Annotated in this window: 56 protein-coding genes and 2 other annotated features; of the genes, 5 read left to right on the forward strand and 51 right to left on the reverse strand. The window is 41.0% G+C overall.

Annotated elements, in window-relative coordinates; translation table 11 throughout:
- Nucleotides 1–224: 224 nt before the first annotated feature.
- The 3 genes from ACTHOQ_RS02760 to ACTHOQ_RS02770 form a co-directional block, all read right to left on the reverse strand.
- Complete coding sequence (locus ACTHOQ_RS02760; RefSeq protein WP_440494142.1) at nucleotides 225–599, reverse strand: LapA family protein; 375 nt, start codon at nucleotides 597–599, stop codon at nucleotides 225–227.
- A 114-nt stretch (nucleotides 600–713) separates the two neighbouring features.
- On the reverse strand, nucleotides 714–2,987 hold the full coding sequence (gene secDF, locus ACTHOQ_RS02765) for a protein translocase subunit SecDF (RefSeq protein ID WP_440494143.1): 2,274 nt from the start codon (nucleotides 2,985–2,987) through the stop codon (nucleotides 714–716).
- Nucleotides 2,988–3,208: 221 nt separating this feature from the next.
- The gene (locus ACTHOQ_RS02770; RefSeq protein ID WP_440494144.1) at nucleotides 3,209–3,517 is read right to left on the reverse strand and encodes a post-transcriptional regulator; all 309 of its coding nucleotides are present in this window, start codon (nucleotides 3,515–3,517) and stop codon (nucleotides 3,209–3,211) included.
- Nucleotides 3,518–3,616: 99 nt separating this feature from the next.
- On the opposite strand from ACTHOQ_RS02770, the gene ACTHOQ_RS02775 reads away from it, so the two are divergent.
- Nucleotides 3,617–5,119 (forward strand): putative polysaccharide biosynthesis protein, encoded by a 1,503-nt coding sequence (locus tag ACTHOQ_RS02775; RefSeq protein ID WP_440494145.1) that lies wholly within the window; start codon nucleotides 3,617–3,619, stop codon nucleotides 5,117–5,119.
- Here the strand turns inward: ACTHOQ_RS02775 and ACTHOQ_RS02780 are convergent.
- From ACTHOQ_RS02780 to ACTHOQ_RS02815, 8 genes are all read right to left on the reverse strand, one after another.
- Nucleotides 5,099–5,740, reverse strand: a complete 642-nt coding sequence (locus ACTHOQ_RS02780; protein WP_440494146.1) for a DUF421 domain-containing protein — start codon at nucleotides 5,738–5,740, stop codon at nucleotides 5,099–5,101. The two genes, ACTHOQ_RS02775 and ACTHOQ_RS02780, sit on opposite strands and share 21 nt — an antisense overlap.
- Before the next feature lie 93 nt (nucleotides 5,741–5,833).
- Nucleotides 5,834–6,094, reverse strand: coding sequence for a preprotein translocase subunit YajC (yajC, locus tag ACTHOQ_RS02785; protein WP_440494147.1), 261 nt, complete (start codon nucleotides 6,092–6,094; stop codon nucleotides 5,834–5,836).
- 122 nt (nucleotides 6,095–6,216) lie between these two features.
- Nucleotides 6,217–7,362 carry a tRNA guanosine(34) transglycosylase Tgt gene (gene tgt, locus ACTHOQ_RS02790; RefSeq protein ID WP_440494276.1) on the reverse strand — a complete coding sequence of 382 codons (1,146 nt, stop codon included), beginning with the start codon at nucleotides 7,360–7,362 and terminating at the stop codon, nucleotides 6,217–6,219.
- 221 nt (nucleotides 7,363–7,583) lie between these two features.
- Nucleotides 7,584–8,621 carry a tRNA preQ1(34) S-adenosylmethionine ribosyltransferase-isomerase QueA gene (gene queA / locus ACTHOQ_RS02795; RefSeq protein WP_440494148.1) on the reverse strand — a complete coding sequence of 346 codons (1,038 nt, stop codon included), beginning with the start codon at nucleotides 8,619–8,621 and terminating at the stop codon, nucleotides 7,584–7,586.
- A 15-nt stretch (nucleotides 8,622–8,636) separates the two neighbouring features.
- Nucleotides 8,637–9,641, reverse strand: a complete 1,005-nt coding sequence (gene ruvB / locus ACTHOQ_RS02800) for a Holliday junction branch migration DNA helicase RuvB (RefSeq protein ID WP_440494149.1) — start codon at nucleotides 9,639–9,641, stop codon at nucleotides 8,637–8,639.
- Nucleotides 9,642–9,655: 14 nt separating this feature from the next.
- Entirely contained in the window at nucleotides 9,656–10,276 is a 621-nt protein-coding gene (gene ruvA, locus ACTHOQ_RS02805) for a Holliday junction branch migration protein RuvA (RefSeq protein ID WP_440494150.1), read from the reverse strand.
- A gap of 156 nt (nucleotides 10,277–10,432) precedes the next feature.
- On the reverse strand, nucleotides 10,433–11,215 hold the full coding sequence (locus ACTHOQ_RS02810; protein WP_440494151.1) for a phosphotransferase: 783 nt from the start codon (nucleotides 11,213–11,215) through the stop codon (nucleotides 10,433–10,435).
- 50 nt (nucleotides 11,216–11,265) lie between these two features.
- A complete protein-coding gene (locus ACTHOQ_RS02815; protein ID WP_440494152.1) occupies nucleotides 11,266–12,180 on the reverse strand; it encodes a LysM peptidoglycan-binding domain-containing protein in 915 nt (304 codons plus the stop codon).
- Between the two features lie 124 nt (nucleotides 12,181–12,304).
- Here ACTHOQ_RS02815 and ACTHOQ_RS02820 point away from each other — a divergent pair, with 124 nt between their 5' ends.
- Nucleotides 12,305–12,832, forward strand: a complete 528-nt coding sequence (locus ACTHOQ_RS02820; RefSeq protein WP_440494153.1) for a transcription repressor NadR — start codon at nucleotides 12,305–12,307, stop codon at nucleotides 12,830–12,832.
- 50 nt (nucleotides 12,833–12,882) lie between these two features.
- On the opposite strand, the gene ACTHOQ_RS02825 is transcribed toward ACTHOQ_RS02820, so the two are convergent.
- From ACTHOQ_RS02825 to ACTHOQ_RS02940, 24 genes are all read right to left on the reverse strand, one after another.
- Nucleotides 12,883–14,184, reverse strand: coding sequence for an FtsW/RodA/SpoVE family cell cycle protein (locus ACTHOQ_RS02825; protein ID WP_440494154.1), 1,302 nt, complete (start codon nucleotides 14,182–14,184; stop codon nucleotides 12,883–12,885).
- Complete coding sequence (locus ACTHOQ_RS02830; RefSeq protein WP_440494155.1) at nucleotides 14,174–14,569, reverse strand: helix-turn-helix transcriptional regulator; 396 nt, start codon at nucleotides 14,567–14,569, stop codon at nucleotides 14,174–14,176. The genes ACTHOQ_RS02825 and ACTHOQ_RS02830 overlap by 11 nt, the downstream gene beginning before the upstream one ends.
- Nucleotides 14,562–15,107 (reverse strand): sigma-70 family RNA polymerase sigma factor, encoded by a 546-nt coding sequence (locus ACTHOQ_RS02835; RefSeq protein ID WP_440494156.1) that lies wholly within the window; start codon nucleotides 15,105–15,107, stop codon nucleotides 14,562–14,564. Before ACTHOQ_RS02835 ends, ACTHOQ_RS02830 begins: the two co-directional genes overlap by 8 nt.
- Nucleotides 15,108–15,554: 447 nt before the next feature.
- Nucleotides 15,555–15,944: a thiol-disulfide oxidoreductase DCC family protein gene (locus tag ACTHOQ_RS02840; RefSeq protein WP_440494157.1), complete on the reverse strand. Its 390-nt coding sequence runs from the start codon at nucleotides 15,942–15,944 to the stop codon at nucleotides 15,555–15,557.
- Between the two features lie 10 nt (nucleotides 15,945–15,954).
- Complete coding sequence (gene pheA / locus ACTHOQ_RS02845; RefSeq protein WP_440494158.1) at nucleotides 15,955–16,827, reverse strand: prephenate dehydratase; 873 nt, start codon at nucleotides 16,825–16,827, stop codon at nucleotides 15,955–15,957.
- 105 nt (nucleotides 16,828–16,932) lie between these two features.
- Entirely contained in the window at nucleotides 16,933–17,388 is a 456-nt protein-coding gene (gene thrR, locus ACTHOQ_RS02850) for a transcriptional regulator ThrR (RefSeq protein ID WP_440494159.1), read from the reverse strand.
- Nucleotides 17,389–17,405: 17 nt separating this feature from the next.
- Complete coding sequence (obgE, locus tag ACTHOQ_RS02855; protein ID WP_440494160.1) at nucleotides 17,406–18,695, reverse strand: GTPase ObgE; 1,290 nt, start codon at nucleotides 18,693–18,695, stop codon at nucleotides 17,406–17,408.
- Nucleotides 18,696–18,700: 5 nt separating this feature from the next.
- A complete protein-coding gene (locus tag ACTHOQ_RS02860; RefSeq protein WP_440494161.1) occupies nucleotides 18,701–19,225 on the reverse strand; it encodes a Spo0B domain-containing protein in 525 nt (174 codons plus the stop codon).
- 164 nt (nucleotides 19,226–19,389) lie between these two features.
- Nucleotides 19,390–19,686 carry a 50S ribosomal protein L27 gene (rpmA, locus tag ACTHOQ_RS02865; RefSeq protein ID WP_008405208.1) on the reverse strand — a complete coding sequence of 99 codons (297 nt, stop codon included), beginning with the start codon at nucleotides 19,684–19,686 and terminating at the stop codon, nucleotides 19,390–19,392.
- 13 nt (nucleotides 19,687–19,699) lie between these two features.
- Nucleotides 19,700–20,041 (reverse strand): ribosomal-processing cysteine protease Prp, encoded by a 342-nt coding sequence (locus ACTHOQ_RS02870; RefSeq protein WP_440494162.1) that lies wholly within the window; start codon nucleotides 20,039–20,041, stop codon nucleotides 19,700–19,702.
- A 16-nt stretch (nucleotides 20,042–20,057) separates the two neighbouring features.
- Nucleotides 20,058–20,366 carry a 50S ribosomal protein L21 gene (rplU, locus tag ACTHOQ_RS02875; protein ID WP_008405205.1) on the reverse strand — a complete coding sequence of 103 codons (309 nt, stop codon included), beginning with the start codon at nucleotides 20,364–20,366 and terminating at the stop codon, nucleotides 20,058–20,060.
- 14 nt (nucleotides 20,367–20,380) lie between these two features.
- Nucleotides 20,381–20,458, reverse strand: a sequence feature (ribosomal protein L21 leader region).
- A gap of 45 nt (nucleotides 20,459–20,503) precedes the next feature.
- A complete protein-coding gene (locus tag ACTHOQ_RS02880) occupies nucleotides 20,504–21,115 on the reverse strand; it encodes a metalloprotease (RefSeq protein WP_440494163.1) in 612 nt (203 codons plus the stop codon).
- Nucleotides 21,116–21,655 carry a hypothetical protein gene (locus ACTHOQ_RS02885; protein WP_440494164.1) on the reverse strand — a complete coding sequence of 180 codons (540 nt, stop codon included), beginning with the start codon at nucleotides 21,653–21,655 and terminating at the stop codon, nucleotides 21,116–21,118. It abuts the gene before it with no gap.
- 118 nt (nucleotides 21,656–21,773) lie between these two features.
- Nucleotides 21,774–22,571: a septum site-determining protein MinD gene (gene minD / locus ACTHOQ_RS02890; protein WP_440494277.1), complete on the reverse strand. Its 798-nt coding sequence runs from the start codon at nucleotides 22,569–22,571 to the stop codon at nucleotides 21,774–21,776.
- An 87-nt stretch (nucleotides 22,572–22,658) separates the two neighbouring features.
- Nucleotides 22,659–23,327, reverse strand: coding sequence for a septum site-determining protein MinC (locus ACTHOQ_RS02895; protein WP_440494165.1), 669 nt, complete (start codon nucleotides 23,325–23,327; stop codon nucleotides 22,659–22,661).
- Between the two features lie 90 nt (nucleotides 23,328–23,417).
- Nucleotides 23,418–23,936: a rod shape-determining protein MreD gene (mreD, locus tag ACTHOQ_RS02900; RefSeq protein WP_440494166.1), complete on the reverse strand. Its 519-nt coding sequence runs from the start codon at nucleotides 23,934–23,936 to the stop codon at nucleotides 23,418–23,420.
- The gene (gene mreC / locus ACTHOQ_RS02905; RefSeq protein ID WP_440494167.1) at nucleotides 23,936–24,856 is read right to left on the reverse strand and encodes a rod shape-determining protein MreC; all 921 of its coding nucleotides are present in this window, start codon (nucleotides 24,854–24,856) and stop codon (nucleotides 23,936–23,938) included. Before mreC ends, mreD begins: the two co-directional genes overlap by 1 nt.
- Before the next feature lie 12 nt (nucleotides 24,857–24,868).
- Nucleotides 24,869–25,885, reverse strand: coding sequence for a rod shape-determining protein (locus ACTHOQ_RS02910; RefSeq protein WP_440494168.1), 1,017 nt, complete (start codon nucleotides 25,883–25,885; stop codon nucleotides 24,869–24,871).
- 373 nt (nucleotides 25,886–26,258) lie between these two features.
- The gene (radC, locus tag ACTHOQ_RS02915; RefSeq protein ID WP_440494169.1) at nucleotides 26,259–26,957 is read right to left on the reverse strand and encodes a RadC family protein; all 699 of its coding nucleotides are present in this window, start codon (nucleotides 26,955–26,957) and stop codon (nucleotides 26,259–26,261) included.
- An 11-nt stretch (nucleotides 26,958–26,968) separates the two neighbouring features.
- Nucleotides 26,969–27,562: a Maf family protein gene (locus ACTHOQ_RS02920; RefSeq protein WP_440494170.1), complete on the reverse strand. Its 594-nt coding sequence runs from the start codon at nucleotides 27,560–27,562 to the stop codon at nucleotides 26,969–26,971.
- 104 nt (nucleotides 27,563–27,666) lie between these two features.
- Nucleotides 27,667–28,269, reverse strand: a complete 603-nt coding sequence (locus ACTHOQ_RS02925) for a translation initiation factor 2 (RefSeq protein ID WP_440494278.1) — start codon at nucleotides 28,267–28,269, stop codon at nucleotides 27,667–27,669.
- A gap of 221 nt (nucleotides 28,270–28,490) precedes the next feature.
- The gene (locus ACTHOQ_RS02930) at nucleotides 28,491–29,744 is read right to left on the reverse strand and encodes a bifunctional folylpolyglutamate synthase/dihydrofolate synthase (RefSeq protein WP_440494171.1); all 1,254 of its coding nucleotides are present in this window, start codon (nucleotides 29,742–29,744) and stop codon (nucleotides 28,491–28,493) included.
- Nucleotides 29,741–31,012 (reverse strand): bifunctional folylpolyglutamate synthase/dihydrofolate synthase, encoded by a 1,272-nt coding sequence (locus ACTHOQ_RS02935; protein ID WP_440494172.1) that lies wholly within the window; start codon nucleotides 31,010–31,012, stop codon nucleotides 29,741–29,743. Before ACTHOQ_RS02935 ends, ACTHOQ_RS02930 begins: the two co-directional genes overlap by 4 nt.
- 217 nt (nucleotides 31,013–31,229) lie before the next feature.
- Nucleotides 31,230–33,872 carry a valine--tRNA ligase gene (locus ACTHOQ_RS02940; protein ID WP_440494173.1) on the reverse strand — a complete coding sequence of 881 codons (2,643 nt, stop codon included), beginning with the start codon at nucleotides 33,870–33,872 and terminating at the stop codon, nucleotides 31,230–31,232.
- A 55-nt stretch (nucleotides 33,873–33,927) separates the two neighbouring features.
- Nucleotides 33,928–34,320 (reverse strand) — a binding site (T-box leader).
- Nucleotides 34,321–34,437: 117 nt separating this feature from the next.
- Between ACTHOQ_RS02940 and ACTHOQ_RS02945 the strand changes: the two genes are divergently transcribed.
- The gene (locus ACTHOQ_RS02945; protein ID WP_440494174.1) at nucleotides 34,438–34,629 is read left to right on the forward strand and encodes a YszA family small membrane protein; all 192 of its coding nucleotides are present in this window, start codon (nucleotides 34,438–34,440) and stop codon (nucleotides 34,627–34,629) included.
- 57 nt (nucleotides 34,630–34,686) lie between these two features.
- On the opposite strand, the gene ACTHOQ_RS02950 is transcribed toward ACTHOQ_RS02945, so the two are convergent.
- The 16 genes from ACTHOQ_RS02950 to ACTHOQ_RS03025 form a co-directional block, all read right to left on the reverse strand.
- Nucleotides 34,687–35,346 carry an alanine racemase gene (locus ACTHOQ_RS02950; protein ID WP_440494175.1) on the reverse strand — a complete coding sequence of 220 codons (660 nt, stop codon included), beginning with the start codon at nucleotides 35,344–35,346 and terminating at the stop codon, nucleotides 34,687–34,689.
- A gap of 61 nt (nucleotides 35,347–35,407) precedes the next feature.
- Nucleotides 35,408–36,697 carry a glutamate-1-semialdehyde 2,1-aminomutase gene (gene hemL / locus ACTHOQ_RS02955; RefSeq protein WP_440494176.1) on the reverse strand — a complete coding sequence of 430 codons (1,290 nt, stop codon included), beginning with the start codon at nucleotides 36,695–36,697 and terminating at the stop codon, nucleotides 35,408–35,410.
- 1 nt (nucleotide 36,698) lies between these two features.
- Nucleotides 36,699–37,679, reverse strand: a complete 981-nt coding sequence (hemB, locus tag ACTHOQ_RS02960; RefSeq protein WP_440494177.1) for a porphobilinogen synthase — start codon at nucleotides 37,677–37,679, stop codon at nucleotides 36,699–36,701.
- Nucleotides 37,676–38,419, reverse strand: a complete 744-nt coding sequence (locus tag ACTHOQ_RS02965; RefSeq protein WP_440494178.1) for a uroporphyrinogen-III synthase — start codon at nucleotides 38,417–38,419, stop codon at nucleotides 37,676–37,678. Before ACTHOQ_RS02965 ends, hemB begins: the two co-directional genes overlap by 4 nt.
- Nucleotides 38,409–39,341, reverse strand: a complete 933-nt coding sequence (gene hemC, locus ACTHOQ_RS02970) for a hydroxymethylbilane synthase (protein ID WP_440494179.1) — start codon at nucleotides 39,339–39,341, stop codon at nucleotides 38,409–38,411. Before hemC ends, ACTHOQ_RS02965 begins: the two co-directional genes overlap by 11 nt.
- A gap of 18 nt (nucleotides 39,342–39,359) precedes the next feature.
- Complete coding sequence (gene ccsA / locus ACTHOQ_RS02975; protein ID WP_440494180.1) at nucleotides 39,360–40,187, reverse strand: cytochrome c biogenesis protein CcsA; 828 nt, start codon at nucleotides 40,185–40,187, stop codon at nucleotides 39,360–39,362.
- A gap of 156 nt (nucleotides 40,188–40,343) precedes the next feature.
- The gene (gene hemA / locus ACTHOQ_RS02980) at nucleotides 40,344–41,702 is read right to left on the reverse strand and encodes a glutamyl-tRNA reductase (protein WP_440494181.1); all 1,359 of its coding nucleotides are present in this window, start codon (nucleotides 41,700–41,702) and stop codon (nucleotides 40,344–40,346) included.
- A 200-nt stretch (nucleotides 41,703–41,902) separates the two neighbouring features.
- Complete coding sequence (locus ACTHOQ_RS02985) at nucleotides 41,903–44,863, reverse strand: VWA domain-containing protein (protein WP_440494182.1); 2,961 nt, start codon at nucleotides 44,861–44,863, stop codon at nucleotides 41,903–41,905.
- Nucleotides 44,864–44,875: 12 nt separating this feature from the next.
- Nucleotides 44,876–46,324 carry an S-layer homology domain-containing protein gene (locus ACTHOQ_RS02990; protein ID WP_440494183.1) on the reverse strand — a complete coding sequence of 483 codons (1,449 nt, stop codon included), beginning with the start codon at nucleotides 46,322–46,324 and terminating at the stop codon, nucleotides 44,876–44,878.
- 97 nt (nucleotides 46,325–46,421) lie between these two features.
- Nucleotides 46,422–48,119 (reverse strand): phosphate ABC transporter ATPase, encoded by a 1,698-nt coding sequence (locus tag ACTHOQ_RS02995; protein WP_440494184.1) that lies wholly within the window; start codon nucleotides 48,117–48,119, stop codon nucleotides 46,422–46,424.
- A gap of 182 nt (nucleotides 48,120–48,301) precedes the next feature.
- Nucleotides 48,302–48,475 (reverse strand): YjfB family protein, encoded by a 174-nt coding sequence (locus tag ACTHOQ_RS03000; RefSeq protein WP_440494185.1) that lies wholly within the window; start codon nucleotides 48,473–48,475, stop codon nucleotides 48,302–48,304.
- A 152-nt stretch (nucleotides 48,476–48,627) separates the two neighbouring features.
- Complete coding sequence (yihA, locus tag ACTHOQ_RS03005) at nucleotides 48,628–49,209, reverse strand: ribosome biogenesis GTP-binding protein YihA/YsxC (protein ID WP_440494186.1); 582 nt, start codon at nucleotides 49,207–49,209, stop codon at nucleotides 48,628–48,630.
- Entirely contained in the window at nucleotides 49,209–51,551 is a 2,343-nt protein-coding gene (gene lon / locus ACTHOQ_RS03010; RefSeq protein ID WP_440494187.1) for an endopeptidase La, read from the reverse strand. The genes yihA and lon overlap by 1 nt, the downstream gene beginning before the upstream one ends.
- Nucleotides 51,552–51,789: 238 nt before the next feature.
- Entirely contained in the window at nucleotides 51,790–53,061 is a 1,272-nt protein-coding gene (gene clpX, locus ACTHOQ_RS03015) for an ATP-dependent protease ATP-binding subunit ClpX (RefSeq protein WP_440494188.1), read from the reverse strand.
- A 439-nt stretch (nucleotides 53,062–53,500) separates the two neighbouring features.
- Nucleotides 53,501–54,790 carry a trigger factor gene (gene tig / locus ACTHOQ_RS03020; RefSeq protein WP_440494189.1) on the reverse strand — a complete coding sequence of 430 codons (1,290 nt, stop codon included), beginning with the start codon at nucleotides 54,788–54,790 and terminating at the stop codon, nucleotides 53,501–53,503.
- A gap of 109 nt (nucleotides 54,791–54,899) precedes the next feature.
- Nucleotides 54,900–55,898, reverse strand: coding sequence for a tetratricopeptide repeat protein (locus tag ACTHOQ_RS03025; RefSeq protein WP_440494190.1), 999 nt, complete (start codon nucleotides 55,896–55,898; stop codon nucleotides 54,900–54,902).
- Between the two features lie 254 nt (nucleotides 55,899–56,152).
- On the opposite strand from ACTHOQ_RS03025, the gene ACTHOQ_RS03030 reads away from it, so the two are divergent.
- A complete protein-coding gene (locus ACTHOQ_RS03030; RefSeq protein WP_440494191.1) occupies nucleotides 56,153–56,611 on the forward strand; it encodes a hypothetical protein in 459 nt (152 codons plus the stop codon).
- A 157-nt stretch (nucleotides 56,612–56,768) separates the two neighbouring features.
- Entirely contained in the window at nucleotides 56,769–57,578 is an 810-nt protein-coding gene (gene proC / locus ACTHOQ_RS03035) for a pyrroline-5-carboxylate reductase (protein ID WP_440494192.1), read from the forward strand.
- The last annotated feature ends 93 nt before the right edge of the window (nucleotides 57,579–57,671 follow it).

The following is a 57,671-nucleotide window of genomic DNA, read 5'->3' on the forward strand; positions in this document are numbered from 1 at the left end:
GGCGCAATGTTCTACTTTCGCCATGTAAGCTTCTACATTTTGCGGAAGTAGTTCTACTTTCGGCATAGATAGTTCTACTTTTGGCCCAGAATCTTCTACTTCCCGCACTTCCCCGGCTACTAAAAACAGCCGTTCCTACTTTTGACGACACGCCTTTTTTGTTTAAGTAAAAAAGCTATCCAAAAAGCTTCACGCTCTTTAAATAGCTTCCAATGGCCACATCATTATTTCTTCGTACCTTTTTTCGTTTCGTTATCGTCCGGAATTTCCTCTATAACAAATGCAGATGCGCCACGTTCCCGAAGCTCGTCCTTTAAACGCAAAATTTCAGCATCCTTCTCATTTAACAATACACGTGTATCTTCAAGCTCTTTTCGAACAGCTTTTGTTTGACGCTTACTGCCCAGCATCCGGAATGCCGAGAAGCAAAAACTGATAATAAAGCCGATTAACACAGATCCTAAAATAACAAGTATTAACGGCCATCTCGCTTCCCCGAACACATAATTCACCGGGACGCTTTCGACATTTACCATAGCAAAAACAGCGACAATAATTGCGAAAATAAGACCGACTACCAATGTCCATTGAACTTTCATACGGTGCGCCTCCTTCATTATATTATCCATTAATTGTTATTCCTTTTTTCCTTTTTCTCTAAACAAAGAAAAACACGCAATTTGCTAAACACAAATTGCGTGGAATCAACATTTTTATACTTGCGGCTCGTCTGAACCCCATTGTTTTTTCTCTTTTTTCACTACAGTAGTACCTTTTTTGTCCATTTCACGGCATTTCAATGAATACCATACTTGTGCCGCGATACAAATTGAAGAATAGATACCTGTAATCAAGCCGATCAATAATGCGATCGAGAAGTTTTGAATTGACGGAGCACCTAGGAAAATGAGTGCTATTACAACGATGATTACTGTTAATACTGTATTAACAGAGCGTCCCATCGTTTGACGAAGAGATTTGTTTACAATCAATGCAAGCTCTTCTTTCGTCGTAATTTTTTCTTGTCGGTCAATATTTTCCCGGATACGGTCAAACGTTACAATTGTATCGTTGATCGAGTAGCCGACAATCGTTAAAACGGCCGCGATGAACGTAATATCGACCTCTAGGCGCAGCATGCTGAAAACTACAATGATGAAGAATACGTCATGCAGCAATGAAACAATCGCACCAAGACCCATACGCCATTCGAAGCGGATCGCCACATAAATGATAATCCCCAATGCAGCCAGCGCCAAAGCATACATCGCATTTTTCGCAAGCTCTTTTCCGACTGTGGCAGTTACCGTGCTTAAGCTTGGCTCATGCCCGTACTTTTCATTCACCTGTGCCTTAAAATCAAGCACTTCCTGTTGCGAGAAGTCTTCTTTATAGCGCGTTACCGCCATTTTTTGTTCTTCCCCTGAAATGACAACATCATTGTTTTCAAAGCCAATTTCATCCAAATAATCAATGACTTCTTGTTGTGTCAATGCTGTATCAGATAAAATTTCGACACGTGTGCCTTGAGAAAAATCAATGCCTAAATTCAGCTTGAATACACCAAGTACAACAATCCCCGCCACTAGGATGAACGTTGATAGCGCATAGAACTTCTTGCGGTTATGCACAAAGTCGATTTTGTCGAATTTCGTCGTTAAATCCAATGAAGTAATCCCTTCATCAAGCGAATGCTGTTTCGATTTACTAATTCCGAACCAGGCAGGGTTATTGAAGTAGCCACTGTTCACTAACAAGGCCTGCAGCATGCGCGAACCCCATACAGCTGTTACGAATGATAATAAAATCGAAATGATCAAAGTAGTTGCGAAACCTTGGACAGAACTTGTACCAAAATAGAATAATACTGCCGCAGCAAGCAATGTTGTCAACTGCGCATCGACAATTGCAGATAAAGATTGCTTCGAACCAAATTTGAATGCGTCTTTAACCGAATGGCCTACACGCAATTCCTCGCGAATACGCTCAGCAGTCAGGATGTTCGCATCAACTGCCATCCCGATACCTAATACGATTGCAGCGATACCCGGCAATGTCAATACTGCATTGATGCCGTTAAAGATGACTAATACTAAATATGTGAATATCGTTAATGTAATAATGGAAATAAAGCCTGGTAAACGATAGTACAGCATCATGAAGATAAAGATTAATACAACGCCGACGATCCCAGCAAATACTGTATCGTTCAATGCATCTTCACCGAACTGGGCCCCAACCGATGTTGAGTAAATTTCCGTTAATTTTACAGGCAATGAACCTGCATTTAAAACAGAAGCAAAGTTTTTCGTTTCCTCTACCGTAAAGTTACCTGAAATCATAACATCTGTCGTATTCAAAACTTGTGTAACAGATGCCGCTGATTGATATTTTTGTTCACCCGGCGGCTTTTGACTTTCTGCAGCGTAAGAATCCACGCCTTCCTCAAAGTCGAGCCATACAACTAATAAGTTATTCGGTGCACCCATGCTCATCACTTTTTGCGTCACTTCCGCAAATTTGGCTGCATCTTTCAATGTTAATGTAACGATCGGCTGGTTTTGCTGGTCAAATGACGGATTGGCGCCACCTTCCTTTAAATCCGTGCCATCAAGTAAAATATTGTCGTTTACATCGCGGAATGTCAAATTCGCCGTACTTGATAAAAGCTCACGTGCAGATGATTGATCCGCTAAACCTGCAAGCTGTACACGAATCCGGTCTTCTCCTTCGATTTGAATGCTCGGCTCGCTAACACCGAACTCATTAATACGATTATTTAACGCTGCCTGTGTGTCAACCAATACACTTTGCGTAATCTTTTGCCCTTCTACAAGAGATTTCACTTCATAAAGCACTTCAAATCCACCTTGAAGGTCCAAGCCAAGTTTTACGTCGTTTAAAACCTTCTCTACCGTTGTGCCCATCCCTGTAAATAGCAATGCTACAACAAGAACGAACGTAATGATACGGTTTGCTAATTTCATTAAAAAATCCTCCTCAATATCGCACGAAAAGTAGTGCTACGAAAAACGTAAAGATTACCTTCCACAAACTATGTATCCATTTTAAAATTTCCTTCATCACTTTTCAAAAATAGCATTCCGGTACTTTGAAAAGCGCAACACTCTCATTATGAAACAGCTTGTGGAAACTGTCAAATTGTTACTAGATAATTTGTTTTCATTGTTCCGTACTTTTTTACGGTCTATTCCTTGTTTTGGTGGAACAAACTGCGAAGTTCTTCTTCTGAAAGCTGTAAATTCATCTCATTACGCTTAAAGTCGCTAATTTGCATATAGCTTAATACTTCGGAAGCCGTTGCACCGAGTATGCCTGATGTCAGCTCATATAATCTTAAGTTTTGAATATCTTGTTTACGCCATGTCTTATCAATGCAATACTTCCATAAATCCTGCTCCGTTATAGCATCATATCCGTAGTAATGGAATTCCTCGATTTTGTTCATTAATATAAGCTGCACTTTTTCGTAAAGGCCGAAAAACGGAATTTGCATCTCGATCACTCCTATACTTAGGTTTTAACTGCGATTACCATTGCATACTTTATTGTATATGAATGAAATTAAATTGAGAAGGGAGAATAAAGAAGTTATTTGGGCTCATTTTTAAAGGGAACATTATTTTTAATGTTCGTCATCTTCATTTCTAAATGCTTTGGGTTTATGTACAGAATGCAGTTTATGCGCATTGCGGGTGAAGAAGCAGTCGGGCTGTATATGACCGCATATCCGACATTCATTTTTTTTATTTCGCTAATCCAATTAGGTATCCCGATTGCGATTTCCAAGCTGATCGCTGAATATTCCGCGAAGCGAAAAGCGGAGCATGTCGTATCGATTATGAAGACCGCTATGAAAATTTCCATCTGTTCGATTATTTTGTTTAGTCCATTCATTTATTTAAGCATCCCGTATATTGCAAAAGTGCTATTACATAATGAAAATTTGATTTTTACGCTTTATATTAGCCTTTTCACAATTCCAATCGTCGTCTTTTCGAGCTTAATAAAAGCATATTTGCAAGGATTGGCAAAAATCGCACCAACCGCCTGGGCACAACTTCTTGAACAAGTGGTACGCATCGGTCTCATCGTTATTTTATTGCCGTACTTCATTTCGGAATCTCCAGCATTAACGGCTGCTGCAGCTATGGGGATAACAGCTATCGGCGAAATTTTCTCCTTATTGTTTTTGGCATACTTTTATAAGAAATCGAGCCAAACATCCAAAACAACTAGCGACGGGCCATCGTTTGCAAAACCGATTTTCAATATCGCACTTCCTTCAGCAGGCAGTAAATTATTCGGGACATTCACATGGTTTTTAGAACCGATCATTTTTTTGAAAGCTTTAACCGTTTCGGGCTTGGCGGCGAGTGCAGCCACGACATTATACGGCATCATATCAGGTGTTCATATTCCTTTACTGCTCTTCCCTGCATTTATACCAGCCGCATTGTCCATTGTGCTCGTACCCGCAGTGAGCAGTGCCCTTGCAAGTAAAAATTATACACTATTGAACAAACGTATAACACATTCCTTAAGGCTCTCGTCATTAATCGGCTGTTTGGCGGCTTCTGTGTTCTTTTTACACGGGGATGAACTGACGATGCTGCTATTCCACCTCGAGGAAAATCGGGGATATATGAAAATTTTGGCACCCATTTTTTATTTTTACTATATTCAGAGCCCGCTCCATTCGATTTTACAGGCAATGGACGAAGCCCGTTCAGCGATGATGAATTCCATCTATGGTGGAATAGGGAAACTTTTTTTGCTCTTTTTCCTTGCATCACAGCCAGCCATTCAAGAAAATGGGGCAATTATCGCAATAGGCTTTGGGGTTTTAATCACATCCTTTTTGCATATTGCTTCAATTAAACAAAATCAGAAAATTGCAGTAGGCTTCCGGTTTTTCCTGCTTCCATACTGTATTTTCATCGCAACATGCATTATACAGCCGATTATTGCATTTAATTTACCGATTATTTTGAGTTGTCTCGTTACGGTAGGCTTTGTGCTGCTGTTATTGATAATTACAAAGCAAATCCGGGTAAATGATCTGCTTTACATTCGTTCAATTTTTTCGCGCTCGTAATTGGACAAACCATTTTTCATCCTCATAGCTGCAATAGAAAATATCACGCACATTTGGATACCCATTCACTAATAATTCATGAACGAGCCACTCTTCATCTTTTCCGATAATTCTCAAATGCCTTTTATCGACATAGCCGTCGAGTATTAATGGCAAAATAAGTGAACCTTGCTCTTTTTTATAGATGGATAATTTTCCGGATTGCTCCAAAAATGCATAGGCGACTTCCTGTACAGAGCAAATTCCTTGTTCACGAAGCTGCTGGAGCAAATCATCCAAATTATAGCGCTGCTTTTTCATCTCCACTTCGCATATCCAGCCATCTCGTATAACCATTGATGGGTCACCTTCAATGAAATCGCGCAGCTTTTTGTTTTTTAAAATGAACCAGGAATTTAAATATTGAATTAAAAATAATAGACAAATGGGCAAAATGGCTTTGAAAAATGACCTATGTATATCGTCCAGTGCAATCGCAGCAACTTCAGCCATTAATACGAAAATCGCCAAATCCACAATACTGAGCTCACCGACTTCACGTTTGCCCATCAATCGGAAAACGATCAGCAAAATAATATATAGAATAATTGTTCGAAATATAATAATTGTATAATCATTCAACTGAATCACCTCTTATGTCATAGCTTGTTCGAAAACATAAGAAAAATACAAAAAAGCTTGCGGAAAGTTTATTTCCACAAGCTTTTTAAAACGTTAAACAGATTCAACACGACCAATTGCCTGACGTTCGAATTTTAAACGTGTATCCCCGTCAACGATTAAATAAACAACTGTATCTTCAATTGCATCAACTTCTCCGTGTAAACCACCTACAGTGACAACTTTATCACCACGTTTTAAGCTGTTTTGCATTTCTCCTGTTGCTTTTTGACGTTTTTGCGCCGGGCGAATCAAAATGAACCACATTGCAACGAACATTATGATAATCGGTAAAAACTGATATAAGCCTTCCATTCTCATATAACCCCCTTTCTATTTCTCACTTTCCTAGTATAGTACAGAATTGCTAGTTTTTGCGTAAAAAAACTCTAATCTTTTATAAAAAACTGCATATTTTTTAAAACTGTCACGCATAATTAAAAGTTTTTCGCATTTGGCTTATTGTAGCCGTATTTTTCAAAGAATTCCTCTTTAAAATCGCCTAAACGGTCTTCGCGAATCGCTTGGCGCACATCTTCCATCAATTTAATTAAGAAGCGCAAGTTATGGTAAGACGTTAGACGCAAGCCGAATGTCTCTTCTGTGCGCAGCAAATGACGCACATAAGCGCGTGTATAGTTTTTGCAAGTGTAGCAATCGCAATTTTCATCGATTGGTGTAAAGTCTTTTGCATATTTTGCGTTTTTGATAACCATGCGCCCCTCTGAAGTCATGAGCGTGCCATTTCGGGCAATACGTGTTGGCAGCACACAGTCAAACATATCAATGCCGCGGATTGCGCCATCGATAAGAGAGTCCGGTGAACCGACACCCATTAAATAACGCGGCTTGTCTGCCGGCATCATCGGCGCAGTGAAATCCAGTACTTTGTTCATGATTTCCTTTGGCTCACCTACTGATAACCCGCCAATTGCATAGCCCGGGAAATCAAGTTCCACTAATGCCTCCGCTGATTTACGGCGAAGCTCTTCATATTCGCCGCCTTGGATAATGCCGAAAAGTCCTTGCTCGTCCGGGCGCGCATGAGCCTCTTTGCAACGTTTTGCCCAGCGTGTTGTACGGTCGACAGATGCTTCCATATATTCGTATGTTGCAGGGAATGGCGGACACTCATCAAATGCCATCATAATATCCGAGCCTAAATCATTTTGAATTTCCATTGCTTTTTCAGGAGATAAAAAGAGCTTGTCACCATTCAAGTGATTGCGGAAATAGACGCCTTCTTCTTCAATTTTACGGAATTTTGATAAGGAGAACACTTGGAAGCCGCCTGAATCCGTCAAAATCGGACGATCCCAGTTCATGAATTTGTGCAAGCCGCCCGCCTCTTTGACAATATCATTCCCTGGTCGCAGCCATAGGTGGTACGTATTTGAAAGGATGATTCCTGCATTCATTTCCTTTAATTCTTCCGGGCTCATCGCCTTTACTGTTGCTTGTGTGCCAACAGGCATAAAAGTCGGCGTTTCAAATGAACCATGCGGTGTGTGGACAATGCCTAAACGTGCCCCTGTTTGCGCACATGTTTTAATTAATTCATAACGAATTGGTAATTGTTTCATTTCTGTCATAATATAATTTTCCTTTCATTTCAAAAGTAAGAACACTACTTTGATTTACAATTAAGCTTCTGCCTAATCGCTTCCTATTTATACGTGTTTGGAATTCACATTTTTATGGATTTTCTCCTATTTTGTTATCCATCAAGCGAAAACACCTACCACACATAGCAGTAGGTGTCACACAAATAATAATTGTATAGAGATTTTAACGGAATTGCAAATTACTTCGCTGGGCGTATAAACATTGCATCGCCAAAGCTGAAGAAACGGTATTTTTCCTCAACGGCTTTTTCGTATGCGTTCATGATCGTTTCTTTTGACGCCAATGCACTTACTAGCATGACCAATGTTGATTTTGGCAAATGGAAGTTTGTAATCAGTCCATCGATCGCTTTATATTCAAAGCCCGGATAAATGAAAATATTAGTCCATCCTTGTGATGCGACGATTTTCCCGCTATTATCACGGGCTACTGTTTCCAGCGTGCGTGTCGATGTCGTGCCTACTGAAATCACTTTGCCGCCAGCATCTTTTGCCCCTTGAATCGTTGCAGCCGCTTCTTCAGAAACGCTGTAAAACTCTGAGTGCATATCATGGTCTTCAATGGAGTCGACGCTTACAGGACGGAATGTACCTAATCCGACATGCAATGTAATAAAGACAACTTTCACACCCTTTGCCCGAATCTCTTCAAGCAACGGCTCAGTGAAATGAAGACCGGCTGTAGGTGCTGCCGCCGAACCGCGCTCTTTTGCGTAAACTGTTTGATAGCGGTCCTGGTCTTCCAGCTTTTCGCGAATATACGGAGGCAATGGCATTTCGCCCAATTGCTCTAAAATTTCGTAAAAAATACCTTCATACTCAAATTTAAATGTGCGCCCGCCATGCTCCAATTCACCTGTGCATGTCGCCTTCAACAAACCATCACCGAATGTTACGACCGTCCCTGTTTTGACACGCTTTGCTGGCTTGACAAGTGTTTCCCACTCATTGTCTTTCGTTTGCTTCAGCAATAAAACTTCAATATGTGCCCCTGTCTCTTCCTTCACGCCCATTAAACGGGCAGGCAATACACGTGTATCATTCAATACGAGGCAGTCCCCTGCATTCAGTTCATTTAAAATATGCGCAAATGTATGATGCTCAACGTCCAAAGAGTTTGGGTTGACAACCATTAGGCGACTTGCTGTACGGTCTAATAATGGCATTTGAGCAATTAGTTCCTCTGGTAAATGAAAATCAAAATCTTCTACTTTCACATTCAAAACTTCCTTCTATTCTTTTTGTGCCGGCGGATACCCGAAATGGTCGTAGCAAAGATTTGTTGCTACTCGACCGCGTGGTGTACGTTGAATGAAGCCAATCTGCAATAAATAGGGCTCGTACACATCCTCAATCGTAATTCGTTCTTCCCCAATCGATGCCGCTAATGCATCCAACCCGACAGGTCCTCCGCCGAAACGTTCGATCATGGACTGCATAAGTTTATGGTCGATGTGGTCAAGCCCTCTCGGATCAACTTGCAGCATCTCCAGTGCCTGCTTCGCTAAATCAGGAGAAACGATGCCGTCCGCCAACACTTGGGCATAATCCCGGACACGCTTTAACAATCGGTTTGCGATACGGGGTGTCCCACGGGATCTGCGGGCAATTTCAAATGCAGCGTGCCTATCTAAAGCAACATCGAATAATTCACCGGAACGGATCACAATTTCCGCAAGTGACTGTTCATCATAATATTCCAACCGCAATAAAACACCAAAACGGTCACGAAGCGGTGCCGATAAAGCACCTGCCCTTGTTGTCGCGCCGACAAGCGTGAATGGCGGCAGCTCTAAACGGATCGAGCGTGCTTCAGGACCTTTCCCGACAACAATATCCAGGCAGAAATCTTCCATCGCAGAATAGAGCACTTCTTCAATTGCCCGTGGCAGCCGATGGATTTCATCGATAAAAAGCACATCTCCCGCTTCCAGAGAACTTAAAATAGCAGCCAAATCACCAGGACGTTCAATTGCTGGACCACTTGTCATTTTTACATTGACATCCATCTCATTGGCGATGACGATGGCTAATGTCGTCTTTCCTAAACCTGGTGGACCATAAAGGAGAACATGGTCAAGACTTTCCTGACGCAGCTTGGCGGCTTCGATAAATATTTTAAGATTTTCCTTCACTTTATGCTGGCCTATGTATTGCGCTAGACGCTGTGGCCTTAAAGAAAGCTCGAACTGCTGTTCAGCATCTGTCGCTTCACCTGAAAGTACACGGTCTGACATGATTCTCACTCCTTTTATTTCAATTTCAACAATAGCTTTAATGCTTGTTTTATATAGGCATCTGTCGTTGTCAAATGATCGTCTTCACTTAATTGCGGTCTGATTTTATCCAATTCCCTTTCCGAATAGCCTAATGCAACGAGTGCAAGCATTGCCTCTTCCAGCTCATGCTCATTCGGATTCACCCCGAATAACGGCAGCTCATTCTCTCCGCTTGGTAAATCTGCTGTATCAAGGAGCATATCGAGCTTGCCTTTTAAATCCAGGATCATTTGGCGCGCTGTTTTTTTTCCGACTCCAGGGAAGCGAATTAAAAAAGCTTCGTCTTCCATCTCAATCGCTTGGATTACGGAAGACGGATTGCCGCTTGCTAAAATCGCAAGCGCGCCTTTTGGACCGATGCCCGATACTTGAATGAGTTTTTTAAATAATTCGCGCTGCTCCAAACTATGGAAGCCGTATAAATTTTGGGCATCTTCACGTACTTGCAGCGACACGAATATTTGCTGTTCGCTTGCGGATGCACGGAATGCATATGGGTTTGGTGTATAGAGCATCCAGCCAATCCCTTGCTGCTCCAACACAATATATTCTGGTGTAATTCTTGTTACTTGTCCTTTTAAATAATCATACATCGCTCATCCCTCACATTTCTCGCTCTATTATAGCACAATGCAAGGCTGTTTACCGAACGTACGTTGCTTTATCCAAAAGAAAAGACCGCCCTTTAAGACAGCCTTTAATAGTTTATCATATTCTATTGCATGTGACACAGATTATACGCTTGCCGCTTAACTTTGCAGAATTTCAATTTGTTTATCCAATGCTTCCTTATGTTTTAGCCATTCATAGACAATAGATTGGATAAATGGATAGCACGCCAGTTTCTGTCTGTCGCTTAATTTCAAATAAAACAAACATTCCCTTAATATTTCATTTGGAAATTGTAAATATTGAAGCTTTTCCTGCGCGATTTGTAAATAGCGATGATTTTTCATTAGCTGCTGCAATTCATACTGAACATTCGGCAAGACGCGGTGAAGCCATAATACAATTTCATCTGAAGCCTCCCCTATGGAAGCCAGATCGAAATCAATAAGCTTCACTTCGTTGCCGCGCAGCATGACATTATGATGAACGACATCACCATGCAAAATCGTCTGCCTCTCACTGTGCACAGGCAAAACAGTCATTGAGTTCAATGCATTGAAAGCGTGTTTGACAAGCACACCATAGCTGTTTTTTAATAATCGCTTCAGCTCTTGCTCATGATCAACAAAGCGTTCGAAGCGTCTCGTCCACTTCTCTTTTAATCGATATGTTGAGAGCATGCCTGATTCATCCCAATTAATCAGCTCATTTGTTTCATGCAGCCTCTGGAACGCAAAAAGGGACAATTGTTGATGCTCCAGCCGTTTATAATCCGCACTTTTCCCTTCGAACCACTGTTGTTTCAAAATATGCCGCTCTTCATTATCCTCGATTTGAATATGGTATGGAAACTTGATTTTTTCGAGTTCCCGATGAATCGTTTTTACTTTTTGCGCAACAAATCCATCTTCATAGTACTTCATAAAATAGGACCCTTTTGGTGTATCCCACTTCCAGCAATTTTCCTTTATAACTAGCGACATGATTTCGGCGGATGTGGCATCGTTTGCATTTGCGGCATCATGCTTGCTGGATATGGCATCATATGTGGGGGACAGCAAGGGTTTGGTTGGCACATCATATGATCGATTTCATCATAGTAATGGCGCATTAAAGTTTCTTGGTCAAGACAATGACTTCCTTTAACCGGCGTTTCCTCTTGTGAAATCGGCTGCATTTGAACAGATTCCTGCATCTGTGGCTGCATGTGCATCGGTGCCTGCATTTGCGGATGCATATGCATCGGCATGTGCATTGATGGCTGCATAAACATCGACTCTTCCATTGCCATTCGCTGGCATGATGGGCAAACTGGCATTTGAGGCATCACTGGATGAATAAATTGAGGCTGTTGTTCGATAAAAATAGGCTGCTGAGGAGGCTGCTGTAATATAATTGGCTGCTGCGGCATCATTTGCGGTATGAAAACCGGTTGTTGCGGTGGTGGTGGTGCTGCCATCGTATTTTCAAATGACGGCTGTACATGGACATGTGTTTGATGCCAATTCGGCAATGGCATCGGTTGCTGGGCAGGCTGAAAATAAATATCCCCTTGCCAAAGCGGCTTTTGGGGCTGCAGCTGCGGCAGTGGAGTCGGCGCTGGAATCGGTGCTGGGATAGGTGCAGGCGTCGGAATCGGTGCAGGCGTATGAACAGGTTGTTCCTTCACAGTTTTCGGTTGCTCTTTCACATGCTTCGGCTGTTCCTTCACCACTTGTCGTACTTCTTTTTTTTGTGTCGTTTCCGGCAAATATATTTCCATGCCTGGAACGATATAGTCAGGGTTTGCTAAATGAGCATTTAATCGCTTTAACTCTTCAAAGCCAATCGCATATTGCTTGGCGATTTTCCACAAAGTATCTCCTTTTTGAACGATATGAACGCGCACATCTTTCCTCCTTTTCTCGTAATAGCATATGCATAAATTGTGCTATTGCCACAATGTTCACGGTAAGCGGATAGTAGTTATGGTAAAATGAAAGATAACTGGTACGCTAATTGAGGTGGAAATGATGAAAAAATTATTAGGTGAAGAACGACGTCTCGAATTGCTGGCACTATTGAAAAATGCAGCACAACCGCTTACTGGCACAGATTTGGCGAAGCATACAAATGTTTCAAGACAAGTCATCGTCAATGATATGAATTTATTAAAAGCACGAAATGAGCCAATCGTAGCAACGAGCCAAGGATATATTTATATGCATAATGTCCAGCAGACACGCATGCAGAAAAAAATTGTCTGTACACATGCTCCGGGCGAGGCAAAAGAAGAGCTGTTTATTTTAGTCGATTGTGGCGTGACAGTCGAAAGCGTCATTGTCGAACATCCGGTATATGGTGAAATAACGGCATCCATTATGGTATCAAACCGTTTGGAGGTCGAGCATTTTGTAAAACGTGTACAAGATACGAACGCCCTTTATCTGTCCGCATTAACGGACGGGACCCACTTACACGTTATTAGCGCAACTTCCGAAGAAAGCCTAGATTTGGCCGAAGAAAAATTGCGCAAACGCGGGTTTTTGATCGAGAACTAATAAAACAGCTTATTCATCAGGACCTTGTCCGATGAATAAGCTGTTTTCCTTTATGAATATTTTTGTTCGATTTCATTTGCAACGAACGATTTTCTGCGATATACGCTTAGTACTAAACCGACAAAAAAAGCATTCAGTAACAGCGGTGTAAGCCCATAGCTAATAAAAGGCAGCGGGATGCCTGTTAATGGCAACAAGCCAAACACCATCAAAATCGAATAAGCGCTTTGAACACTATATAATGTCACTGCTGACAACACGAGCAGCTTTCCAAATGAGCCCGGCATTGTGCGCGATATCCATAAAATTCGGATTGCGATCACTAAGATCACAACTAAAACCGCAATTCCCGCAGTATAGCCGTATGCTTGGATTAACTGCACTAGCGCATAATCTGTATGTGCTTCCGGAAGCGAATAGACCGTTTCCGCCCCAAACCATCCTGCCCCTTCCAGTGCTTGCTTTATGAGCAAAATTATGAAGCCTCCTGTATCTGAATATTGCTCAGGATTTAAATAGGCATTCATTCTGGTCTTTTGATATGGCTGCAAAGAATAGTTGAACATATAAATACTACTTGCCGCAAAGACAACCGTTAATCCCGCTATGACAATAAACACATTGCGCTTTGTTTTCCCAGGAAAGTAACTAAAGCTGAATAACACGGTGATAACCAATATATATATGCATGCTACAGCTAAGTTAGGCAGCGAAACAAAGCAATACAATGGCAGTATAAACAGGGCAATTAATTGCCAGCCTTTCAATTTCCGCTCCGAAAATAGCCCTGCAAATGCTACTAGCAAAAACGGCAATACTGTCCATGCTTGAATTCGAACAGGTCCAAGCTTAAACATTGCCTCCCCTTGCATCGGAGCGTTCGGCATATAAAGAACCACGAATAGTAGCAGAAGGGCGATTCCGTAAATGTGAAGGCTATAATGGCGCAGCTTCCTATAATCGAAGTACATCAAAATTGCAATCAATATAACCGCTGCAATAATATGAATGATTTTATTTTCGACAAAATAATCTGTCATATCTTTTCCGAATTGGACATGATGCATCGTTAAAATCGGCACAAAGCTTGCTGCAACAAGTAATATCATTGAGCCAATCAACACCCAATCCCATTTCGGACGGTGAATTTTGTCCATTGATTTGCCAAGCTCGGCTGGTGATCCCATCTCTTCAATCGCTTTTCGCCCGGCTTCTTCTTCCGGGTAGCCCTTTTCCATCCATGCATTTTTTGAATGTTCTATATGCTGCTTTAGTTCTTCATGTACATGAACCCGAGCTTCTTTTGAGCGAATAAATGCTGTTACTTTACTTAAAAAACTTTCACTCGACATGCATTCGCACCCCCAATAGACGTTCCTTCAAGGTTAGCTTTACATACTCATTTTGCTGCAATTGCTTTTTGCCGTGCTTTGTCAGCTCATAACGCTTTACGCCGTCAGACCAGTTCGCGCCAACAAATCCATCGCTTACCTGTTCATGCAATATCGAATAGATCATTCCTTCATTGCCGACAATATGCTGTATCCCGCGCACATGCAGCAATTGTGTTATCTCAATGCCTGATTTCGGGTCGACCAGAAGCGATAAAATGATCGTTTTCAACTCATCGATGTTCAATTGGCGATGGACATTTTCTTTATGCTGCTCTGTGAACTTCGTGCACGAAAATGCTGAGCGGTCCATCGCTTTTTTCATATTCTTTAAACGCTCATCCATTTTCTTCACGCTCCAGTAGTTGTTTTAGTAGCTGCTTTCCTTTTCGAAGTCTTGTTTTTACTGTATTTTCGTTAATTTGCAGCACCTCGGCCATTTCCTTCATCGACTGTTCTTCGTAATAGCATAAGTAAATGACTTCGCGGTACTTGACTGGTAGCGTCATGACTTCATTAACTAAATCATCATCTTCCTGTTGCTGTATGACTTCCTGTTCAACGGAAACACTGCTTTCCACTTGCATAAAAACTTCATCATCTTTTGCTTCGACATTTTTGGCATACCAGCTTTTCAGATAATCCTTTGAATGGTTAATTGCAATGCGCCAAAGCCATGTTTTTAACGACGAGCCGTACTGGAAAGAAGGAAGTGCCCTGAAGCATTTCACGAAAATTTCCTGTGTCAGATCCTCGGCAACCGAGTTGTTATGTACATATTGCATGACAAGCTTCAATACGTCTTCACCGTAATGTTGCATCAAATCATCTATAATGGCTTCATTTGGTAATTTTGCGGTATCATTGGTTAAATAACCTTCCATCCAAATACCTCCTTTCAAAAATTAGACGAGCCCCGTTTTGGAAAAGTTTGATTTAATAAGGGATTTTCTAATATAATTGCAGATCTTCTAAAATAAATTTTTATGTTCTAATAAAATCGCGATTTTCTAATATATTGCCCAGATATGCTAAAATGAGTTTACTTTTTTCTAATATCTTATTTGGATTTTCCAATAACCATATGACATTTTCTAATATCCCGCAGCAATGTTCTAATATAAAAGATACGCATATTTTTTTCTGCCCTTCTTCGCTAAAAGAACTCAATTTCGAACTCAGAAATCATACAAGTTCTAATAACTTCATTGCTTTTTCTAATAAAACCCTAATTTCTTCTAATAAAAGACACCAATGTTCTAATAAAAAGCCTGACTCGCCGTAACAAACAAAAAATGCACTCCACATTAAGCAGAGTGCACCTGTACTTTTTATAAAAATCGTTTCCGCTGTTCCGGTGACGGTAAAAGACATTCCTGCTTTTTACCGAACCATTTGTAGCGATTCTTTGCAATCCGGCGATATACAAGATCGCGAACTGGTTTTGGTACAACTATGAATGCGTAGAACAGCTTCCATAAGCCCGATAAATTACGGGCAATTTTAAGCGCGGCTGTTGATTCGGTATAATATTTCCCATCTTCCACAAATACAATGCTGTCCGTATTTTCCGGTACTTCATACTGTTTCAGCAAAGCCGCCCCGACATCGCTTTGAAGGGAGGCAAATTGAAATAATGCTTTTCGGTCACGCATTATAATAAATTGGACACTCGCATCACAAAAATTGCATTCCCCATCAAAAAGTACAATATGCTTCACGATTTCCACCTCATTCCGGTGTTACATATGTAAAGTAAGTACCGAGCGATTTCACTGTACAGCCAAGAGCAATGAGTTCCTCCACTGCACCTTTCATCATCGGCTCCTCTTCATCTGCTAGTATATCAATAATGAAGAAATAATTCCCCAATCCTGTTTTGAGCGGGCGGGATTCAATTTTGCTTAAGTTTATTTTACGCCAAGCAAATACCGATAACACTTGGTGAAGCGCGCCGGAAACATCTGCCGGCAATGTGAGCATAAAAGTAGTTTTCGGCTGTGCCTGCAACGGGACTAAACCATGACGAATATTTTGCTTTGCTAACACAAAAAAGCGTGTATGATTGAAATGGAAATCATGAATATTATGTTCGGCAATATGCAAGTTATACTTTTCAGCTGCGGAAAGGTTTGCGACTGCGGCAATGCAGCGATCTTCCGTTTGGGATACAAGTTCAGCAGCTGCTGCCGTTGAGGCATATGGTGTTTGCTTTATACGTCCATGATTGTAGAATAAAAATTTATGGCATTGCGCCAATGCATGCGGGTGTGAATAAATTTCTTCAAGCATATGCAAATTTTGCGCAAATTTTTTATTCACCAATAAATGCTGCTGAATTTTCGACATCACCTCTGCCGTTACATACAGCTCGGCTTCATGATATAAATAATCGATTGTCAGCGGGACAGACCCTTCCAGCGCATTTTCGACGGGGACAACCGCAAGTTCGACTTTCCCTTCTGATACAGCTTCTATACATTCCGGAATTGAATTGTACGGAATATGCCAATCATGCGGAAATAGCCCTTTCGTCGCCAAATATGTAAAGGATGCTTCTGGACCTAAGTATGCAATTCGTTTTTCCCATTTATTTTCTGACATTATAAGCACCTCAATCATAAGTTCTAAATTTTCCGTAAATTTACTGTATAATAAAGGCTGCCCAATACGCCCTACTAGTTATTGGACAGCCTTTTATATAATTTATTATAATGCGCCCGAGCTGATCACTTCAGCCGATTCGATAAATTCAAGGTGATTCAGGCTGCGGATGAGTTCATCCAGTTCGTATGCCATGCTTGTCACGTCCAACGAAAGCGTCACATTGGCGCGTCCTTGAATCGGAATCGTCTGGTGGATAGTCAGCACATTGCAATGTGCATCCGAGACGGTTTCAAGTAGTTTGGCAAGTGTGCCTTTGCGATCTTGCAGCTGAATGAAAACCGTCAAAATACGCTCCTGCACAATCGAATGGAAAGGAAAAACTGCATCACGATATTTATAAAAGGCGCTGCGAGATAAATCAACCTCTTTCACCGCATCCCAAATGGAAGTAACAGAACCTTTTTGCAATAATTGTTTTGCTTCCAAAGTTTTTTGCATCGCATCTGTCAATACGTCTTCACGCACTAAATAATATCGCTGATTTGCTACGTTTTTCATCGTTATCCCCCACTTAATTAGTCGACAAAGTCAAATTCGAATTCCATCAAACGCACAGTATCGCCATTTTGAGCTCCACGTTTACGTAATTCCTCATCGACGCCCATCGCACGTAATTGGCGGGCAAAGCGTCGAATTCCATCTTCGCGGCTAAAGTCTGTCATTTTGAATAGGCGCTCGATAGTGTATCCTGAAAGAACGAATGCCCCATCGTCATCACGTGAAATTTCGAAGTCGCCGCCATTGCTTTCATGTTTGTACAACACAACAGCATCAGATTCTTCGTCTACTACATCATGTAATAAGAATTCCGGTGTCACTTCTAAAAGATCCGCAATTTCAAACAGCAGCGGTTTTAATCCTTGGCGGGAAACGGCTGATATCGGGAAGATTTTTACGTCCTCGCCCACTTTCTTCCTGAACTCTTCCAAGTTCTCCTCTGCATCCGGCATGTCCATTTTATTTGCGACGATAATTTGCGGACGTTCAAGCAGTCTTAAATTGTATTGCTCAAGCTCATTATTGATCGTGACATAATCTTCGTATGGCTCGCGGCCTTCCATGCCCGACATGTCAATAACATGCACGATGACACGTGTGCGTTCGATATGACGCAGGAACTGCATGCCCAAGCCAACACCTTGGTGCGCACCTTCGATTAACCCCGGCAAATCGGCCATGGCGAACGAACGGCCATCATCTGTCTCGACCATCCCTAAGTTCGGTACAATCGTCGTAAAGTGGTATGCGCCAATTTTCGGTTTCGCAGAGGAAACAACAGATAATAAAGTCGATTTACCAACAGAAGGGAAGCCTACCAAACCAACATCCGCTAATACTTTCAACTCCAAAATGACTTCCAGTTCCTGGCCCGGTTCGCCTTTTTCGGCTAGTTCCGGAGCCGGATTTGCCGGTGTCGCGAAACGGCAGTTCCCTCGTCCGCCACGTCCTGCTTTTGCAATGATCGCTTGTTGCCCATGCTCCACTAAATCGGCGATTACCGTTTTCGTTTCGGCATTTGTTACGACTGTTCCCGGCGGCACTTTCACGATTAAATCTTCCGCGCGACGACCATGCATCCCTTTACTCATACCGTGCTCTCCACGCTCCGCTTTAAAGTGGCGTTTGTAGCGGAAATCCATTAACGTACGCAAACCTTCCTCTACCTCAAAAATAACGTTACCGCCACGGGCACCATCGCCACCTGCCGGACCGCCATTCGGTACATATTTCTCACGACGGAATGCAACCATGCCATCCCCGCCGTCCCCACCTTTAACATAAATCTTTACGTGATCGACAAACATTTCTTTCACTCCTCATGCATGTGAATCACATATTTCCAACTTGTGTTCGTTTGTTCATATGTGTCCACATTAAAAATATTCTGTTCTATTGAATATGGTGTCTGTTCCCATTTTCCCGTTAAATGAAATGAAATATTCCATTTATTTTCATGTGCTTCAATGTTTAATTGCAATTGATGCTCTTCATATGGATCAAGTGTGCCATAAACATGAATAATTGTATTTTCCAAGTATTGAACTATCGCTTCATCGTACTTGCCTTGAATTGGCGCACTTACATCACTTGTCATATGCAGTTGGAAAGCCGGGTAGCGCCAATGTACAGTATGAAGCCATTCAACTGTTTCTGTTATTTGAAGTCGGTTGATGTTCGAAAGCATTTTACAATGTTCAGACTGCTCGAAAATAACTTTTTTCGCATCGTCCACTCGTCCTAAATCCAAATTCATCTGGATTAAATGAAGCTGATTTAAATAATCGTGATTTGCATAGCGCAGCACTTCATTTACAGTTAATTTTGAAACGGTCATTTTACACTCTCCGTTTTATAGTATCGTTATTAGTATAGCAAGTTTTCCAACACTTTTCCTTCTAAACCTCATACGAATGACATCATCAATACTTAAGAAAATTTCAACCATCCATTCATCCAAAAAAAAGGACTGCAATAAATGCAGTCCTTTCATTGCAAAAATTATGCTTCTTGAGCTGTTGGGTATACAGATACTTTTTTCTTATCGCGACCGTAACGTTCGAATTTAACAACGCCGTCAACTTTTGCGAATAATGTATCGTCCCCACCGCGGCCTACGTTTGTACCTGGGTAAATTTTTGTACCGCGTTGACGGTAAAGAATTGAACCACCAGTAACGAATTGACCGTCAGCGCGTTTAGCACCAAGGCGTTTAGACTCAGAGTCACGTCCGTTTTTAGTAGAACCTACACCTTTTTTAGATGCGAAGAATTGAAGATCTAAAGTTAATAATAACATACTGTTCCACCTCCTAGACCATTTTATATTTCAATTCGATATATTCTGAATAGCTCGCAGTCATTGTATAGAACTGTGTTACCATTGTGTTCAGAATAACTTGTAATTTTGCGTCTGTTTCATCATTCAGTTCCGCTTGAGGGACAGTTACTTTTAAGTAGCCGCCTTCTGGACCTTGTTCGATTTCAGGTGTAATACCTGTAATTTGCGGGATTGCGTTCACTGCACCAAAGGCAACAGCAGAAGCACCTGCACAAACTAAATCACGACCATAGACGTCCGATAATGCGTGTCCTGAAATTTCAAAGCCATACGATTTACGATTTTCATCACTATAAATAGTTACTGTAATCATGTCCATCACCTGCTTATTAAGCGTTGATTGCTTCAACTACTAATTTTGTGTATGGTTGACGGTGACCTTGTTTACGACGGTAGTTCTTTTTCGCTTTAAGTTTGAAAACAGTAATTTTCTTTTGCTTGCCTTCTTTAACAACTTTAGCTGTTACAGTAGCGCCAGCAACTGTTGGAGCACCAACTTTAACTGTTTCTCCACCTACGAATAAAACTTTGTCAAAAGTAACGATTTCGTCAGCAGCCACACCTAGTTTTTCAACGTAGATTTCTTGACCTGCTTCAACTTTGATTTGTTTACCACCAGTTTCGATAATTGCGTACATTAAAATGCACCTCCTCTTAGACTCAGACTCGCCCGGAATTGCAGGTGACCTATCAAGGTGCTTAAACCTGTTCAGCGCGGTTGCAGTAGCACGGGTGCTACAAACAATAACATTCAAATACTACCACATCGAAATTATCAAGTCAACCGATTCATTACAATTTTTTCAAATGCTGATCGGTATTTTCGAGCTCTCCAATCACCTATTACTTTGCTCCATAAAAAGAGACTAATAATAGCTAGGGATAATGAGTGTGGCAGTAAATATAATAGTACGATAATTATCACGGTAAGTAAATAAAAAGAAGCCGTTAAATAAAATTCGAAAATTTTAGAAAACGGGCGCCATTTAAGCAAGCTATAGCAAAATATCCTTCCTCCATCGAGCGGCCAGATCGGCAGAAGATTAATAGCTAAAATGAACAGCTGCACTTCGATTAATCGACTGCTGAGCAAATCAGGCAGGGGGACACTTGCGAATATTCCGATGCAGGTTGCCAACGGTCCCCCAAGCGCAATTATTATTAATTGATTATAAGATAAAAGCATTTCATTTTTTATCGTCATTTCGCCGCCATATGGAACGATTTTACATTGCTCAATGTCGGCACCGACCATTTTGGCGGCGATGTAATGACCGAGTTCATGAAATAGTAATGATGCGATGATGACACTGTATAAAGCAATATCGCCATATAAAATGATGGATAATAGCAGTAGCAGAAATAATGGATGGATCGTAATTTTCATTTAAATCGGCTGTTCCTTTAACCAGCGGATCGTCTCTTCCATATTCAAAACTTGCCCATCCCGCTCAATTTGCACATATAACTCCCCGTTTTTCTTCGTGGCGACAATCATGCCTTTCGTTACAGTCGTATATGGCAATACATAAAAATCGTCAACGAAACCAAATGTGACCGTATCGCCCGTATCATAAACAATCGAAACCGTTTTCCCATTGTATTTTGTATGCCCTGTAAAAACGATCATTCCATCATACAATGCATTTAATACGAACGGTTCATCATACGCGAGTAAAAAACCGTTGTTGAAGCGTTCAATCGTTTGAAATAGCTGCAGTTGATTTATCGATAGATCAGCGCTGACAGGGAGCTGTTGTTCATCATTGGACAACATAGTCACGACTGCTTTTCGCATCATCACTAAATCGTCCGAGCTATATACGATGGAATGAATGACGCGTTTTGTTGATAAATCCCCATAATAGTTACAGCTATAAATGACAATAAATACGATACTCGCGATGAGCCATTGCCATTTTTTCAAGCTCACCATCCAATCTTTTTGACCTATTATATGTAAGGAAAGACAATCCAATTCAAGAAAGCTTGTACATAGAAAAAGCTGTGTGGAATATATTATTTCATTCCACACAGCTTACATATTATTTAAATAATGATTTCAGCTTTGCAAATACACCTTTTGGCTGGTCGTCTTCCAACGTCATTAGCGGTACCGAATCCCCTAGTATACGGCGGGCGATATTGCGGTAGCCTAATGAAGCTTTATTGTTTGGATTCATGACAATTGGTTCGCCTTTATTGGATGAACTGATCACATCTTCGCTATCGATAATAATCCCTAATAAATCGATCGATAAATGTGTCGTAACTTCCGTAATATCCATTGCATCCCCATTATTCATCAAGCTTTTGCGGATTCGGTTAATGATAAGCTTTGGCGGCTCGATCGGCTCTTGCTCCAGCAATCCGATAATACGATCCGCATCGCGCACTGCCGAAATTTCAGGTGTCGTTACGACGATGGCACGATCCGCACCAGCAACTGCATTGCGGTAACCTTGCTCAATTCCGGCGGGACAATCGATTAAAACATAGTCAAATTCACGCTTTAATTCGTCCACTAAGCTTTTCATTTGTTCAGGGTTTACAGCATTTTTATCTGTATTTTGAGCGGCTGGCAATAAGTATAAACGCTCATCTACACGCTTATCCTTCACTAATGCCTGATGCATTTTACAACGCCCTTCGATGACGTCCACCAAATCATAAATAATACGATTTTCCAAGCCTAAAATTACATCTAAATTCCGCAATCCTATGTCCGTATCTACTAGACAAACTTTCTTTCCCTGAAGTGCCAATGCAGTTCCTAAGTTTGCAGTCGTAGTCGTTTTCCCTACTCCACCTTTTCCTGAAGTTATAACGATTGCTTCTCCCACATTAGCAGCCCCTTCCTTATGTAAGGTAGCATCTTGAGCTATTGCATCATCAATATTCTTAGAGAATAATAATTCTTCTTCACTCATTTAGCTTCCCCCTTTAAATGTTGATAAATTCGGTCGTATATTTCTTATCTCTTGGATTCTATCATAAGCAATTACGTCATTTTCTCCAATATAGGCAAAAATTTGATTTGTATGGTCTAAAATATATTGGGATTCGTTTGTCATTACTTCGACATGATTGCCTATTAAAACATGTGTCGGCTCAAAATGAGAAGCTGACACAATCGCATCTTCATTGCCATTCATGCCAGCATGCACAATTCCTTTTAACTTACCCGCAATATGTACATTGCCTCCTGCTTCGATGCGCCCGTTCGGATTGACATCACCTAAAACAAGAAGATCCCCAGCTACACGAAGCGTCTGTCCAGAACGCACAATGCCCACATACGTTTCAGAGCGATTTGTTTCAAGCTGCCTATGGCTTTCCTCAATCGTAATGACCTCACTTTGAATCTTTTTTACGCATAGCTTTTGACGTTCTTCAACAACTTTTGTGAGCTGTGCTTTTTGCTCTGGTGTACAGTAGCGTTTCCCTAAGTGCAATTGTACATCTATTTTACCATCAAGATGTCCGTCTGTAACTTTTTTTCCAAGTTCTTCAACCAATTCGGCATAAGAACATTGATCATCCAGACGAAGTACTAACCCATCTTTTGTTCCTTTAATATGGATAAGTTGTTTTTTCATAGCTTTTCAAGTCACCTCGCGCTACATGATTGTGAAAAGAAACAACCGAAATGCTTGTTCGGCCCGTCTCTTGTCACTTCTTTTACAATGCTATTGTGCACGTTGAAATACGCGAGCGCTAATACAATATTTAAACGCCCATGCAAGCATTATTAAAAATAGTAGATTCCCTATTGTTGTCGGAACTAATCGACTTACTAAAAACGGCTGAAATGCCATCGTTGTAAATTGAAGCATATAGAAGAATTCATATACTAATAATTCAAAAATAATCATTAAAAATAAAGCTAAGAACATCGAAAATACTAAATGCGGGTGAATGCGCTTTACACACCATGCCGCAACATAGCAGATTGCCGGGTATAAAACTGTATATAAACCGATAATATTAATATAGAACACATCGAAGCAAAGCCCAAAAATAACGCCATAAATCATTGCTTTCTTACGACTATAATAAATGGCTAAAAAGATTAAATATAAAATTAAAAAGCGTGGAATCAAATAGTAAGTCGCCTCGCCGAACTGCAGCGGGGAAAACCTGGAAAATTCAGATTCAAGCAAAAACAGCAAAACAGCAACGGTTCCTATTAGAAATCGAGCGAGCATTATTCATCCTCCTCAACTTCCTCAACAGGTTCATTCGTTAAATCCTCATTTGTGCCATTTCCATCAGAACCATCCACTGAAGTTGTTTTACGTTTTGCAATAATGACATGCTCCAGCATTGAAAAGTCCGCAGCCGGTTTTACATAGGCCATTTTCGTCAAGCCGAAATCATGTGTCGTTACCTCTGTAACTTCGCCAATTAAAATGCCTTTCGGGAAAATCCCGCCGAGCCCCGAAGACAAGACTTTGCTGCCGACTTCGATATTTATTTTAGAATCAATGCGCTTTAATAGTAATTCGTTACGCTCAACGTCATACCCTTCTATTAAGGAGCCATGAATTTCTTTATTGTTTTCACCTATTACAATAGCAGATACACGATAATTTTCGTTATTCGTATAAAGCAGCTCTACTTCAGAAGTATACGGTGTTGCTACTACAATTTTTCCAATCAACCCTCGAGAAGTCATAACGGCCATGTTATTTTCAACACCATGTGCCGTCCCTTTATTTAATATGATTTTTTCTTCCCACTGATCAGGGTTTCTCGCAATGACCGTCGCCTGAATCGGTTCGAAATCACGCAAACTTTCCTCGATTGATGCGAGTTCACGCAATGAAGAATTCTCGGCCTTTAAAGTACTCACTTCCGCCTGCAGCACGGCAAAATCTTCAAGGCGCATTTTTAAGCGCTGGTTTTCTTCATACGTATTTAACAGCGAATCAATATTGCTAAAAATACCTGTTATGTAATTAGCCGGCTTTGCGACAAGCGATTGTGCAAAGCCAACTGTATCTTTAATAATTTGCTCGGGTAATGTTGCGTTATGACGATCACGTAAAGAGAACCCAATCAATGCCACCAGGAAAATTACACTTACTAATAGTACAATTAATTTTTTATTTGAAAAATGTGGCACTGCGAGTCCTCCCTACTTCACTTGTTGCGCACGAATTAAATCGATATTGTCTAATGCTTTACCCGTTCCTATCGCTACACAGTCCAATGGATCTTCAGCAATAAATACAGGCATTTTCGTTTCATCGCTAATTACTTTATCTAAGTTGCGCAATAATGCGCCCCCGCCTGTCAACACGATACCGCGCTCCATTACGTCTGCCGATAATTCCGGCGGTGTTTGCTCCAATGTTTTCTTTACACCGTCCAAAACCGCAGCGATTGCTTCATATAGAGATTTTGAAATTTCATCGGATGTAATCTCAATCGTTTTTGGCAAACCTGTCAGCAAGTCACGTCCGCGAATTTCCATCGTTTCTGCAGGACCTTCCGCCCGTGCCGTACCGATTTCGACTTTAATGCCTTCCGCTGTACGCTCACCGATTGTTAAATTGTATGTTTTGCGGATGTAAGCAATAATCGCATGGTCCATCGTATCCCCGCCAACACGCACTGATTCGCTCGTTACGATACCCCCCAGGGAAATAACAGCCACTTCTGTCGTACCGCCACCGATATCCACAACCATTGAACCAGTTGGCTCCCATACAGGCAAGTTCGCGCCAATTGCTGCCGCAAATGGTTCTTCAATCGTAAACGCTTCTTTTGCCCCTGCTTGTCTGCTCGCATCGATTACGGCACGTTGTTCAACAGATGTAATGCCATAAGGTACACAAATCATTACGTTTGGCTTTTTCCAATTAGAGCCTGACGCTTTCATCGCTTCTTTCAAATAATATTGAATCATAGCTGTTGTAATTTCAAAGTCCGCAATAACCCCGTCCTTCATTGGGCGGATTGCCACGATTGAACCAGGCGTACGGCCAATCATATTTTTTGCATCGTTCCCTACTGCAACGATGTCACCTGTTTTTGTATTTTTCGCTACTACTGACGGTTCGCGCAATACGATTCCTTTTCCTTTTACAAATACTAGTGTATTAGCTGTGCCAAGATCAATCCCGACATCTTTATTTCCTAATCCAAACAAATTAAGTCTCCCTTTCTTATAAAAACAATTTCTTATTTATGATGTTACTAAAATCATACGCTCTATTATAACGAATTACATCAAAAAATTATAGTGTCGCAAGCACTGAATCGCGACTTTTGTCGAATGTTTTTTCTGCAACACTACTTTTCTATTGTATTTCTATTTTTGTTTTGAAACAAATAAAATTAATATGTAAGATTTAACAAAATCACCACATGCACATGACGTATATAACAAATAAAAGTTGCATAGGCGAAATATGTCGATAATTTTTAATTTGAATGACAAATATTATAGCGATGTAACATTTCTTAGCTGACTTGCTCTGCTCACAAAAAAGACAAACGCGATTATACGTTTGTCTTCCCAGTCAAAAATACCCTTTTTCCTTCATGCTTATAAACTGATGGTCACCGATAATAACATGATCGAGCAAATCGACGCCGACAATTTTTCCTGCTTCGTAAAGTCTCATCGTCACATCGATATCTTCCGGGCTAGGTGTCGGCACGCCGCTCGGATGGTTATGCGCGCATATGATGGAAGCTGCAGAACGTTTTACAGCTTCACGGTAGATCTCCCTTGGATGGAAGATGCTTGCATTCAGGCTGCCGACAAAAATCGTTTGCTTATGTAGCACCTGGTTTTTGACATTTAAAAATAAACAGACGAAATGTTCCTGCTGCAGCGATGTCATATCCTGCATTAAAAAGGTCGCCGCATCTTCCGGCGATCGAATCGTAAATCGTTCTTCCAAGTCTTTTGTCGCAAGCCTTCTTCCCAATTCGATGGCAGCCAGGAGCAAAACGGCTTTCGCTTCGCCTATACCTTTAATATCGGTAATTTCTTCAAGCGTCGCATGCTTCAAATTATGCAATTTCTCAAAATTGATGAGCACACGATTAGCTACCGTCAACACCGATTCCCTTTTCGTACCCGTCCCGAGTAAAATCGCGATAAGCTCCTGGTTCGATAAGCTCTTTGCCCCTTGGCGAATCAAGCGTTCGCGTGGGCGGTCCGCTTCATGCACATCATGGATTTTCAAATTCAATAACGGTGTTCCAGTCATTTACACCACTCCTAAAAGTTTAGTTTTAGTAGTTGTAATGTAAGCATTTTTTGAACTAACGATGCGATCGGCAAACCGACCACATTATTATAATCTCCTTCTATGCGATCCACGAGCATGGCGCCGCTCGTCTGAATCCCATATCCGCCTGCTTTGTCAAATGGATCGCCCGTTTGAACATATGCTTGTACCATTTGCGTGGAAACCTTTTTAAAAATGACCGACGTTGTCTCGACGAATGTATGCTCTGCTCCGTCCGCTAAAATGATCGCAACAGCAGTCATCACTTCATGGCGATTGCCTGCCAGTCGAGTCAAATGCTGGATCGCTTCTTCAGAAGATGCAGGTTTGTGTAAAATTTGGCCATCGAAAACAACGATTGTATCTGCTCCGATAATGCATTTACGAGGACATTTTTTCGCAACATCACGTGTTTTTAAGAGCGCAACTTCTATCACGTATTCCTCAATGGTGCCGGCTTTGACGCTCGTTTCCACAACATCGCTCGTTACGATTGTGAAAGGTATATTTAACATGTTGAGCAATTCCTTTCTTCGCGGCGAAGAAGAAGCTAAAACGAGTTGTTCATCTGTAGTAAAATTCATTTCCAATCCTCCTGCTTACTATAGTAACCGACAATTGGAAATTTGAACAATTCGCTCTAATATTTTTTTTGGTCCATAAAGACATTTTCAAGTATTTTTGCACGTCAAAAAGTCACTTTTAAGCAATCCAGGCGCTCATAATAATTGATAAACATATGGAGACGAACGATATTCGGGTTCGTCGACAGCTTCGAGACTTCAGTCGCAAGTTCGATCCAATCATTCGGCACTAATTGTTCATCGATCGTTTCGGCTTGCTGGACCATTAGCATTTTTGTATCTTTCAATGTAATCGGCAGCTGAAGCTCGGCATTTTTCGGGCAGCTGCTCGTCACGGTAATTTTTTTATAAAAAGCGCTTGGAATTGTTGTTAATGCAGCTTCCACCTTTTCTGTATCAAGACGTGACCAAACAAAAAACTGTTCGTCCACTTTCACGACTGCCGCTTTGTTTAGTGTCGGATAAGTCGCTAAAAATTGTGCCGCGCTGTCGAAATTCGAAAAGACGCCGTGCTGCAATACAAAATACTGCTGCTGGACTTTCTGTTCCTCGGCCGCCTCAGTCGTTTGCACTGTAGGCACCGTTTCTGCTTGTTGTTCTTTTGCTGGTAACTGTAAAATAAAGATAAATAATAAGACGCCGGCAAGCCCTGTTAAACCTCCGATGAACATTGCTTGAATGATGGCATTATTTTTTAAAGCTTTCATATTTGCCACAGCTCCATCTCTTTTTATGTCAACAATAGCAAATTAGACATAAAAAAAGGCGAGACTACTGTCGTCTCGACTTAAAAAGTTTTCGCTATTTTTCTTCTTTATTTGCAAAAAGGGCATATTTCACAAAAAAGAAATTAAAGTCAATTAATGTTTTCCAAAAACGCAAATACAAAATATGCCGCAGCAAATTTCTATACATGTCACATTAAAGACTAGAACTCTTGCATTTTTTGACGAATTTCACTTAATAAATATAAGGAACCCGTCACAATGCGGATTGTCCCTTCTTGCAGCGGAAGTTTCAACAATGCGGCAACATCGCTAATTATTTGCTTTTCCTCAGCATGACTGAGACTATAAATGGCTGTCGCTTGCATCGCCCGTTCGTTTTGAATGTCGGCAAAGTAAAAAGCATCTCCCACTTCCTCCAATATATGAAGGATCGACCGAACATCTTTGTCCGCCAATAATCCGATAACGAACTCAATTCGCTTCATAGGAAAATGCTCTTTGATTGTGTCGACCAACGACTGAATGCTTGCAGGGTTGTGTGCACCATCAAAATATACATTCGGCAGCACCTGTTCAAAGCGGCCGGCAAGTGTGGCATTTTTTATTCCGAGCTGAATTTTTTGTTCATCAAGCTCAAGTTCAAATATATCCAATACTTCCAAAAAGGCTGTAATCGCACAAGCCATATTATAGCCTTGATGCATTCCTAAAAGCTGACGCCGCAAATCTGTTACCCTTAATTGCCGCGAGAAATTTTCGTATGTCTCTGCGCCTTTACTTTTCGTTACGGTAAAATGCGTGTTATATGCCAGAAGAGATACATGTTTCGCCTTTGCCTCTTGTTCAAAAACTTGCGTAGCGTCTTTTGCCATTTCTCCTATTACAGCAGGGCGATTTTGTTTGAATATGCCCGCTTTATGGTGTGCAATGCTTGTCAATGTATCCCCCAAAAAGTTTGTATGCTCCAACGCAATGCTCGGTACGACAGAAACAATCGGTGTGACAACATTTGTACTGTCCTCTCTTCCGCCCATCCCTGCCTCAATTAACACTAGATCGGGCTTTTGGTCAGCAAAATATAAAAACGCAGCGGTCGTTAATAGCTCAAAGTCCGTTAGTTCCCCGCTAAGCCCTGCCTCTGCTATTCGCTTAAACATACAATCCATTTGCTCACTTGAAATAGGCTTTCCATCAATTTGGATTTGATCATGGACATCGACAATACAAGGCGACATAAACTTGCCGACCGACAATCCGTAAGCCCTTGCCATCCCTTCCACAAATGCCAATGTCGAGCCTTTTCCGTTCGTTCCGGCAAAATGCACAACTTCCAATCGCTTTTCAGGATGACCCAGCTTACTTAACGCTGTTTCAATAGCGGTCAGCCCAGGCTTAATGGCATGATCACTTTCCACTTGCCAACGCTTCTTATATATATGCAGCAGAGGTATCATTCAATCCATCCCCTTTTCACAAAAAGACTGCGCACTTCAGCAATAAAATATAAAGACCCGGTAATGACAAATAGTTCATCGTCCGCCAATCGCTCCATTTCCTCGTCCAGCAGCTGCTTCCAATTTTTATGGCAAAACTTATTCGCATGCTTGCTTTGTTCGAAAAGCTGTTCGGCTGTTGCAGCACGCGGTAAACCGATTTCGGTGAAGTGCATTTCAGTCGCCGCCTCATCCATTAATTCAATGCTTATGGCATGGTCCTTATCCTGTAATGCCGCATATACAAACTTCACCTTTTTATGCGGCGCCGTTTTTTTTAACGTATCGATTAAAGCAGCCGTCCCTTCTGAATTATGCGCGCCGTCTAAAATAATATTGTGCCGGACTTGCTCAAACCGGCCTTCCCATTTCGCTTTCTGGAGCGCATTCTTTACTTTTTGCGCATCCATTGCCGGCAAAAATAAATTTGCGGCGGTAATCGCCAGTGCCGCATTGGAAATTTGATGGTCACCAACCATTGCAAGCTCAATATTTTCGATTTTCATATTTGAAATATAGTCAAAATCGGCACCTGTCTTCTTTTCAACATAAAATTGCTCGCCCAGCGTATAAATGGACGCGCATAAATTTGTTGCCGTTTCTTTAATTACCGCAAGCGCTTCCGTATTTTTTACACCGACGACTACAGGCTTCATCGTTTTGATAATACCCGCTTTTTCCGATGCGATTTCTGCATATGTCCCGCCAAGCATGTCCGTATGCTCCAATGAAATCGTCGTAATGACGCTCACTTCCGGTGTAACAACATTTGTAGAATCTAAACGCCCGCCAATCCCTGTTTCGAGCAATGCAACATCCAATTGCTGCTCCGAAAAATACTGTAGGGCTATTAATGTCATGAATTCAAAAAAACTCGGAAATTTCCCATCCAGCTTTTCCTCGATAATCCGGGCAAGCATGTTCGCTATGCGCAAAAAGTCGGCATCGGAAATCGGTTGCTTATTTACCGTCACACGTTCATTCGCGCGCTCCAAATGCGGGGATATAAAGGCACCGACCGTTAAGCCATGCTCCATTAAAATTTCCCGCACTGCATTTAATGTGGAGCCTTTTCCATTCGAACCAGCAAAATGAATAAATTTTGTTTTTTGTTCAGGGTTGCCGAGCACATTTAAAATAATATGGGCTGACTGCAGTGGCTCTCCTTTATACTCGCTCGCTTTTAACCGGAAAATAAAATCCGTGCATTGCTCGATCTTTTGAAACATCTATTTCCTCTCCCTATTGATGCTGTTATGTAATATATTCAATTATAGCGAAATTAAAAAAAGGTTTTTCGAAAAATGCCTTTAAGGACGAACTTTATGCCGAACATGGCGGCAATTGATTATGGCCGCTTCATAGGCAAGTTATTTAGCGTATTTTCATCAGAAGAAGGGCTGCGCAAAATACTTCTCTTTTTGCGCAGCCCATTCCCAATTACAATTACATATTTTTCAATTCTGCAATACGCTTTTCAACCGTCGCGAATTTCTCTTCATAGTCCGCCAATTTTTCGCGTTCTGCCGCTACTAAAGCTTCCGGCGCCTTTGAAACAAACCGTTCGTTCGATAATTTGCCGGAAACTAATTTAACTTCTTTCGCCCATTTGTCCAGCTCTTTTTCAAGGCGGGCGATTTCTTCTTCAATATTGATTAAGCCTGCTAATGGCATGAAGATTTCCGCCCCTGAAACTACTGCTGACATCGCCTGTGCCGGCGCTTCAAGCTGCGCGCCGATTGTTAAGCCTTCCGGATTACAGAATTTTTCGATATAGCCTTTGTTCGCTTCAAGTATAGCCGCTGTTTGATCATCTTTTGCTGAAATCGTCATCGCTACTTTTTTGCTCATCGGCGTGTTCACTTCTGCACGGATATTACGTACTGAACGGATAATATCCATTAATAGCTGCATATCGCCTGCTTCTGCCGTAAAGTTGAATGCCGGATTTACAGTCGGCCATGCAGCAACTGTAATTGACTCCCCTTCATGCGGCAAATGCTGCCAAATTTCCTCTGTAACGAACGGCATTAATGGGTGAAGTAAACGCATTGTGTTATCCAATACGTAGGCAAGCACCGAACGCGCCGTTAATTTGGCAGCTTCGTCTTCACCGTATAATGGTAATTTCGCCATTTCGATATACCAGGAACAGAAATCATCCCAAATAAAATTATACAATTCACGGCCGACTTCACCGAACTCATATTTATCAGATAATGCTGTTACACGTTCAATCGTTTCATTCAGGCGGGAAAGAATCCATTTATCCGCTGTTGAAAGATCACCTGTTAAATCGATTTGCCCGTATGTTAAGCCTTCCATATTCATCAATGCAAAACGGGATGCGTTCCAGATTTTATTTACAAAGTTCCATGTCGATTCTACTTTTTCTGTTGAGTAGCGTAAATCTTGCCCTGGAGATGAACCTGTCGCAAGGAAGTAACGCAATGAATCCGCGCCATATTGGTCAATCACATCCATCGGGTCAACACCATTGCCAAGCGATTTAGACATTTTGCGTCCTTCTTCATCACGCACTAAACCGTGGATTAATACGTCTTTAAATGGACGTTGCCCGGTAAATTCTTTTCCTTGGAAGATCATGCGGCTTACCCAGAAGAAAATAATGTCATAGCCAGTTACTAGCGTATTTGTCGGATAGTAGCGTTTATATAACGCATCTTCCTCATTCGGCCAGTTCATTGTAGAAAATGGCCATAATGCGGATGAGAACCATGTATCAAGAACATCTTCGTCTTGTGTCCAGTTTTCCTTATCTTCAGGCGCATTTTTTCCAACATAGATTTCGCCAGTTTCATTATTGTACCAAGCCGGAATTTGGTGCCCCCACCATAATTGGCGGGAAATACACCAGTCATGGATATTTTCCATCCAGCGGTTATATGTGTTTTCGAAACGATTTGGCACGAAGTTTACTTTTTCGTTTTCTTCTGCCTGTATTTTTAATGCTTCTTCAGCCAATGGCGCCATTTTAACGAACCATTGTTTTGAAAGGTAAGGCTCTACTACTGCATCTGTGCGCTCTGAATGACCTACTTGGTGCACATGCGGCTCGATTTCGATTAATACACCCGCTTCTTGCAAGTCCGCCACAATTTGCTTACGGCATTCGAATCGGTCCATTCCATTATATTTTCCGGCAAGCTCATTCATCGTGCCGTCTTCGTTCATTACTAAAATACGCTCTAAATTATGACGGTTCCCAACTTCAAAGTCATTCGGGTCATGTGCCGGCGTCATTTTTACAACACCTGTGCCGAATTCCATATCCACATAGTCATCTGCCACGATTGGAATTTCGCGTCCTACGATTGGTAAAATTACCGTTTTTCCTACTAAGTGTGCATAGCGCTCATCTTCTGGATGTACAGCAACACCTGAATCGCCAAGCATTGTTTCAGGACGCGTCGTTGCGACACGCAATTTACCAGAGCCGTCTGCCAGCGGGTATTCCATATGGTAAAATGCGCCCTCTACTTCTTTGTGGATAACTTCGATGTCGGAAAGGGCTGTTTTTGCCGCAGGGTCCCAGTTGATAATGCGTTCGCCGCGGTAAATATAGCCTTTTTCGTACAGCTTTACGAAAACCTCTTTTACCGCTTCTGATAAACCTTCATCCAATGTGAAGCGCTCTTTTGAATAATCCAGCCCTAAGCCTAGCTTCGCCCATTGCGCACGGATGTGGGAAGCGTATTCTTCTTTCCATTCCCATGTTTTTTCAAGGAATTTTTCACGGCCAAGATCGTAGCGGGAAATGCCTTCACCGCGCAATTGCTCCTCCACTTTCGCCTGTGTTGCGATCCCTGCATGGTCCATACCAGGCAGCCATAGCGCGTCATAGCCTTGCATGCGCTTCATGCGGATTAAAATATCCTGTAATGTTGTATCCCATGCATGGCCGAGATGCAATTTCCCTGTTACGTTCGGTGGTGGAATAACGATGGAATATGGTTCTTTATCGCTTGTTGGATCTGCTTCGAAAAATTTGCCGTTCAGCCACCATTCATAGCGGCCGGCTTCTGTTGACTTTGGATCATACTTTGTTGGCATTGTGATTTCCGTCATGTGAATCTCTCCTTAAAATAAATTCAACTAAAATAAAAAACTCCCTTCGCCTATAAAAAAGGACGAGGGAGTTAGTTCGCGGTACCACCTTTAATTCCGTCGGTCAAGTCAAGCGTCCGCATACTTCGTCATTCGCTTCACTCGTCCGCTCATGAACTATGCGTTCAATTTGCGTCTTCGCTCGGCTGCGTTTCTTGTCTGACAAGCGCTTTCTTTTGACCTTTCATATTAAAAAGTCAAGCGCTCGCATACAATGTGAATATGCGGCGTTGCAATGCCCAAACGGCACTTCATTCGATAACGGTGTTTAACCGGAACTTAGCTACTAATTCGTTCACTAAGTCAGCTCCTAGGCTACCTTCTGTACGGACGATGCAGAAACTTTCCAGCTGCCGTTTCCTCTCTGTGCATCATGAGCATACATACTCTTCCTGTTCATCGCTTCAATTATATTGTTGCAATTTATTTTAAGCTGTTTTTTGCGAAATTTCAAGTGCCGGATTGCATTATGCAAAAACACGTTTTTTATTATGTTTACATATACTATGCAAAAGGGGTTTGGAAATTGCGAAAAAATTATAATCCGTACTTGTTGCCGCCATGGTTGCGAAAACTCCGCTTTTATATGAAGCACTGCATTATTCCGCTAACTGTTTTTCAAGCAATCCGAACAATCATAGTCCCGACAACAGGCGATATATTATTATTGGCGGTCCTTATTTTAATCTGTTACTTATTATTAACAGACTTCATTTAAAATCCTTTCGGAAAATGAAATGGTCCCGTAAGATAAGCGACTTACGGAACCGTTTTTTTATTTTTTCACTTGGATTTGGACACGGCTGTATGCATCGGCCAGTTGCTCCAAAAAATCAAGCTCTTCTGAAACAAGCTGAACTGGCGGTGTTTCTTGCTGTAGCTCAGCTTGCAGGTCCGCTTCAGCCAGTACTATATGTTCTTCAATAGAAGGTTGTTGCACCGGCTCGGCAGCTTCGGTCATTTCGACGATTTCAGCATTTTCCGTGATTTCAAGGACTTCCGCGTTTTCAGCGATTTCAGCTTTTTCGCTGACTTCCGCGATTGCTTGTACATTCTTTTCCATATCGCAATGAACATGCCAGCTACATAAGCAGCAACCATTATTCGGTTCGATTTTCACATCCTTTATGCGAAGAGAAATATTTCCGATGTCATCATTCGGAAAATCGATGGCAAATGGCAAGGCGTATTCAAAATAGCCATGATCTTTTTCAATATCCATATGCTCGATATAAATGCCTTCCTCTATTTCCTCTTCCCTTGGTACATGATCAAATTGGATATTTCCTTTTAATACATAAATGCCTCTTAATACAATTGAATCATCCTTGGTTTCCTCATGCCATTTCGGTTCGACAACTATTTTGGAATTTGCTAGGACATTTCCTAATTGCTTCGGAAATGTGAACATCTCGTTCATTTCCCACTGTTGCATAAAAAATCCCCTCCTACGTTTACATTATGCATAGAAAGGGGATTTATGAGTTCTTAATAGATTACCGGGCCAATTTTTCAAATACACGGTGGAATGCTTCAACCGTTTTGGCGATATGCTGTTCTGTATGCGCTGTTGAAATGAATAATCCTTCAAACTGGGATGGGGGCAGGAAAATGCCCTCTTCCGCCATTAATTTAAAGTATTCTGCAAACAGTTCCAAATCAGAGCTTTTTGCTGTTTCAAAATCGATTACATCTTCATTTGTGAAGAAGAAACCAATCATCGACCCTGCACGATTCACTGTATGCGGAATATTATATTTCGTCGCTGCGGCACGGAATCCTTCTTCCAATTGGTCGCCGAGTTTACGGAAATACGTATACGATTCCTTATTCAGACGGGATAATGTTTCATATCCTGCTGTCATCGCAAGCGGGTTACCCGATAATGTCCCTGCTTGGTAAATCGGACCTGCAGGAGCTATTTTTTCCATAATTTCGCGCTTTCCGCCGAATGCGCCTACTGGCAAACCTCCGCCGATTACTTTTCCTAAACAAGTAAGGTCTGGTGCAATTCCATAGTATTCCTGTGCACATCCGTAGTCAACACGGAAACCTGTCATAACTTCATCAAAGATTAATAATGTACCATTTTCTTCAGTAAGCTTGCGCAATCCTTCCAAAAAGCCTTTTTGTGGCGGAACAACACCCATATTCCCGGCTACCGGCTCTAAAATAACGGCAGCTAAATCCGAACCGAACTTCTCGAATACTACTTTTGCTGATTCCAGATCGTTGTACGCGACTGTCAGCGTATTTTTAGCGATATCTGCCGGTACACCAGGTGAATCCGGCAAACCAAGCGTTGCAACACCTGAGCCCGCTTTAATTAATAATGAATCCCCGTGACCGTGGTATGAGCCTTCGAATTTCAAAATTTTATCGCGCCCTGTAAAGCCGCGCGCCAAACGCAATGCCGACATCGTAGCTTCCGTGCCTGAAGAAACGAAGCGAATCATTTCTACAGATGGCAGACGGTCCATTACAAGCTTTGCCAATTTGTTTTCAGAAACAGTCGGCGCCCCAAATGAAGCCCCTTTAGCTGCTTGCTCTTGAATTGCCGCAACAACTTCCGGGTGTGCATGTCCTAAAATAAGCGGTCCCCATGATAGTACATAGTCAATATATTCATTGCCATCAATATCTTTAATAACGGCGCCTTTTCCCGATTCCATGAAAATCGGGTCCAGATTCACCGATTTGAACGCACGTACTGGCGAGTTTACCCCGCCTGGCATTAAATCAACGGCTTCTGTAAAAGCTGCTTTCGATTTTTCATAACTGCGCATATTATTTCTCCTCCAACCAACGACATACGTCTTTTGCATGATAAGTAATAATTAAATCCGATCCCGCACGCTTCATACCTAATAATGTTTCAAGTACAACTGCTTTTTCGTCAATCCAGCCATTCGCTGCGGCTGCTTTAACCATCGAATATTCGCCTGATACATTATAGGCAACGACAGGCAGCGGAAAACTGTTTTTCACATCGCGAATAATATCCATATAAGCTAATGCCGGCTTCACTATGAGGAAATCCGCGCCTTCCTCTACATCAGATGTTGCTTCACGCATCGCTTCCATTCGGTTGGAAGGATCCATCTGATACGTTTTGCGGTCACCGAATTGTGGTGCCCCTTCTGCCGCTTCACGGAATGGCCCGTAATAGCTTGATGCGTATTTCACCGCATAGGACATAATCGGAATATGCTCGAAGCCTGCTGCATCCAGCCCTGCGCGAATCGCAGTAACAAAGCCGTCCATCATGTTCGATGGTGCAATAATGTCCGCGCCTGCTTTAGCCTGCGAAACAGCTGTACGAGCCAATACATCAAGTGATGGATCATTTAAAACTTGTTCGCCTTCAATGACCCCACAATGTCCGTGATCGGTAAATTCGCATAAGCATGTATCCGCTACTACTAAAAGTTCCGGGTGACGCTCTTTAATTAACCGTGTCGCCTCTTGAACAATCCCATGATCATGGAACGCGCCTGTACCTACTGCATCCTTTTCAGCTGGAATACCGAATAATAATACTGCACGAATGCCTAAATCGACAATTTCATCCACTTCTTCAGCTAAATTGTCCAAAGAAAGCTGAAATACATCTGGCATTGAACTTACTTCATTTTTAATATTTTCGCCCTCAATAATAAATAATGGATAAATCAGGTCTTCTTTTTGTAGGTGCGTTTCTTTTACTAAAGCACGCATCGCTGCATTTTGGCGCAGGCGACGGTGACGCTGGAAATAAAGTTCTGTCATTTTGTCTGTTCCTCCAAGATGAGCTGCTCGACTACAGCTTGCATCGTATAGATTTTTGGTTGCACAATGGGTTTTACCCCGTATTTTGCGAGAGCAGCTGTCGTTACATGACCAATCGAGGCAAATTTTGCAAAACACCAATCCAGATCCGGTACGATATACTCCGCATATACATCTACTGCGGAAGGACTTGCAAAAATTACGATAGGCTCGGCGCTGGAAATAAGGCACTGCTCTAATTGCTCTATATATTTCAGGCAATCCTGCGTCTCGTATATCGTCCACTCATCAGCACCCGTGCCGTCCCGGATTGTTGCCTTCGCCATCGATCCGCGCAAAAATAGCACGCGCTCCTGTGATTCCTTTCGAAACTCCTGCACGAACACATCCGCACTATAAACGGTTGGCATAAAATGAACCTTTAATTGTGCATTGCCTAAAAGCTCCGCAGTTTTCTCGCCAACTGCAGCAATTTTATGCGGCAACTCTGCATAGTTCACATGATGACGTATACACTTAGCCAAAAAGCTAATTACCGCATTTTGGCTCGTAAAAATGAGCCAATCATATAACGGCAGCTTGTCGATGAACGATGCATCTTCGTCTGAAATTTTTTCTACCGTCTCGATTAGCGGCAAATGCCTTACAGTCCCGCCATGTTGCTCAATGGATTGTTTCACTGAAGCAACGACGGTGGACCCTGTTAAAATAATCGTTTTGCCCGCTAATCTATTCGGCATCCAACTCAGCCTTTACGCGCTGAATCAACTCATATGCTCCTTGCTCCGTCAGCATCGAGGCAACAGCTTTCCCTAGAGCATCTGCATCTGTGCCTGATAATGTTTCCTTATAAAAGATCGAGGCATCCGGTGCAGCAACCATACCTGTCAGTGTAATCGACCCGCCATCAACTGTCGCATACCCGGCAATCGGCACTTGACACCCGCCATCCATTGCCGCTAAAAACGATCGTTCTGCATGTGCGGTTTCCCAAGTTTGCGCATCGGTCAATTTCGCCAATTGCTCCAATAGCTCTGTATCATCTGCACGGCATTCAATACCTAGCGAACCTTGTGCAACAGCCGGCAAGCAAATATCCGCATCCAAATATTCGGTAACGACTTCTTCGCTCCAGCCAAGACGTTTTAAGCCTGCCGCAGCCAATATAATCGCATCATACTCTTCTGTTTGCAATTTGTTTAAACGTGTATCGACATTTCCGCGAATCCACTTAATTTCCAGGTCTGGGCGTACTTGCAATAGCTGTGCGCTGCGACGCAATGAACTCGTCCCCACGACTGCACCATGCGGTAAATCGGCAAACTTCACATGACCTTTCGAAATAAAGGCATCACGAGCATCTTCACGTGGAGGAATACAGCCAATGACAAGCCCTTCCGGTAATACAGCCGGCATATCCTTCATCGAATGCACCGCAAAATCGATTTCCTTATCATATAAAGCTTGCTCGATTTCTTTTACGAATAGACCTTTCCCGCCAACTTTTGAAAGCTGCACATCTAAAATTTGATCACCTTTTGTCACGATTTCCTTTATTTCAAATTCAAATGGCACACCAGCCGCTTTTAATTCATTAATAAACCAATTTGTTTGTGTTAATGCCAGTTTACTTTTTCGAGACCCTACAATAATTTTTCTCACTATACTCCGACCTTTCTGTTAAACCCATAGATGGAAATTCGATAATTTGCTGCCGAGGAAAAAATTGACGACAACGAGCAAAAATAAATAAATATGCACTTTCGCATACGTTGTTCCTAATAATTTGCCTCTTTGGTGAAGCAAATAAATAATCAGGTAAACAACGGATACGATGAACGAGCCAATAATTTTAACATCGAAAAGCGAAACAGTTTCCAATGTTAAAAATGCCCATTCCAATCCTAAAATTAAACTAATCAATAATAGCGGTATGCCGATAATTGTCGACAAATTCATCCACTTTACTGTCTGCTGCAAACTCGGCAGCCTGGACCATAAATTGTTTAATTTTTTCTGCTTTAATATTCGATATAAAATTATATACAGCAGCGAAAAGACAAACGCAACGGAAAAGGCTGCGTAAGACACTATCGCAAAGCTAATATGGATTAATAGCATTTCCGAAACTAAGGACTCTCCGACAATCTGTCCGTTTGTTTGAGGCGCAAATAAATGGATTGTCACAAAAATGAAGCTTAAAACATTTATAAAAAATACAGGTAAATCGACACGGGCGATACAATGCAGCACAATCGACAGCGTTGTTAAAAGCCACGCATAAAAAAATACACCTTCATACAACGACAAAATCGGAAAGCGTTTCGTTTCGATAATAAATAATACAATAAATAAAATTTGCAGAACCCATACGATCGAAACAAACCAAAAAGCAACGCGTCTGAATTTCACATTTTTATATAAGTAGTCTGTAAAATAGAGCACAATGCTGAGCGCATAGAGAATAATCATGAGCTCATATAATCTTGCCATTACCAGTTCTGTCATATGCACCCTTCTCCTATTTGAAACTTGCACATTCTTGATTTTTACTAAAAAAGCGCTTTCGCCATCTACAATTTTACCATAGAGATACGAAAACGCTTATATTTTATTTGAATAAAGCACTTCAATAAGGCTCAATTTCTATTGGCTATTGTTCAATTAATAAGATAGACCTGGATTTAAGTTATCATCAGTTACTTTTTCATTGCTTTTTACTTTTCCGGCATGTAAATGGCGCACTTGCTGCTGCACTTGGTCTTCAATCCCGAAGATTTGCTGGAATAATGCAAGCTGTGCTTCTGCATCTTTCTCATTCGCCAGCTCTTTTGCCTGAAGGATTGGCGTTTTTAGTAATTGATTAATAATCGATTTTGTATGCTTATTCAAAATTTTACGTTCGCGTTCTGTTAAATCCGGCATTTTGTTTTCGATGCTCATCATTGTTTCTTCTTGGATCGATGCCGCTTTTTTACGTAAGGCAGAAATGACCGGAACGACGCCAAGCGTGTTAAACCAATCTTTAAATTGAATAATTTCATCATTGATCATCGACATGATTTCATTTGCCGCGCGCTCGCGTTCTGCCAGGTTCGCTTGTACAATCCCTTGCAGATCATCAATATCGTACAGGAAAACGTTCGGAACATCCCCGATACGCGGGTCTAAATCACGCGGCACCGCAATATCGACCATAAATAACGGATCGCCCTTACGGAACTTCGCAACATCTTTCATCAAATCATAGTCAATGACATAATTTGTTGCACCTGTTGAACTAATTAAAATATCCGCTTCCAAAAGCGTACATTGCAATTCGTTCATAGCCTTTGCATCGCCGTCAAACTTCGATGCCAAATTTTGGGCTTTTTCAAATGTACGATTAATAACAGTCACTTTTCCAACACCATTGCCATGAAGGTTTTGAATTGCGAGTTCCCCCATTTTACCGGCCCCTAAAATAGCGACATGCTTGTTTTGCAAGGAACCAAAAATTTTCTTCGCAAGCTCCACTGCTGCATATGAAACAGATACGGCATTTTCCCCGATTGCTGTTTCACTGTGGGCACGTTTTGCGAATGTAACCGCTTGTTTAAATAAGTGATTGTAAACAGTACCCGTAGTTCCAAGCTCCTGGCCTTGCAGGAAACTTTTCTTTACTTGTCCTAAAATTTGCGTTTCCCCCAACACCATTGAATCAATACCAGCCGTCACGCGGAACAAATGGTTTAACGACTCATCTTCTTCACGGATGAATAGATGGTCCTCGAATTGCTCCATCGGTATGTTAAACCAGTTAGCCAAAAATTGTTTAATATAATAGCGGCCAGTGTGTAATTGATCAACAACCGCATATATTTCAGTACGGTTACAAGTAGAGATAATTACGTTTTCTAATATGCTTTTTTGTTGTTGCAGCGCTTCCATAGCATTCGGAAGATCTGATTCGATAAACGACAGCTTTTCCCGAATTTCTACTGGCGCCGTTTTATAATTCAAGCCTACTACTAATGTATGCATGAACCCCCACACCTCACACGTTCTAATTCACAGATTCTATTGTAGCATAAAGGAAGCATTATTCACGTCTATATTGTGAACATGCTATGAAAGTATTTTTAAATTAGAATTATTCTAATGTAAGTTTAGCAAAGTTCGACACATATTTCAATCATTCGGATTAAAAAAGAAGCCCGCCTTAATTCAGCGAGCCTCTTTTTTTACATATTATGAATTTTCGTTGCGATAATATTACCGGATTGGTCAAGCGCTTGGAATTCCACTTCAACATACAGATCAAATTCCGGGAACTCATACAAGTTCGGTCGGTGCATATAGCGTGAAGAACCGCGTGCCGGAAGATCGTAGCGGACGTCCCCGCTCGGTGAAATGAACACTGCACGCACGCCTTTTACATTGTCGCACCCTGTATTCACATCAGCGATAATCGTAACTTTTTGTGTCTCAATTCGCACATCTGTACGATTAAAAATTGTATCGCCTGCTAAACAGCTGTTGTTCATAACAGGTGTTTTACATAAAATCGTTGTAATTATCGATTGCAGCGATCCATGTAAATTTTCGATCGTTGAAATATTTTGGTATGTGCCCTTAGTTTCCGAAGAAATTTCTTTCAATAGCTTTTCGTTAACTGTTGTATAGGAGCCGACAGAAACTGTATGGATTGCAATCCCTTTTTCTTTGGCGCTGCGAATGACATCATCCAAACCATTGCTGTTCGAATAGCCGTCCGTTACTAATACGATTGCTTTGTTCGTATATTGGTTTGAAGTGAAGTTATTGACTGCTGTTTTTAGTGCTGAAACGATATTCGTAGATCGGTTTTCGTTTTTATAGCTTAGTAAACTATCAATGCTTGAAACAACATTTGCTTTATCTGTCGCCTCATGGTTAGGACGATTGCTGAAGCGATACACATGGCTTGGGTTCGCACCGATTTGCTTAACTGTCTGTTTCACTTTGTCAGCAGTATAGTTTTTCGAGTCGCGCACTTTCATCGAGCCGGAATGATCGACTACAAACATAACTTCCGATTCAAGTGCGCATAAATTACTTTCAAAACGCGGATTTGCAAAAATTGTTTCTGAAACTGTTACATTTTTTAAGCTTTGAACTACTTTGTCGTAGCGCGGATCCAAGTCGATCAGGCGCGCTTTTACTTGTGAATTGCCGTATAGGATATCATCGAAGTAAACAACAGCAGAACCGCGGCTGCCTGTATTGTTATTGTAATCTTTCGTGTTCGTATCAAATGACACAACACGCGTTTTCCCGTTGAATGTCACTTCAACTGTCCCTTTATAATCGGTAATGATAACTCCGCTTGGCGCCACTAAATTGACGATCACTTTCGTATAGCGGTCCATGCCTTCCGGACGCTGCTGCAGTTCTTTCCCTGCAAGCAATACTTCAATTTTCGAAACGGCGCCTTCCAGTTTACCGATTAAATCTGCATAGTCTTTTTTCAATAGGTTTTTGTCGATTTGTCCTAAACGATCATACATCGCTTTAATCACTTCAACCGATTCTTCATGCGCCAATGTAATTTGATCGGCAATCGGCAAAAACTTTCCTGTCAAGTAAATGATAACGGCATGCAGCATGGAATTGAAGCCGACCGTATCCTCTTCACTCATAACACCTTGCAAGTCATACGTAGCACGGCCTTCATTATTTACCGTATACATTACTTTTGCATTTCCTAAACCGCCCCATGAAGATTCGCCTTCCGGACCTTCAATCATGTATTCTAAAATTTGTTCGAATAACCATACTGAAATGATTTGGCCCTCTAATTTCAACTCCGCATTTCCATATTGAATTTCATCAGAAGTGACCTCGCCTTGTGTCAATGCTCCTTGGGCGTTTGTATACGATTCCCATTTCGAACCCGTCATCACTTTAATATCTTCATCGTAATCTGTAATCGTAATAATCCCATTTTGAGTAAACGGAACTGTTGTCGTACCTACAACTCCTTGAGGCAAGGCCGGCAAAGGCTTCACTCCCGGATCAACCGTTCCGCCATTCCATTCTGTCTGCTCCGGATCGAACACTTCATACGTAATGCGAAGTTCTGCTTTTGGCACATAGCGCACAGAAGCTTCGATTACCTGGTTTTTATATGTGTGATACTTCTCTGATGGGTCTATCATCTCAAAACGTATTGTGTCTACTACTGACTTTGTTAAAGAAGGTGCTGTGACATATACATTGAGCTGTGGACCATCTGTATACACAACTGTCGATTGGCCGCTTGTGCTCGTGTTCGTCTCGGAAACTTTCGCGCCTGCCACTGACGTTACTTTAAATGCAAGAGACTCATCATATGAAATGTCATTGCCATAGCTATCGCGCAAATCAATTGTAATCAATGTTGAATCAATGCCATTTGCGATTAATTCTTCATTCGCCACTTTGATGCTCTTTACCGCTTTATAAATATCGGGACGCTTATTTTTATCGTCCGTATTTTTACCCGGCGTCGTCGGTATTGCCACCGTGCCATCTTTGCTTTCGACAAAATTTGTCGGCAGCGTGATTTTATTGTTGTCCTTGCCTGCTGGCGCGCTCGCTAAACCTTCAATCGCCATCTTACCTTGCTGATTGATGCGGTACATAAATACAGCCATATCGCCACGGTTAATATTGCGTGTCGGTTTATAGTCTTCAAATGTGCGCTTGCCTGTCGTGCCTGTCGTAATTTCATTCATATATAAATATTGCACTGCCTGTACTTCCGATAAGTCAAGACCATTTACCGCAGCATATAGACGCGCAAAATGCCCGCGCGAAATATTCGCATTGCGCTTTGACGGATTGTCGGCCCCATATAAAGGGATATTTAAACTGCTGTAATGTTCATATAGCATATCTTTGTTATTCGCATCGAAATGGTAGTTGCCGTCAAGCTTCGCCAGAAACTGCAGCATTTGCCATTCCATCACTAGCGTACCCGACTGGAATTTACTCCCGCCGGATAATTGCATGTAATCATTGTCCACTGCCCATTTTGCAGCTTTATATTTCGAGTTTGTTTTCGCGATATCCGAAATTTGTTTGTTTGCTGCTTCCGCTTCTATCGGTCCGAACGGGAAGGCTATTGAAAGGATAAGAAGACAAGAAAGCAGCATTGCCATTAATTTCTTCGGTTTATTCATGTTTGCAACTCCTTAGTTAAAGAACAGAATATTGTCTCGGTAGTTTTCTTTTAAATCCGTTTCCAAATAACGTAAAAATCGTTCGATAATCGCTGAAGATTGCGCACGCGTCAACGTATCTTTCGGATTGAAATAGCCATTGCTGCCCGATAGTAATCCTAGCTGTGTCGCAACATAAATCGAATCGCGCGCATAATCCGTAATTTTATAATCATCTTTGTATTCGGTTGTATAGCCCGGGTCTGGCGCTTTTCCTTCCAAGCCAAGCGCTCGCACTAAAATCGTCGCTGCCTGCTGACGCGTTAAGAAGCCGTCCGGGTCAAAAGTAGTCGGCGTTGTTCCTTTAATAACCCCTTTATTTACGGCCGCCACTAAATAATTGTAGTCTTTCGTTGTACGTTTCACATCTTTGAAAATAGCCGGCTGTGCCGAATTGCGGCGATTATTTTGCTCTTCCAATACACGCAGGTCGATCGCTTTACCAATAGCAATCGCAAAATCATAGCGCTGTACCGGTGTATTTGGTGAATAGAAGTTCGATTGGTCATCTAAAATTCCAAGCGAATACAGTTTTTCGATTTGCTCACGTGCCCAGTTTGAAGACAAGTCGCGGAATTTCGGTATTTTGAGCATTTCCAGCTTCGGCATATAATCGATATTGCTCGCTACTTTCCCCCTGCCGTTCGGTAAGTCGTATTCATATTCTGACAATGAATCCGCAGAGCTGACTGTTTTGTAGTTGCCATTGAAGCTTGATAATGTAGCATCATTTTCGTTGTATTCCAGTGTGCGCGATTTTGCTGTTGATACTTTATTTGTTACTGTCCCTATCGAGCCATCTTCAAATTCGAATTCAAAGTCCGTAATTTGCGTTTCAGTAGCTCCCCAGAAATTTTCATAGCCTTCATTGCGGCTGTTTACATCTACCGTAATTGTTTTCGTAGCCGCATCTTTTCCGCGTCCTGTTGTTTCAGTATACGTTTTACGTGCAACTGCTTCCCCTGAATAATAGTCGGATGCAGGGCGTTTATCCGTTATCGTGCTTTTTGAAAGTTGATAATCGGCCAATGTGAATGTGCGGTCACCAACTGTAATTTTTTCCGTGAACTTCGTGACACTCCCTGTCGCAGAACTTTGACCGACTTGATCATAATTTGTCACATCATATGTATAAGTAAAGTTGCGTGTCAATTTTTCTCCGTTTTGTCCTGTTAGCGTAAATTTATACGTTTCCGTTAATTTCCCTTGGCGCTCCGTTTGCGTTACGGAAACGTTTTTGCTCGTACCTGTGAATTTAATCGGCTTTCCTGTCAAAAAGAAGTATTCTTCGTATTCATATTCATTTTTAATTCCACCCGTCAAATCGATCGACTGTGCTGAACTTTTTAAAGGGTGCATCAGCAGTGCCATACAGAAAATTGAGCATGCCAATAGCGCTGTTAAGTTAAGTTTCTTTCTCACAAATCCGTTCCTCATTTCTCTATGTATTTATAATTGCTTCAAAGTCTTCCATAAAGATTGATTGGCATGCGGGAAGCTTGCCCCGCATGCCATTCTATTATTCATTTACCATTAATACGTACACATCGGATGTAGAGCGTGCGATTGCGGTAATGTGATCTGATTTTTTTATATCATTCATCTCTATCACTTTACCATTTTTAACAATCATCGCTTTTGATAAATCCAATGTGAGTGACCCGTATCGGAAGTTCCAATAACCATCTTTCCCCCATTGGCTACTATTTACTACAGAAATCTTCTTCGTATTGTAATTAATCGAATTTACTCGTCCTGTCAATGTTAACGCGGCAAGCTTTTCATTCGGGACAAAGTGAATTCCTTGGATATGTCCGTTATTCACATAGAAATACCCGTAATATGGGTTGGGCGAGTTTGTATAATTATCGTACAAGTCCAAATCCAATTCTGGGATGACTTTAAATTGCTGTGTTCCGTCTAATTCGGAAGCGATTGTAGAATTGCTGTAGGCAAATTCGGCAATGTTATTGTCTGTATTCCAGAAATGATTATCGAATCGTTCTAAATCTGATAATTCCACTTGATAGGCATCTAAATCCGCAATATCGATTCTGCCAAAGTAAAGTTGGTATTTTGATAAATTCGGTGCCAAAAATGCGTCGTTCGTAATATTCACAACATGTGCATAGTCATTTTTAGTTGCCCCATCCGTCAAGACAAATGCCGTTGTAGAAATCGGTGTTTGGGCTAAATTCAATGCCATCAATCCTTCTGGCTCCACTAAGCGCCCATTGCGGATTAAAATTGAACCGTTATGATAGCTTAGCTTTAATGAATTTTTCAATTCCAGCACATTTACACCGATATTGACACTTGTGATCGGCTGATAATAAGTGCGCTCATTTTTTGCAAGGACAATAATTTTATCAATAACTTCTTTGCTGAACTGTTTTTTTGTAACGAAATACAGTTCGCTATTGCGGTAGTTTTTCAATTGGCTTTTTGAAATCTTTTTATTGCCAACGTAAATGCTTGTATTATTTGTGAAATTGAATGTCGCTTGTGTTTTTGTTGTTTCAGTTCCGAAGCGCCAATCTAGCATCGGATGTGCATTATTTACGATTAGTGTGTTTTTATTCGTATTAATCGAATTTAAATTCGCTTTATATAAATCTTCCACCATATTGGCTGTGCTCATAATATTGATTACTGCGATGCGGGATGTATTGGCCGTCGCAAATTTCAAACGCACTTGGTCACCTACATAGAGCGTGCTAATATCCACTGATGAATTCCCTTTAAACACTTCTGTACTGCTCGTCACGGTATAGGTTTTTGTTGAGGAACCATCAACCTTTACACGGATTTGCAAGCCGTTTGGGTCGATTTGTGTGACAGCACCGGAAACTTGCTTACTATTTTCAACAATCGACCCGTCCCCATCATTTGTTGAACCTCGCATTTCCGTTATTTTGCCTAAGTTTAATTTAATTGTGACATCCATACCGGCTTTAAAACCATCAATATTTGTCAACGTATTGTTAATATAATATTTTCCTGTATTGCCAATATTGAATGTAGCCGTTTTTCCAGAGCTGTTTTTCAATGTAACACTCTTTAGCGTACGTGTGACGTTCCCTTTCTTATCTTGCGTTTCATCATAATTGGCTTTCATAAATGTGTATGTAGTAGATGCTTCAGCTTGTGGTCCAGTTGGAAAGATTGCTAAAGCCAATAGAATTGCTGTAAATAATATGGCAAATTTTTTAAGCAATTGGTTCGCCTCCTTCTATAGTATGTTTATGTAATAGTTAAGCCAAAATAGATTTTGCGTTCATTCATATTTCATAAAACGTCATAAAACGCCCAAAATATTTGTATAATCAAAGTAAATGCAGCATTACCTACTTTATTTTACCAAATTTACCGGGCGTTCGCATCGATAGATTTTAAATTTTATACAGAGATATCGATTGTTTGTCCTAATGTTGGGTGTGGCGCGTCAATGACTTCCAGCAATTGTTCCGCGCTTTGCTCCTGAAATTCCATCGCTTGTTTTGTAACAGCCAACGAAACATTCTGCATCAACTCGGCTTGTTTCATCGTCATTGCTAAAGCTGCAATATCCAAATGTAACACCTCCTGCAATTCTTATCGGCAAAACACGGCAAATATCAAGTAATTATTATAAATAGATAAAATTGACCGCTATGCTATATTCCTTAATTTCCTTGCTATGAAAAAAGAACAACCTCGAGACTATTCGAAGTTGTTCTTTTATATTACATACGTGCTTCTATTTCGGCCCATGCTTGCTCAAAGCCGATGCCTTTTTCTGAAGAAAACACAATTAATGGATCTTGCTTGTCCATTTCCAATGTTTCGCGTACATGCTTTTTATGCTTATCCCATTTTCCTTTTGGAATTTTATCTGCCTTTGTCGCAACAACAATGACCGGGATATTGTAATGCTTTAGGAAATCATACATCATGCAGTCATCCGCAGTTGGATTATGACGAATATCGACAATCAATACGACCGCCTTTAACTGCTCGCGCCCCATGAAGTACTGCTCGATCATTTTCCCCCATGCTGCGCGCTCTGATTTTGAAACTTTTGCATAGCCGTATCCTGGTACGTCAACATAGTACAGTTGCTCTTCAATTTTATAAAAATTCAACTGTTGTGTTTTACCAGGTTTTGACGAAATACGTGCCATTGCTTTACGGCCAATCATACGATTGATAAACGAAGATTTACCGACATTTGAACGACCCGCTAAAGCGAATTCAGGTAGCCCGTCTTCCGGGAACTGTTCTGGTCGGACAAAGCTGCCGATCATTTCTACGTTATGGACTTTCATTACTTTTTAAAACCTCCATCTAGTGCGAGCGCAAGAACTTCTTCCGCTTGTGAAACTAGTTTAAATGTGAGTTGCTCACGAATTGTTTCAGGAATATCATCAATATCACGTTCATTGTCTTGCGGAATGATAATCGTCGTTAATCCTGCACGGTGGGCACTTAATGATTTCTCTTTTAAGCCGCCGATCGGCAGTACACGACCCCGTAATGTTACTTCTCCAGTCATTCCAATTTCGCGTTTAATTGCTTTTCCAGTTATTGCAGATACAATAGCGGTCGTCATCGTAATACCTGCTGACGGCCCATCTTTTGGTACTGCGCCTTCCGGAACGTGGACATGAATATCGTGCTGATCGAAATAATCAGCATCCACGCCTAAATCGTTTGTTAATGTGCGGACAAATGAAAGCGCAATTTGTGCGGATTCCTTCATTACATCGCCAAGCTTCCCTGTTAAAATTAATTTACCTTTACCAGGTGTTAATGAAACCTCGATCTGTAATGTATCTCCACCTACTGTCGTATAGGCCAGTCCGGTAGCGACACCTACTTGGTTTTCCATTTCTGCCTGTCCATAGCGGAAGCGATGTTTACCAAGCATCTCTATTAATATTTTTGAGCTGACTGTCACTTTTTTCTTTTCGTTTGAAACGATTTTTTTCGCAGCTTTACGGCAAACTGTTGCCACTTGGCGCTCTAAACCACGGACACCCGCTTCACGCGTATAATAGCGGATTAAATCGGTAATCGCTTCATCTTTAATTAATAATTGCGCCTTTTTCAAACCATGTTCCTTCATTTGCTTCGGAATTAGATGATTTTTCGTAATTTCGACTTTTTCATACTCTGTATAACCCGCAATATTGATTACTTCCATACGATCAAGAAGTGGTGCAGGAATCGTACTTAAATCATTCGCAGTTGCGATAAACAAGACATCCTGCAAATTGTATGGCTCTTCAATGAAATGATCGCTGAATGTATTGTTTTGCTCTGGATCCAATACTTCCAACATTGCCGCAGATGGATCGCCGCGGAAGTCATTTGACATTTTGTCGATTTCATCAAGCAAAAATACAGGGTTTGTCGTACCTGCTTTTTTCATGCCTTGAATTATGCGCCCCGGCATTGCGCCGACATATGTGCGACGGTGGCCGCGGATTTCCGATTCATCACGTACACCGCCAAGCGATACACGGACGAATTTGCGATCAAGGCTTTCCGCGATGGAACGCGCCAAGCTCGTTTTCCCTACACCTGGAGGTCCGGCTAAACAAAGTATTGGACCACGCAATGAATTCATCAATTGGCGTACTGATAAATATTCCAACACGCGCTCTTTCACTTTTTCCAAACCATCATGATCACGATTTAAAATTTCTTCCGCATACGCAATATCGATGCGATCTTCTGTTTTCTCGTTCCAAGGAATCGATACTAGCCATTCTAAATAATTTCGAATAACACCGCTCTCTGCACTTGCAGCAGGTAGTTTCTCATAGCGGTCGAGCTCTTTTAACGCCACTTTTTGTGTTGATTCCGGCATTCCGGCACTGTCGATTTTTTTGCGGAGCTCCGAAATTTCACCCGTTTTCCCTTCACGGTCGCCAAGCTCTGTTTGGATGGCTTTCATTTGCTCGCGTAAATAATACTCTTTTTGCGTGCGTTCCATCGCTTGTTTTACTTTCGTGCTGATCTTTTTCTCAAGATTTAAAATTTCCTGCTCATCATGCAGACGAATCATTAAATGGTCCAAACGCTTTTTAATGTTCGTAATGGCCAATACTTCCTGCTTCTCATTGATTTTAAATGGCAAGTGGGAAGCAATCACGTCAGCTAATCGACCCGGTTCTTCAATATCGAGAACGGACTCGATTGTTTCTGTCGTAATTTTGTTTGATGATTTCGCATATTTTTCGAAATAAGATAGAACCGTGCGCATTAAAGCTTCCGTTTCAGAATCTTTATACTGCTCGTCCTCAAATATTTCCAAATCCGCAATTGTAAATTTTTCAGCATCTTTGTAATGTACCATTTCCGCTCGGCTTAAACCTTCGACTAAAATGCGTAATGTGCCGTTTGGAAGCTTCAGCATTTGCTTCACTTTAGCTAAAGTACCTATATTGTAAAGATCTGATTTTACTGGTGAATCAACACGTAAGTCCTTTTGTGTGACTAAAAAGATTGTGCTGTCTCCAAGCATCGCATGTTCTAGTGCAGCAATTGAACGTTCTCGGCCCACATCAATATGTAAAACCATCGTTGGGTATACAAGAAGTCCTCTTAACGGTAAAACTGGCATATTTGTTAATTTTTTCGTCACGCGGGTATTCACCTCCATCCAAATCTAAAAAAACCCGCATTATAAGTATGTGTTATTTACTCATCAATTACGCCTCATCGTAATTGTGTCCAGATTTCTCCAAGTCTACTCGAAAAACTTCCATCGAAAATCTGCGACATTCGCAAGAGGCTATCATTAAACCAATATGTATATACTTTTTGTAAGAAAAAGCTGACTTTGGACTTGCTTAAGAAGTCTAAGTCAGCTGCATCATTGGAATCCATTCAGCTAATGCTTAAGCTGAAGTTTTTTCGTTATCATCTTTTGTCAATACAGAACCATCATCCAAAATTAAAGTCGGCTCTGCTTTGTCGCGAATTGTTTCTGCTGTGATGACACATTTTTTTATGTCTTCGCGTGAAGGCAATTCAAACATCACATCGAGCATAGTCGCTTCAATAATTGAACGGAGACCCCGGGCACCTGTTTTGCGTTCGATTGCAAGTTTCGCAATTTCCACTAGTGCCTCATCTTCAAACTCCAGCTCTACATTATCTAGCTCCAACATCTTCTGATACTGTTTTGCCAAAGCATTTTTAGGCTCTGTTAAAATTTGCACTAATGCGTCGACATTCAACTGCTCCAACGTCGCCAATACTGGTAAACGACCAATGAATTCAGGGATTAAGCCGAATTTCAGCAAGTCTTCAGGAATCAGTTGAGACATAATTGATGCATCCTCTTCCACGCCTTTATTCGGAGTAGAAGCAAAACCGATCACTTTCTCGCCTTGACGACGTTTAATAATCGTTTCAATTCCGTCAAACGCCCCACCTACGATAAATAGGATGTTTGATGTATCAATTTGTAAAAATTCCTGATGCGGGTGCTTGCGTCCGCCTTGTGGAGGAACACTTGCAACAGTACCTTCAAGAATTTTCAGTAAAGCTTGTTGTACACCTTCACCTGAAACGTCACGCGTAATAGAAGGGTTTTCCGATTTACGAGCGACCTTATCAATCTCGTCAATATAAATAATCCCTTTTTCTGCACGCTCAATATCATAATCCGCAGCTTGGATTAATTTTAAAAGAATATTTTCGACGTCTTCACCAACATAACCCGCCTCTGTTAAGCTTGTTGCATCGGCAATGGCGAATGGTACATTTAAAATGCGCGCCAACGTTTGAGCAAGCAAAGTTTTTCCGCTGCCTGTCGGGCCGATTAATACAATATTTGATTTCGATAATTCAACATCGTCAATTTTCGAATTTGAATTAATACGTTTATAGTGATTATAAACAGCAACTGCTAATGCCTTCTTTGCACGTTCTTGTCCGATAACATATTCACCTAAAATATTTAAAATTTCTTTAGGCTTCGGAATATCTTTGAACTCGATTTCCTCTTCGATTCCCAGTTCTTCCACTACGATCTCTGAGCAAAGTTCGATACATTCGTCACAAATATATACGCCTGGTCCTGCAACCAGTTTACGAACTTGTTCTTGTGGCTTACCACAAAAAGAGCATTTTAAATTGCCTTTTTCATCATTAAATTTAAACAATCTGGTTCACCCCTATTCAAGCAACAATCTTACAAGATTCTAATCGTTTTATCAAATAAATTGATTGCATATTGTTACTAGCCTATTTTATGTCCTGTGAATTTTACGCCAACAATTCAATATACATTGGAGTTCAATGTATATTTTCATCATTTCTCGATCTAACAACCAGTCAACCATATGTATGTATTAAAATTTGCAGATTTGATTATTAATCAAATCTCTTTATGAAATTTTAAATTTATAGTGATTATGTGATAAAACAAGGCACGGGAAGTCCGTACCTTGTCAAAAACCTACTTTAATTCAATCATTGCTAGTTTACTAATGCCTGTTAGACGGTAGCCCAGCGATTAACTTAGTAATTGTCTACAATGTTGATGTTTCATAATAGTAACGAAGCAGCGCAGATTTGTATAAATTATTTCGACCAATTTAATTAGTTAGAGATTTTAGCGTTATCCACTAGGAACTCAACTGTTTTTTGTGTGCGCAGGTCATTCTCAAGAATTTTTGTACCACCTAAAGCAGTTAAAATTTGATCGTTTGACATACCGAATTGAGCAGACATTTTTTCTACTTCTGTATTGATGTCTTCTTCAGACACTTCGATGCTTTCAGCTTGGCCGATTGCTTCTAAAACTAAAGATACACGTACACGGTTTGCAGCTTCTTCTGCCATTTGTGTGCGTAATGCTTCTTCGTTTTGGCCAGAGAATTGGTAGTAAAGGTCCAGGTTCATGCCTTGCATTTGTAAACGCTGACCGAATTCTTGAACCATGCGATCTACTTCTGTGTTGATCATGCCTTGCGGAATTTCAACTTCAGCATTTGCAGCCGCTTTTTCAACTAGCTCATCACGTAAAGTCGCTTCAGAATCCGCTTCTTTATTCGCTAAAGTTGTTTCTTTTAATTTAGTGCGTAATGCTTCTACTGTCTCAACTTCCGGGTCCATTTCCTTTGCGAACTCATCTGTCAAGTCCGGCAATACTTTTGTTTTTACTTCTTTCACTGTTACTACGAACTTCGCTTCTTTGCCAGCTAATTCAGCAGCATGGTACTCTTCAGGGAAAGTAACTAAAACGTCTTTAGTTTCGCCAGTTTTAGCGCCTACTAATTGTTCTTCGAAACCTGGGATGAATGAACCAGAACCGATTTCTAATGCGTAGTCTTCACCTTTACCGCCTTCGAATGCTTCCTCACCAACAAAACCTTCGAAATCGATTACAGCTGTATCGCCTTCAACGATTGCTTCATCTTCTTTAATTTCTAATTCAGCTTTTTTAGCTAATTGAGCGTCGATTAAAGATTGAACTTCTTCGTCTGTTACTTCAGCAGATTGTTTTGTTACTTCTAAACCTTTGTATTCGCCTAATTTCGGCTCTGGTTTCACAGTAACTGTTGCAGTGTATGTGAAGTCAGCACCTTTAGCGAAATTTTCAGTACCCGCGATTTCCGGATAGTCAACCGGCTCGATACCAGCTTCGTCTAAAGCAACTGGGTATGAAGAATTGATAACGATTTCTAAAGCATCTTGGTAAAGAGCTTCTACACCGTACATTTTTTCAAATACATTACGAGGCATTTTTCCTTTGCGGAAACCTGGTACGTTAATTTGTTTTACTACTTTTTTGAAAGCTTGGTCTAAAGCTTTATCAACTTCTGCAGCTTCTACAGTTACTGTTAATAAACCTTCGTTACCTTCTTGTTTTTCCCATTTCACTGACATGTATATTACCTCCAAAGTTAACATTCGTTTGAATAAACAAACTCGTCATATATATTGTTTGACAACCATTTTAGTATAACATAGATGCTCAATGTTTCAACTTTTTTCACTACTCTTGCAAATCCGATATTTTTTCTAAGTTCTGTAAAAAAACAGCTGCTTCATCATCGGTTTCACTCGCTTCGCCGAACATCGATTTAACGAAATTAATATAGCTTAAAGCGATGTCTTCACTGCCGAAGTAGGCCCATTCAAACGGATAAAGGACAATCGAATGCTTGGCCATTAAATGCTGGACAAATTCCAAAGTGGAAGGCTCCTGTACTAGCTGCTCCATTATAATCGAAGCAACTTCCTCATATTGCGGCAGCTTTGTCGGCAAAGGCAAGTGAACTGGGTTGACTTGCCGGACTTCATCAAACTTTGCGACATTTATATTCATGTTAACCTCCTGCTCAACAAGCAATATAAGCAGCAAACTCAAAATGAATGGGTGTATGCCTTGTGATTCAATAATCGCTTTAATTTCCGCCGCAAAAGGACGTACATTTTTTTCTGTAAGCTCATGGATTTTCAACAATTGCTCCTGCACAGGCAGCCGTAAAAATTCACCTGCATTCAATTCGAAAGAACCCGTCTCATCGTCATCGTCCAAAACGGTTGTTTCGAGTTGGGATTCCTGATTTTCGGCAATATGGGCATTCAAATTTTTTAGGCGCTCAAATTTTTCCGTTTCATTATCAGGTATTAATTCTTCATCAAATAATGATTCAATAATTTTTTCCACTTGCTTGAATTGGCGCAATTGCATGCAAATCGTCAAATACAATTCCATCACTTCAAAATACATATTCGGCCCGATTGCCAATAACTCTTCGCAAACTTGTTTAGCCCGTTCAAAATTTTTCGCTTCATATAATGAATACGCAAAAACGCTAAGTGAAATCTCATCCCCCTCTCCTAATTCGAGAGCTTGTTCAAATAGCTCAATCGCTTCTTCATAATGTTGATTTTCAGCCAAAACTTTTGCTTCATTTAACAATCGTTCCATCATCCCCGGAAATAAAATCACTTTCCCTTGGCGCCCGCTACTTTTATTTTCTTTCATAATATCACTCCATCAACGACAAAGTTATGCTATCGCAACTTTATCCATTGCATTTATTTTAACGTTGTTTGCATATTCCAACAATATGTTCACAAAATTTCCGCTTGTATTAATTTACAATAATAAAAAAAGGTATATACTAAGTACTAAGTAAATATGAAAATAATAACAATTAATTCTGCTTCTAATTCAATGTTCCCGTTCTCTGAAGTAAATAACCTGCATTATTTTTAAAAAGGGAGTGTATTTATTTTATGGTGGTACTATCCGAAAATGTTCTTTTAGAGTTTAAGCATCGTTTCGAAAAGTCTTTGGAAAACTTGCCGATAAGTGTCGTAAGTCGGAGCACGGCAATTGTAAACGATGCAGAATACCCTGTGAAATTCGATTTCGTGACGGAAACGATCGTCGATTATAAAAAACAAGTAGTTACGACAAATATTGTTAAAATTGAAGGTACGATTCCCGGAACGATTAAAATCGGTGCAATAACAGTAGTGCCTCAGCACATCCATATTACATGTGAATATGAAATTCTATCCATTACAAACAATGAATTGAAAACGTTGGTTAAAAACGAAAAACCAATGTTATTGTATAGTGACTGGTTGCTGGAGGCGATTGAAAACGAAATATTGGTGTTGGAAGTTAAGACAGATAAAGATCAGTTAGTCGATTGGCCGGTCGGCATTAAAAACGCGTTTTTTTTATGAAATTTAATATGAAAGCAGCTATTCATCATTTTTCTTAAATAGAAAGATGGTGAATTTTTTTAATTAAACATTCAAACCATTCTATTTGCTTTGATATAGCAGTGCTGTATACTAAGCGCTATGCACATTTTTAATAAACGAAAGAAGGATATATAATATGAAATTTGGATTTATCGGACTCGGAAACATGGCTACCGCGATTATTCATGGGATGATTACAAGTCGCCAATTCAACGCATCGGATATATATGGAATAAATCGCAGCCGAGAAAAAACAAATATTCTCGTCGATAAATATGAAATCCAAACCGCCGTGTCGATTGAAAAGTTAATGGAACAAGTTCAAGTCATCATTGTTGCAGTTAAGCCACAAACATTTGATGCATTATTGCCGACGATGAAACAATTTATACGGGACGACCATATTGTTATTTCCATTGCAGCAGGGAAAACGCTTGATTATTTACATAATGAGCTAGGGGCAAAGACGGCCATTTTTCGTGTCATGCCGAATATAAACGCCACAATCGGAGCTTCCACAAGCTGCTACTCGACAATTACCGCAAACGAAAAACAAAAAACAGTTATTGAAAAGCTGTTTGCCACAATAGGCACGATTGTCGAGCTGCCCGAAAATTTATTTTCCATATTCACAACAATCGGCTGTGCTTCCCCTGCCTTCACATATTTGTATATCGACTCATTGGCCCGCGCAGCCGTCCGTGAAGGTATGACAAAAGAAATGGCACTCGAAATTGCGGCAAGTTCCGTATTAGGGAGCGCAAAAATGGTATTGCAATCCGATACACATCCTTGGGCATTAATTGACCAAGTCTGTTCACCAGGGGGAACAACAATCCAAGGTGTGACATCCCTTCAAGTAAATCACTTCGAAAGTACAATTTACGAAGCAGTCGATGCCGTGACGAATCGGGATGCATTATTGCAAAAACAAACGATAAAATAGCAATTCCGTCCAGTGAATTCCGTTTTCGCAGGATTTACCCAGCTTGCTTTACATGAATATAATAGTATAATTACGTTAATTTGGTAATCCATT

It is taken from the genome of Solibacillus silvestris, assembly GCF_051967575.1.
Classification (GTDB): Bacteria; Bacillota; Bacilli; order Bacillales_A; family Planococcaceae; genus Solibacillus; species Solibacillus silvestris_B.

What these genes read in the sequence shown, in the direction of transcription:
- ACTHOQ_RS02760 (WP_440494142.1), bottom strand. Translation starts at nt 599, where the DNA reads ATGAAAGTTCAATGGACATTGGTAGTCGGTCTTATTTTCGCAATTATT.
- secDF (WP_440494143.1), bottom strand. Translation starts at nt 2,987, where the DNA reads ATGAAATTAGCAAACCGTATCATTACGTTCGTTCTTGTTGTAGCATTG.
- ACTHOQ_RS02770 (WP_440494144.1), bottom strand. Translation starts at nt 3,517, where the DNA reads ATGCAAATTCCGTTTTTCGGCCTTTACGAAAAAGTGCAGCTTATATTA.
- yajC (WP_440494147.1), bottom strand. Translation starts at nt 6,094, where the DNA reads ATGGAAGGCTTATATCAGTTTTTACCGATTATCATAATGTTCGTTGCA.
- tgt (WP_440494276.1), bottom strand. Translation starts at nt 7,362, where the DNA reads ATGAAACAATTACCAATTCGTTATGAATTAATTAAAACATGTGCGCAA.
- ruvB (WP_440494149.1), bottom strand. Translation starts at nt 9,641, where the DNA reads ATGTCAGACCGTGTACTTTCAGGTGAAGCGACAGATGCTGAACAGCAG.
- ruvA (WP_440494150.1), bottom strand. Translation starts at nt 10,276, where the DNA reads ATGTATGATTATTTAAAAGGACAAGTAACAAGAATTACACCAGAATAT.
- ACTHOQ_RS02810 (WP_440494151.1), bottom strand. Translation starts at nt 11,215, where the DNA reads ATGAAGTACTATGAAGATGGATTTGTTGCGCAAAAAGTAAAAACGATT.
- ACTHOQ_RS02820 (WP_440494153.1), top strand. Translation starts at nt 12,305, where the DNA reads ATGAAAAAATTATTAGGTGAAGAACGACGTCTCGAATTGCTGGCACTA.
- ACTHOQ_RS02825 (WP_440494154.1), bottom strand. Translation starts at nt 14,184, where the DNA reads ATGTCGAGTGAAAGTTTTTTAAGTAAAGTAACAGCATTTATTCGCTCA.
- ACTHOQ_RS02830 (WP_440494155.1), bottom strand. Translation starts at nt 14,569, where the DNA reads ATGGATGAGCGTTTAAAGAATATGAAAAAAGCGATGGACCGCTCAGCA.
- ACTHOQ_RS02835 (WP_440494156.1), bottom strand. Translation starts at nt 15,107, where the DNA reads ATGGAAGGTTATTTAACCAATGATACCGCAAAATTACCAAATGAAGCC.
- pheA (WP_440494158.1), bottom strand. Translation starts at nt 16,827, where the DNA reads ATGTCAGAAAATAAATGGGAAAAACGAATTGCATACTTAGGTCCAGAA.
- thrR (WP_440494159.1), bottom strand. Translation starts at nt 17,388, where the DNA reads ATGAAAAACGTAGCAAATCAGCGATATTATTTAGTGCGTGAAGACGTA.
- obgE (WP_440494160.1), bottom strand. Translation starts at nt 18,695, where the DNA reads ATGTTTGTCGATCACGTAAAGATTTATGTTAAAGGTGGGGACGGCGGG.
- ACTHOQ_RS02860 (WP_440494161.1), bottom strand. Translation starts at nt 19,225, where the DNA reads ATGACCGTTTCAAAATTAACTGTAAATGAAGTGCTGCGCTATGCAAAT.
- rpmA (WP_008405208.1), bottom strand. Translation starts at nt 19,686, where the DNA reads ATGTTATTATTAACTTTAGATCTTCAATTCTTCGCATCTAAAAAAGGT.
- ACTHOQ_RS02870 (WP_440494162.1), bottom strand. Translation starts at nt 20,041, where the DNA reads ATGATTACAGTAACTATTTATAGTGATGAAAATCGTAAATCGTATGGC.
- rplU (WP_008405205.1), bottom strand. Translation starts at nt 20,366, where the DNA reads ATGTACGCAATTATCGAAACTGGTGGTAAACAAATCAAAGTTGAAGCA.
- ACTHOQ_RS02880 (WP_440494163.1), bottom strand. Translation starts at nt 21,115, where the DNA reads ATGAAAATTACGATCCATCCATTATTTCTGCTACTGCTATTATCCATC.
- ACTHOQ_RS02895 (WP_440494165.1), bottom strand. Translation starts at nt 23,327, where the DNA reads ATGAAAAAACAACTTATCCATATTAAAGGAACAAAAGATGGGTTAGTA.
- mreD (WP_440494166.1), bottom strand. Translation starts at nt 23,936, where the DNA reads ATGCTCGCTCGATTTCTAATAGGAACCGTTGCTGTTTTGCTGTTTTTG.
- radC (WP_440494169.1), bottom strand. Translation starts at nt 26,957, where the DNA reads ATGACTGGAACACCGTTATTGAATTTGAAAATCCATGATGTGCATGAA.
- ACTHOQ_RS02920 (WP_440494170.1), bottom strand. Translation starts at nt 27,562, where the DNA reads ATGAATTTTACTACAGATGAACAACTCGTTTTAGCTTCTTCTTCGCCG.
- ACTHOQ_RS02925 (WP_440494278.1), bottom strand. Translation starts at nt 28,269, where the DNA reads ATGAAAGCTTTAAAAAATAATGCCATCATTCAAGCAATGTTCATCGGA.
- ACTHOQ_RS02930 (WP_440494171.1), bottom strand. Translation starts at nt 29,744, where the DNA reads ATGATACCTCTGCTGCATATATATAAGAAGCGTTGGCAAGTGGAAAGT.
- ACTHOQ_RS02935 (WP_440494172.1), bottom strand. Translation starts at nt 31,012, where the DNA reads ATGTTTCAAAAGATCGAGCAATGCACGGATTTTATTTTCCGGTTAAAA.
- ACTHOQ_RS02940 (WP_440494173.1), bottom strand. Translation starts at nt 33,872, where the DNA reads ATGACGGAAATCACAATGCCAACAAAGTATGATCCAAAGTCAACAGAA.
- ACTHOQ_RS02950 (WP_440494175.1), bottom strand. Translation starts at nt 35,346, where the DNA reads ATGCAACAGTGGGAAATGAACGAGATGTTCACATTTCCGAAGCAATTA.
- hemL (WP_440494176.1), bottom strand. Translation starts at nt 36,697, where the DNA reads ATGCGCAGTTATGAAAAATCGAAAGCAGCTTTTACAGAAGCCGTTGAT.
- hemB (WP_440494177.1), bottom strand. Translation starts at nt 37,679, where the DNA reads ATGACAGAACTTTATTTCCAGCGTCACCGTCGCCTGCGCCAAAATGCA.
- ACTHOQ_RS02965 (WP_440494178.1), bottom strand. Translation starts at nt 38,419, where the DNA reads ATGCCGAATAGATTAGCGGGCAAAACGATTATTTTAACAGGGTCCACC.
- ccsA (WP_440494180.1), bottom strand. Translation starts at nt 40,187, where the DNA reads ATGACAGAACTGGTAATGGCAAGATTATATGAGCTCATGATTATTCTC.
- hemA (WP_440494181.1), bottom strand. Translation starts at nt 41,702, where the DNA reads ATGCATACATTAGTAGTAGGCTTGAATTATAAAACGGCGCCAGTAGAA.
- ACTHOQ_RS02985 (WP_440494182.1), bottom strand. Translation starts at nt 44,863, where the DNA reads ATGAATAAACCGAAGAAATTAATGGCAATGCTGCTTTCTTGTCTTCTT.
- yihA (WP_440494186.1), bottom strand. Translation starts at nt 49,209, where the DNA reads ATGAAAGTCCATAACGTAGAAATGATCGGCAGCTTTGTCCGACCAGAA.
- lon (WP_440494187.1), bottom strand. Translation starts at nt 51,551, where the DNA reads ATGGAGGTGAATACCCGCGTGACGAAAAAATTAACAAATATGCCAGTT.
- tig (WP_440494189.1), bottom strand. Translation starts at nt 54,790, where the DNA reads ATGTCAGTGAAATGGGAAAAACAAGAAGGTAACGAAGGTTTATTAACA.
- ACTHOQ_RS03025 (WP_440494190.1), bottom strand. Translation starts at nt 55,898, where the DNA reads ATGAAAGAAAATAAAAGTAGCGGGCGCCAAGGGAAAGTGATTTTATTT.
- ACTHOQ_RS03030 (WP_440494191.1), top strand. Translation starts at nt 56,153, where the DNA reads ATGGTGGTACTATCCGAAAATGTTCTTTTAGAGTTTAAGCATCGTTTC.
- proC (WP_440494192.1), top strand. Translation starts at nt 56,769, where the DNA reads ATGAAATTTGGATTTATCGGACTCGGAAACATGGCTACCGCGATTATT.